Source organism: Candidatus Hinthialibacter antarcticus, assembly GCA_030765645.1.
GTDB lineage: Bacteria > Hinthialibacterota > Hinthialibacteria > Hinthialibacterales > Hinthialibacteraceae > Hinthialibacter > Hinthialibacter antarcticus.
Genome location: JAVCCE010000059.1, coordinates 115,344 through 173,014 on the forward strand (window position 1 = coordinate 115,344; position 57,671 = coordinate 173,014).

A 57,671-nucleotide genomic window follows, 5' to 3' on the forward strand; every position below is an offset into this window, starting at 1 on the left:
TGCCCGTGGCAGGTCATGCAGGTTGAAGACAAATTGGCGATGTTGATTTTAGAATTGGGATTTTGATGAGGCAGGATGTCGTGCGTCCCGTGGCAACTGGTGCAAACGGCGGAAACCGTTAGCCCCCGGCGCAACAACCCTTCGCCGTGAATCGACATCGAATAATTGGAGACGACGTTGTGCTGGTGCAGTTCATGCGTCTCCGTCATCGGCGTGCCTTCTTTATGGCACTGCCCGCAGGTCGAGGGAATATTAAAAATGTATGTTTTTGATTCTGGGTCCGTGGGCGGCAGCACATCGTGTTTGCCGTGGCAGGTGAAGCATTTTGGCGCCAGCGCATCTTTACGTTCGAGCGCAGCGACGCCGTGGACGCTTTTTGCAAAGACTTCTAACTGGTCATCGTGGCAGGTAGAGCATTCAACTTTTTTGAGTTCAAATTCGTGTGGAAACTCTTCGATATCGTCATGGCAGTCAATGCAGGCAAAGCCGCCGTGGATGGATTTTTCAAACTTGGCGTAATCGACAAAAACAGAAACTTCGCGGTCATCAATTTCGCCGGTAATGTCTTCTTCGCCGTGACATTCTATACACGATTGGTTGTCATCAATTTCCTGACAAAACGCTGGAATCGTAAAAAACAGAATAAAGAGAGAAATTAAAGTGGAGCGATGTATGTTTGTTGTTGTGAAGCGATGCATGTCCACCTCGGTGTGTAGTTCTCAACAATGCGTTTACTTTAAGAGTATATTCCTATTTAGCTAAGAAAGTAAACGGTGCAATCAGGTTTTTGGTCAATCTTTACAGTCAAATCAGGTTGCGCCGTTTAATCAATAAAATTTAAATTTATTAATTTGATAAATAATAATATATATAAAGTTTATAAACTATTTTTTGGGAACAAATTAACTTTCTATTCCGATTAAACCATAGAAATGAAAAAAAATCACAAAAATTTGAATTAAGATATTGCCAAAACGAAGGACAATGTGTTAGATATATTCATTGCTGTTTAGCTATCAAGCGATTCAGCCTATATAACGCTTCATCTTTGGGTATTTCGGAATGGTACGTAACATCTTGCTTGCTGCTTCATTGTTCGTCGCTTTATGCGTTGCTCCACAGGCGTACGCGCTGGTGGAAATACTTCCCATATCTCCACGAATTGTTGACCAGGCGGACGACGACTTCTTTGACGTTACATCCTCTGGCATTCCGATTGTCAGTTTGGGATCCAAAGCGTTTCTTCAAGTTTCCGCCGATGAAGCGCTGACCGGAATTTCCTGGACTTTTTCCAGCAAGCCCGCTGGCTCAAATACATCCTTCTTAAACGGAACTTCTACGCTAACCGCTCTCATTCCAGATGTCGTTGGCATCTATGAAGTGCGGGTAAGCGCGACCCTGGCATCCGGCGAGGCCTTGAATGACGCTGTCAGTATTGTTGCCGGAACCTTTGAGGGCGTCGGCAATTTAAATGGCGCCGCTGGTTTTCCCCATTGCGCGGTTTGCCATCCAGCTAACGCCGACGAATGGCTAGACACAACCCACGCGACAATTCTCTCGTCTCATTTAAATGGGATGAAATCCGGTCAGTATGACGAATCATGCTTTGAGTGTCACTCGTTGGGGTATCGTCCTGGCGCGTTACCGCCCAATGGCGGTTTTGACGACGCCGCCTCAGCAGAGGGCGTTGAAGTCGGCGATTTGGCCGACCAGGTCAACTTGGCGTTTGAAGTGAATCACGATAATGATCCCGATAACGATGTCGCTTTCTGGGAAGAATTAAGCCCGGCCCTTCGCGCCGAATCAAACGTGCAGTGCGAAATGTGCCACGGCCCCGGCAGCCAACACCGAGGCGTTAAACAAGGTATCTTTAAGCCTTGGAACTCCAACTCCTGTAATCAATGCCATGATTCAATGGGCTTCGATGGTCATCCATACTCGCATGACTCATCAGGTCATTCCAAAGTTATTAGCACTTTTGCCAGTGACCCCGCCCGGCTTCAAACGTCGTGCGCGAAATGTCACTCCTCCGAAGGTTTTGTGACTTTGGCTGTTGACGGCGGGACGGTGGATGATCTGGATGCTGGTATTGCACCTCACGGCGTGACCTGTGTGGCCTGCCATGATCCGCATGATGCGGCGCTGCCCAGTCAATTGCGCTTGAGCGGCGACGTTGTGTTAGAGAGCGGCCATACATACAGCGGCGGCAAGGGCGGGTTATGCGCCAGTTGCCACGACTCGCGTATTAGTTCCGACCTGTTAGCGTATATCGAAACCAGTACGCGCGGGCCGCACCACGGTACCCAAGCCGACGTGATGTTGGGCGTGAATGCGTGGGACTTCGGTGCGCCGTTCGTCAGCACGGAATCTGTACATAATGAAGTTGTCGAAGATACCTGCGTCGCTTGCCACATGGCGACTGTACCCGACAATGGCTGGACGCAAGAGCAGGGGACAGTGCTCGGCGGTCACAGTTTCGCCGTCGTGAATGCTGAAATGGGCATTGATAATCATGGCAACGCTTGCCTGTCTTGCCACTTGACCATGACGGATGTTGATCGGTTGTTGCCTGAATCAGGCCAGGATTATGACGGCAATGGCGTCAAAGAAGGCATCCAAACCGAGATCAAAGGTTTGATGGCGGCGACGGCGGCCAAATTACAAGAACGCTATCCAGACGTAACCCTCAATGACGATTTATCGCTGAACGTTCCGTCTGCGGTATTCGCGCTGTTGACTTTTGATGAAAAGGCGGTCATTCACAACTACCGCTTGATGCACAACGACGGCAGTTACGGCGTTCACAATGCGCGTTTCACCGTTGAAGTCTTACAGAAATCATATAGCGCTTTGGTGGAGACTGGCTTCGCGTCTGATTTCCCCACGGCGTTTACTGTTGGTTCAGTGAACGTTATAGACTGGCCATCATACTAATTTGTTCAACCTAAGGAGTATGCATCATGAAGAAAATTATCTTGCTCGCATGTTGTTTGACCGCCATTGGACTGATGCTTCTTCCGTCGCAAGTCACCGTTAGCGACGAAGAAGAAATTGAATTCGTCGGCGCGGCGAAATGTAAAATGTGCCACAATCGCGCCAGCAGCGGCAAATTTCACGACGACTGGTCAGAAAACAAACACGCAAAAGCCTTTGATTTGTTAAAAGGCGATGAACAAAAGAACCCAGAATGTCTCGCCTGCCACACCACCGGCTATGGAAAGCCCGGCGGATTTGTGAGCCTGGAAGAAACCCCCAAATTAGCAGGCGTTCAATGTGAAATGTGCCACGGCCCCGGAGGCAAGCACTATAAATCAAAAAAAGATAATGTGATTGCTCACGCTTGGGAGCCGGAAGCCAAGACCTGCGAAAAATGCCATAACGACAAAAGCCCCGACTGGGACCCTGAACGCTACGAAAAAGACGGCAAAAAAGGCGGCTTCATTTATGATGTCGCTGTAAAAAAATCCAACCATAACGCAGTGTTTGAAGCATTGGGCAAAAAGCCTACAAAGACGGGCGATCTGTAAGATACAACAAAGGACAATGGCGCAGCCGGTATGAACATCACGATATCCCGATTCTTTCTAAGCATTCTTCTTCTCGGCGCGGCGGGGGCGGTCTCGTTTCCTGCCGACGCCGCAGATGCTGACGCGGACGTTGAAAGCGCGACCCACTCGTTTTCAGCGATGAAAATAAAAGGCAGCCTCAACAGTTCCTATTATTTTCGTAGCAGCGATGGAGAAGATGACAACGATTTGTATACATACCTCTCCATGCAATTCGATGACATCGTCGAAGACCACATGGACGGCGCCTTCTCGCTTTTCTGGCATTATGACCTGGACGGCGAAACCGGCGGCAGCTATGCGTATGATCCGTTTCTCGACATTGACCAAGCCTCCAGCCGCGAGTTTCGCGCCTACACAGGCTACGTCAAATTGAAAGAACTCGGTTTTGAAAGCAGTTGGTTGCGCCTTGGCCGCCAGGTGTTGGAAGAAATCGACTACGCTCACTTCGACGGCGCGACCTATGGGTTCTCGCCGATGGAGAAATTAGAAATCCAATTCTTCGGCGGCGCTCCGGTCACATTCTATTCCGGCAGCGGCGGCGATGCGTTTTATGGAACCAACATCGACTACCGCTTTTCCGAGCGGCTGCGTGTCGCGGGGCGGTATTACCGTTATGATTCCGATCCCTTCCAGGATGACATCGCTGAAATTGAAATCTGGAACCAAGTCACCTCATGGTTAATGACCCACGATAAATTTTCCTTGTTAGACGGAGAGCCGTACTTGCTCGAAGATAATGTCTACGCCCGCTTCGAGGCGATTGATTTAGACGTGTTCTTCAAATGGCTGACGTTATTTGACCATGTTGAAGATCACACCGTTAATTTCAATCCCTATTTTCCATTGTTAAATGGATACGAACCGTTTAACTATATTTCGTTGTACGGTATCAAAGGGCTGGGCAAATATTTGAGTGTTTCAGGCGGGGTTGATTATCGCGCCGCTGACGAAGGAACCGACGTCGAAGAGTATAATAATCGCGATTACGTTCGCGGAACGGTCGGCGTTGAAGTGTACCCGACCGAACAACTCACCATCAGCGCAAACGCAGAGTTTTGGCGCGCCGATCCCGACGACGAGTTCACCGGTTTCTCAGGTGAAGTTGAATATAAGCCAAACAAAAAATGGACGCTGGCCGCCGGGGCGGAATATGGCGAATACGTTCAAGAATATCGCGACGAGTTTTTGTTGTTCTTCGGCGAGTCGCGGGTATTCCGTATCAGTCCCGATGTGATTACCTACTACGCCAGCGTCAAATGGCAGCCGACCAACCGGGTTTATACCAAGGCGTCGTTTGAGATTGAAGACAGCGATTATGAGGACGACGAATGGTACGCCTTACGGTTGCAAGCAGGGGTGACGTTTTAATTATGATGAATAACGCCATTCGTAACTATATAACGCCGTTCGTAATTGTTCTTGCTGGTTTGTGGATCGCCGGGTGCGACCCCGCTGAGACGCCGCAGAATTTTCCTCACGGTCCGCACATTGAGCAAGAGATCGAATGCGACGCCTGCCACTCAATCGAGCCGGAAGGCATCACCATGCCGGCGGTCGAGACATGCACCATGTGTCACGATATTGAAGAAGACGAAGCCTATAATCGTTGCAAGGAATGCCATGACAAAGTCGGCTTCCATTTGACCAATGACAAGACGGAACTTCTGGTCAGTCATCAGGATGAGTTCGATTCCAGCATTCCTGATGCGATTAAAGAATTGCAGTATCAACACGCAGAACTTTGGGAAGATTCTTCCGAATGTTTGCTGTGTCACGGCAACTTAACGAATGCGAAAGGCTCGTCTGTCGACAACATTCCCAGTATGGAAGTTGCGATGGCAGTGCATGACGCAAAAGGTTTCTCAAATGATTGCCAGATGTGCCATAGTGAAATCAATGAGTGGACGGCCCCGGCGAATCACGACTCATCCTGGGACCGCATCCACGGACAGTTCGCAATTATTCAAGGCAAGCAAGACTGCTTGATGTGCCACCAGGAGTCCACTTGCCAAACCTGTCATTCGCTCGAAAAACCGCGCAACCACACATCGTTGTTCCGTCATAAGACGCACGGCGTGTTGGCGTCGTTTGATCGCGGCAAGTGCATGACATGCCACCGCAGCGATGAATGCACCGTTTGTCACCAATCCAGCGCTGATCCAATTCCAGCGGCGTCATACCACACGCCAGACGCTTCATGCCTGTCCTGCCATAGTCCTATGGCGTCACAAGGGCCGGCTCCAAGACCGCCGCAGCGCTTCTTTAAGCCGATGCCGCACCGTATGATGATGGGGCTGACCGCAAGTAAGTGTCTGGAATGTCACATGTTCTAATGGGATTTCCGCGAGAGGAAACGACAGCGTTTCTATATTTCTTATTGTAGAGTCTTATGCCAAAAAAAAGATGAGATTGGCTGGACATAAGTTGACTTTTCTAGTACCCTTATACCAAGTTTCATAAGATTGTCGGTGAATTCCGCAATCGAAGACACAACATTTTTGTACGATATCACCAACGACATTTCATAACTTGATTCGCTTATGATGCTACTACCCGCATCCTATAGGAACCGTATACTTGATCCGCAGCAGGGCGCCGATCAGCTGCAAGCAGGTTATCGCCCTGCCGATCTGCATGTCCACTCATCATGTTCGTATGATGTGCTGCCGTTCCCTGACTTCCACCCGGAAGCCATTTATCAAGAGGCGTTTAAGCAGGACTTTGCGTTTATCTCGATTACCGACCACGATACGATGGACGCATACGATATTATTGGTTGGGAGCGCGAACGTCTGGTTCCCGGCGTCGAGATCACATTGTGCGATCCGGTGCGAGTGGGGCATACCATCCATGTGAACGTCTACCAACTCAATAAGTCGCAATTCAAAACTCTGAGCGATATCGCACAAAAAGACCGCAACATTGAGACGTTTGTTGCATTCTTAAAAGACCAAAATCTTCCCTATACCTATAATCATCCCTTCTGGTTTGTCCCCAAAGAAAAACCCAACTACCGGGCGGTCGATGAAATTATCGAACTGTTTCCGGTGATTGAATACAACATGAAGCGCGTCCGTAAGAAAAACCTGATGGCGCTTTGGCTGGCGGGCAAATATAACAAAGGCATCATCGCCTCGACGGATACCCATATCGGCAAAATTGGTCGCGCTTATACGTTGTCTCAGGGCGAAACCTTTGCGGAATATTTTGAAAACATCGCCAACTGCAACGCATATATCGTCCCGCAAGATTTGAATATTAAGAACCTGAATTATGAGATCGCCACTTGGATCGAAGTCATGTTCAGCCTGGATGACGTCGATTGGGAAAAATCGCGCATCACCGGGTTCAAAGCGGTCGATGAACTGATTAACTTTTTCGCGATGAATACCTCCGAAGACTACCCGCGCGTGTTTCCCTTGATGGAGTCTTTTTTCCGCAAGATCGCCAAAACCGGGTTCTTTTCGCTGTTATATCTAGGCTCACAAAACTACAAAGCCCGCAAGATCCGCAAACTGTTAGAAATCCCCAACCTCGCGTAGCCATTCGGTTGTCAGGGTGAAGCGAATGGCGTACGATACCATTCCTCAAGCACAATTGCGCGGCAAAGGAACGATCCATGAGCGTCGATTCACCAACGCTGATAAAGAATGCTGTTGAACATCACTCGGCTGTTTCTAAAAAAGGGTTTTTAGAACGGCTTTTTTCATTCTGGTTTGACGGCTTTGTTTATAACCAGATTTGGGAAGACCCCCGCGTTGATATGGAAGCGCTACGGGTTGACGAAAACAGCCGCATCATGACCATCTCGTCAGGCGGATGCAATATTCTCAATTACCTGACCGCGAAGCCGGACGCGATCCATGCGGTTGACCTCAACCAATATCACATCCATTTTACCACGCTCAAATTTACCGCGTTGCGCCATCTGCCCAATTACGACGCGTTTTTTGATTTTTATGGTCGCGCTGACAAACCATCGAACGTCGAAAATTACGAGCGATTTCTGCGAGACCATCTCCCCAATGAAACGCGCGAGTATTGGGACGGTTCCGCCTTTGGCGTGAATGCGCGCATCGAATATTTTGAAAAGAACCTATATAACTATGGCGCGATGGGCTTCTTCATTCGTTTCGTTCATAAACTGTGCGAATGGTTCGCCAAACATCCGCGCCTGATGTTAGAAGAGAACGATCCACAAAAACGCGAGGAACTGTTCGAGCGTGTGTATGGGCCGTTCTTTGACACCTGGATCGTGAAGTGGTTAGGGCGGATGCCGTTTATGTTTTACAGTCTGGGCATCCCGCCGCAGCAATTCGAGTTTATGAAAAAAGAATGCAACGGGCAGTTGAACGAACTCTGCCGCGAGCGCATCAAGCGCATGTGCTGCCAGTTTCCGATTGAAGAAAACTACTTCGCCTGGCAGGCGTTCGACCGCAAGTATGACGTGGAGAACCGCGTTGCTCTGCCCGATTATCTCAAACAGGAAAACTACGAGACCGTCAAAGCGGGGCTGGACAACGTCACCCTGCAACTGGTCTCGACGACGAATTTTCTCAAAGCCCAACCTGACAACAGCCTCAACCGCTATATTCTTCTCGACTCAATGGACTGGATGGACGCCGACGATATGACCGAACTGTGGACGGAAATCGCGCGCACCGGCGAACCCGGCAGCCGCGTGATTTTTCGCACGGCGTCGTTCGAGTCGCCCATCGAAACCGCCCTGCCTGATGAACTGCGCAAACGCTTCGTCTATGAAGAAGAAGCCTCGAAGGCGTGGTTTATGCAAGACCGCTCCGCGATTTACGGCGGTTTTCACGTCTATGAACTAACGGCGTAGCCATGACTGAGTCTGCCAACCATGCCGAATTGATGGACCAGGTGTATCGCTATCAGCGCTACATCTATAACATCACCCGCAAATTTTACCTGCTGGGCCGGGACTCGTTGATTGACGAGATGAATGTGAACCCCGGCGAGCGCGTACTTGAAATGGGCTGCGGCACCGCCCGCAATTTGATTGTATTCTCCAAGAAGAACCCCGAAGTCATTTGTTACGGTATCGACGCGTCGCAGGAGATGCTCGACACGGCGCAGAAAGACGTGAACCGCGCGGGGCTGACTGAGCGCATTGTCTTAAAACGGGCGCTGGCGGAGCAGGTTCGGTATGAAGAAATATTCAGTTTAGAACAGCCGTTCGACGCAGTGATTTTTTCATACTCGCTGTCGATGATCCCCACTTGGAAAGACGCGATCCAGACTGCGCTCGATAATCTCCGTCCGGGGGGCATGATCTATATTGTCGACTTTTGGGACCAAAGCGGTTGGCCGAAATGGTTTCAATTTATATTGCGGCAGTGGCTGGCGTTGTTTCATGTCCATCACGAGCCGGAACTGATTGATTTTCTCAAAACGTTTGAAAACAAAGGCGCGGGCAAGATCGAGATTGACTCTATCTTTCGCCGCTACGCCTTCAAAACCCGCCTGAAAAAAAAATAACCCTCCTTTAGGCATCAAGCCGGGGAGGGCGAGGCTCCTGCCGAGCCGCATTAATGGAATACGCTATCGGTTTTACGCGGCTCACCAGGAGGTTCGCCCTCCCCATAAAAGATATGTTTTCACCTATTCATGCGCCTGACGATAGGCGATTCAGTGGCTGATGGTGTGAAGAAATCATCGCTGAATTCGACATCACCATTTTTTACGTCAATTAAGGTAAACACCAATTCATCGCGAAAGCCGTCTTCAAAAAGTTTTTGACTGTGTACAACTTTTGGTACAAGCAATCCGCCGTGGTCTTCAAAGTCTTCGCAGACAAATTGGAGAATAACCTTGCCGTTTTGAATATGTTCGCATTTTGTCCAATAGTTGGGGTTTTCGTCGAGCAGGGTGAACTCAACATGTCGGTCTCTGCTCTGCAAGGTCGGGCTTTCAACAAATAATTTTTGGACGCCGTCTTTGTTGATTAGGCGTTTTTCGTAGTGGGCCGATGGGGCAAATACGGTTTCCATGCCCGAGCCAAAGCGGGCGAAACAGCCAAAGTCAGTCCAGCGGCGGGTTAAAAAATCTCCCGTTCTGACTACGTTGTCATCAACAGTCGTCATCGTGCCATTGAGGCCGTCGTACAGGTAAAAATGTTCTGTTCCATTGGGCTCATTGGGGCGATAGACATCTTGCCGAATTTTTGTCCCATCGGATGAGAAGACATATATAGCGTCTACAGGTTGCTTTTTGATGGCCTCTTGTCGCTCCGCGATCATTTCTTCAAGGTCTTCATCTGTTACACAAGCCCAATTTTGCTCTTCTTCGGAAGATAAAGTTTTATTTTTTCTATCTTGTAAAAATTTTTGGTATTGCTGAATCTCATCCTTGTAGTCTTCAATGATTGAGTCGGGCATGTTGACGTCGTAGAATTCCAATACTTGGAAAGTGAGTTGTATATTCTGAACAGATTGGAATTCTTTTTGAACGGATTGAGATAATTCAAGAATGGAAGCGACTTCAGCTATTGCATTAGATTGAACAAAGAATAGCGCTAAAAAAGAAACTGAACTGAGAATCAATCTTTTATTCATCTTCTTTCTCCCCTCCAAATCTGTCGGTGACTAGAATATATCTCTTATGGGGGGGGGGGGGTAAATATCTTTTTCTAAAATTTTTGCTATATAAGTATAGGTAACATGAAATCGACCCGGTCTTCCGCCGCTACGCCTTCAAAACCCGCCTGCGCAAAGAGGGCGAGAAGCCCGCGCCGAAGCGAAGGAAATTGTACTCACCTTGCGAATTTTCTCACTCTCGAATCACGACGCGAAAGCCCAGCGCAACGTAGACATCGTCGGGTTGGAAGGTGCTGCGTACGGCGCTGCGGACGAATTGCGGGCCGTCTTGCCACGAGCCGCCGCGAATGATTTTTGAGCGGCCCCGCTCCGGCCCGGCGGGGTCGACTTGCGCCTCGCTGGAATAAAACGCAAACCAATCGTCGCACCATTCCCAGACGTTGCCGAGCATGTCATAGACGCCAAAATCATTCGCCTCAAATGATCCCACCGGCGCGACGGCGGCGAAACCATCGTCACACGGGAACGTGCTGGAAAAAGCAGGGAAGAAAGTCGTGCTTTGAATGTCGGCGACATTGGCGCGGGAGCAGGTCTCGGTGTTCGTAAAATCATCGCCCCAGGGTCGGCGCGTCACCGTACCCGCGCGCGCTACATATTCCCACTCGGCTTCTGTCGGCAGCGAGAACGTATATTCGGTGTTGTCCGTCAGCCAGTCGCAAAACTCTTGCGCCCGCTCCCAAGTGACGTTCGCGGCGGGCATGTCGTCGGCGTTGAGGTCAAAATCGCCGCCTCCATTCACAACATGGTTCGATGCAAATTGCCTTATCTGCGCATTGGTGACTTCATATTTCCCAATCCAAAAATCTTGGGTGATGGTGACGGTGTGCGCGGGCTTTTCGACTTCGCGCGCATGAGGGTCAACGTTGTCGGCGCCGCGAATGTAAGAGCCTTTGGGGATTTTCACCATCTCCATTTTGATCTCGTTGCCAAGGTTGACTTCAACCGTCTCGCCAGTTGGAACGCCGGACGCAGGAGTCGGCGTAGGCGTCACGAGCGGCCCGGCTTCGACCTGCATGTAATAAATATTATCGGCGCTGTCTGGGTCAAAGAAAAATGCGCCAAGGTCGGGCCCGCTTTTTCTCAGGTCGAGCCACGCCAATGATTGCGTCCAACCGGGCGGGAACACATTGATTGGGCCTTCGCGAAGAATGCCCTCGCTGTCAAAGCCGAACAGCGATTGGGTGCTGCGGTCGATTCCCCAGATGCGGTTATTCAACCATTCGATGTCAGCGAGCGCTCCCGCTTCAATGACCCGGTCGAGGCCAATGCCGTTTTCGTCGATGCGGTAGAGCCTTTGCCCAAACGAACTGTTGCCAAGAAAATAAAACACGCCGTTTTCATCGCCTGCGATGGCGCCTTCGACCCAATTCACTGGAACCGAAATGGGCGATTCATGCAAGACGACGCCGTCTTTATCGAAGATCCAGGCGTGAATTGGCGCCCCCGCGCTGGTGGTCGGGTAGGCGACCAGGATGCGTTCGCCGCTCCATTCCGCATAGACCCAATCTAAATCGTTTGGGAATTCAGAGATCGCTTGAATGTTTGTTGTACCGAGAAAATCTCCAATGGCGCTTAAGCGGTGAACGCTGATCGTGTTCGGGAAGCGCAACACGGCCATCACCCAGCCTTGGTCGGAGCCTGCAAATGCCCATCGAAAGTCATTGGCGCCGAGGTGGTCAACGTCGACCGCACTGCCAACGGGATCCGAAAACGTGAATGGCTCAAAACGAAAGCGGCGCGTGAAGGCCGGGTCTTCAAAAAACATTCCGAATAACAGGCCGCCGTCCGCCAGCGATACACCGGAATAATCTTCAGAATTGATCGGCAACTTGCGATGGAAGATTCGCCCAAAGCGATCAAACGAAATGAATAGCGGGTCGCCGAGGTTGTTGTATCCAAAAGCGGAATATCCCAACTGGCTATCAGAGAGATAACCAATGCGTGGAATTATCACCGGTTCTAAAAATAATTCGAGTGCGCGGTGGACTTCCCATAAGCGCACGGGTTCCGGCGTTGGGATGTTGGGATCGGGCGTGGGAGCAAGCGGCGTTGGCGTGGGGGTTGGCGTCGGTGTGGACGGAATAGTGATGGGAGTCGCCGTTGCGCTTCCGGCGGGTATGGTTGGCGTAGCGGTCGCGAGCGGATCTATTGTCGGCGTCAATGTTGGAGTCGGGCCGATCGGCGTCCCGGTTGGAAACAGCGTTGGCGTTGCGGAGGCGTCAACAATTGTCGGGGTTGCGGTTGGCGCTAGCGTTGCGGTTGGCGAGGCGCCAATCGGCGTATGGGATGCAACCGGCGTGGGCGTTTGGGCAACGGTCGCCGTTGGCGTTGCGTCTGGCGTCGAAGAGGGAGCAGGCGTTGATGTTTCGAAGGGCGTCGGCGTATCCGCTGGCGTTGGCGTATCAGAGGGAGTCGGGGTGTCGTCAGGCGGCGCGGTTGGTTCGCTGGTGGCTGCCGCCGTGTAATCATTCACGATAATAATCAGGTCGTTATAATTCACGACGCCGTCGCCGTTGGTGTCGCCGTTTGTGAACGGCTCAACGGTTTGCTGCCAGTGTTGGCTCATCAATAAAAGCGAGAACAATACGTGGCTTGGGTCGCTGGTATCGGCGGCGCGCAATGGAGCGGTTGTCAAAACACAAATAACCGCAGCCAACAACACAGCCACCGCCCAACGGATATCCATTCGACGGAACAGTGACATGGGTCCCTCAACCCGAATCAGGAATTATATTAGGTATAATATAGCGGTTGCGGGAACGATATGGAAGGAATTTTGGGGTTAGCCCTTTTCGGCGATGAGCGCACAGGCGCTGTCAATGATTTGGGTGATGCGATACCCGCGTGTTGACGTATTGCCAATCATCGAAAACGCATAGGTTGTTCCGTTGCGGCTGCTGATATAGCCCGATAGCCCGCGAACGCCGTTGAGCGTACCTGTCTTGGCTAAAACGCGACCATTGGCTGCGGTGTCTTTCATCCGGCTCTTGAGTGTACCGCTGCTTCCGCTTTCGGGAAGTAGGCTTTTGAACAACGCTGCGTGAGGCGAGCGTTCGACGGCGCGCAGCAAATCGACGAAGGCTTGCGCATTGGCGCGGTTTTCGCGCGATAAGCCTGACCCGTCCGCGAGATAGATCGAATCTAAATTGCATCCATGTTGAAACAAGACGCTTTTGACGGCCATCGCGCCGACGGTGTAACTGCCGATGCCGTACATTTCAGCGCCAAGCGTTTTTAAAAAATGTTCGGCATATAGGTTCTGGCTGTTTTTTAAACAGACGTTCAATAAGCGTTCGAGCGGTTCGGAGCGATGAACGAGAAGCAGGTTCCAGGAATTGCGGTCGGGCGTTTCTACTTCGTCTGCGTCTTTGGCGCCGCCGGTGATGGTGATGCCTTCGCGCTCTAAGGTTTCTTTCAGCACGGTCACGAAATAGAGCGTCGGATTTGGCGTGCTGGCAAAATGAGTGGATGTCCGTTTTGCGCGAACGGAACCGCTGACGCGCAATGTCTTGGCGTCGTCAATTCGCTCGATGCGAACGCCTTGCACATTTTTTGAACTGCTTGCAGTTGTCACTTTATTGTCAATTTTCAGGTAGGAGGTTGGCGGGTCGAGCGTGATACTGGCGCGTTGTCCCGCTTTGGCTTCACCGCGTATGATGAGGTCGATGCACGCGTCGTTGTATGAGAGTGCGCTGACTTCAGCGGAATACCATTCTTCCCGATAGCCGGGGTCCCAGTTTAGGCCGAGATTGACGTCATCAAAATAGTCGTCGACGCCAATAATATCGCCGTCGATTGTTGTGATGCCGTCAAGTTTGAGTTTGGCGGCCCACTGGCGGAACGTTTCCGTCAAATCGCCTCCATTGAAGCGTCCGCCGATGCTGGGGTCGCCGCCGCCTTCGACAATCAGCGCGCCTTTCCAGACATTGCCCGTACGGGCGCCTGCAAGGTGCACTTTGGTTTCGTAGCGAAAGTCAGGCCCCAACTGTAACAAGGCGGCCGCGCCGGAAAATAACTTGATATTCGACGCAGGAATCAATTTACGCTCAGGCGCGAGCGAGTAGAGCGGTTTGCCGCCGTTTAATGGATAGACCAGGACGCTCCAGTTTTGGTTGGCGTTTTCTTGAAAGAGCGTGTTGAGATCATCCCGTAACGCTGCTTGGGCGGAGATCGAAAATGAAAGAGACAAAAAGAGAACGGCAGCCGCGAGGGCCGCCGTTTGGATTCGTTTCTGAAATAAGCGCATTGAGCACATCATAAGCAATCCGTTAATTCATGCCAATCTGAGTTTGAGGCGCTGCTTCGCTTTCGCCCGTGTTGGCGCCATCGTTGGCGTCTTCGAGGTTTTTGACGAAGTGTCCTTCAACATCAATCTGAACATTCACCACGTCATTTTCCTGGTTGTTAATGACAATGTTATTGATGGTGTTGATTCGGCGCGCAAATTCGATGTCATAGAAATATTCCATCGTGGCGCGATAGTCGGCGTCGAAGTCTAATGTCAACGAACGCTTGATGTAATAGTCCATGCCCTGCAGTTCCATCGTTTTGTTATAACTATCAATAATTTCCGGTGGAATCAGGCCGTCTTTTTTAAACTTGTTCCAGTTTTTCAGCGTTTCTTTGAAGCCGTCAATCTTATCTTGAATTTCTTTTCGGATTGCCGGATCGCGGATGGGATCGCCGTTTTCGTCATAGAAGGTCATGCCCATGCCGCCCATACCGCCCATGCCCATCATGCCCATACCACCCATGCCGCCCATCATACCCATACCACCGCCCATGCCGCCCATGCCGCCGTACATGCCCATGCCGCCGCCCATCATGCCGCCCATGCCGCCGGAACTCAGGGTGATGGTTGCAACATAGCCGTCGGGGCCGATTAAGTCATTTTGGATTTTTTTGAACTCCCCGTCAAAGTGAGAGCGAAGTTCATCGTCGTTGACGTTGTAGTTTTGGCCTTTGTTGATGACGTCATTGAGGGCGATGATTTGGTTCTCGACCGCTTGTTGGGCCAAGTCATAACTCAAGCGCTGAAATTCGACGATGCGGTGCAACAATTCCTTGCGAAGTTCCAGCGGATCAATTTCGAGTAAGTCCATAAGTTCATCATACGTTTTGCCTGTGTTCTTGCGGATGTATTCGAGCGTCCACAGTTGGCGAATGGCTTTAACGGTATCATCGCCGCCTTGGAGGTAATTACGGTCGAGGCCGATGGCGTGGCGCGCCATTTCATATTCGCTTTCGTAGCGCTCGCGGATATCCTGGGTCATTGACTGAACCACTTTTCGGCGTTGCGTCGCTTCGAGGCTCCCGAGCAGTTCTTCAAGACGTTCCGGCGGAGGCAAGTCATCAACGAAGTTATCAATTAATAGCGTTGATTCATTGGCGCGAAGTTCGCGGGTCGTATCGAACGCCGTTGTTACGCGGTTTTGGATGCGCAAGTCATCAAACGTGCAATCAGCGGGGAAGGCGCCTTCTTCATCAGCGCCAAGATAAACGCCGGAGATCGCTTGAGGAACGGAAATGTTTGAGGTCAAGGTTTGACCAACGGTTGAACCCATGCTGCGTCCACCGCCCATCATGCCGCCGCCCATGCCGCCCATCATACCGCCGCCCATGCCGCCCATCATACCACCCATGCCGCCCATCATGCCGCCCATGCCGCCCATCATACCGCCCATGCCGCCCATCATACCCATACCCATGCCGCCGCCCATGCCCATACCGCCAAGGCTCATGATGCCCATTTCGTCTTCGTCATTGGCGTCACGGATAGAGATGCCGGACATAAAGGGGACGCCTTTGTTCTGGCCATTGATGTAGAGGGCTTGGCGTTTGGATTCCCAAATGGCGGAGACTAAGTACCATTGGTCGGGCTTCCAGTCGCTGATGTTTGCGGTGACTGTGCTGGGAACAAGACCATCTTTGAGTTCAAAGGTCAATGTGGGGCCTTCGCCTTTATAAATCGCGACGAAATTTTCAACAGTAATTGTGGCTTGGCCAAGTGGCAATTGAATTTGATTGCGGCCAATTTCTTCTTGTTTGGCTTCGATTTGAGCCTGTAAGTCTTCACGGGATTTCTTATCAATATGGATCCCCATAAACAAGCATTTATGGTGAATTTCGCGGTCCATCGGGTCCCAGTCGGGTTTCACCCAAAATTCGACGGTGCCTTTTTTGGGATCAAGGACTTTGCGCATTCCAAGATTGGAGAACGCCATCGAACGTCCGCCTTCGGCGTAATAACCAGTTGCGTATTTTCCATCGCGGATGCCGTGGTTGACGCCCCACGAGTTGGATACGCGTAGTTTGGTGATTTGCGTACCTTGCTCGAGTTGTTGCATGCGGCTGATTTCGCTAAAAATTTCATCGCGGAAATTGATGGCGGGATTAAAGTGGTCGATCAGTTTGAGTTGTTGGTCGAGTTTTTCAAAACTATCTTGCGAGAGATCATTGTTGGTTTCAATGTTGCCAATGATTTTTTCCATCGCGCGACCAATGTCATCGACCGTGCCGACGTCCGAGACGATTTGGCGATAGCGTCCTTGAAGGCTGCTCAAGTCTTGTTTGTGTTGAGCAAGGTCCGCTTTTTTGGGAGCGAACACAAACTGGTGTAAGCACCCAACGATGGCTAGGCCGACAACGATCAGCACGATACCGAATACTTTTTTATTCATTGTCCAATCTCCGCGTTATAGCAAGAATCAGAATAGTTATTTTATTGTTTCTTCCGGTGGTTTTGAGACGCGTCGGAACTTGTCGTTCTCGCACTCATCACAACCGTTTGATTTTAGTTCTTGTACGGAAGCGCATTCTTTCTCCGGGCCGACTTCATACTCTGTTCCGCACAAGGTACATGCGTACGTTCCGCCCGGCGCGCGCCGTTCACCCGTATAGAAAGGAGTATAACGTAAATCGAGTTCAATTTCAGGTGATGGGCGGGAACTCTTTTCCCATAAATAAAGTGACGACGCATGAGCGTGAATTGAGGCGCCTTCATATTCATTAAACTGGGGATGCGTTTCGCGCAGCGACCAGCCCATTTGTAAGAGATTTTGTTGGATGTCCCACCATTCATCTACGCCCGGCGGCGGCATGGATAAGATGAATGTTCCCTGGGGCGTAGTGGCTTCCCGGCAGCGATACGCAAAGGCTGAGGCGCCATTGAGCGTATAAGGCGGGTCTGTCAACGCAACATCAAATTTCCCCTGCCAATCCGATGGGAAGTCTGTCCGCGCGTCATAGACGAGGGTTTCAACGCTTTTATCTGTAACTTCTTGAATCAAATCAAGATAGGGTGAGTCGATGTCAGCGGCTGCGATGGTTCCCAAGCCGTCTTGGTTTTGATAAACCTGCTTGCGTACCAGATAGCAGGCCACGCTGGTGAGGTCGTCGTCGCCCATAAAGAACAACGAGCGACCGAGTAGGCCTTTGTTGAGTAAAAACAATGCTTTAAGGATTCCTGTTTCTGGTGTGGCGTGGCTTTGGTCGAGCGCCATGTCCGGGTCGGGGCGCTCGTCGCAGATCGCCGCGAATTCTTCCACAACCTGCATCGCTTGCGGAGGCAAGACATTGCCGCGCCCTTGGCAGGAGGAGCACAAAAACGGCATGGCGCCTGGATTGCCAAACAAGCGCTCCAGAACCGCGTCGCCGTTTGGCGTCGTGACCAGGGTGCGTACTTCTTTCAGCACGTCGCGTTTTTCTAATTCGCGCCGAAGCGCCGCCATCACCGGGACGGGAATCTGGACATGCCACGACCAGTCATGGGTTGAGATGCCGGGGTTTTGATAAAGCGCCCATAGCGCGCGGGTGACGCCTTCAACGCCTTCGCGTAAGCGCACCGATTTTGCGAGTTCACTGAGCCAGAGGTTGAGTTCTTCGATGGTTTCGGGTTGTTTCATTATGATGGACGCTGTTCCCTTGCGCGGAGTAGCCGCGTGATGGTTTGGTTGACGGGCGTTTTGATATTTTTTTCTGCGCCCAATTGACAGATCGCGCCATTCAGTGCATCGACTTCCGTGCGGCGGCCTTTTTCGAGGTCGCGTAGCATGGACGGAAAATGCGCTGCGGTGGCGGGAACCATCTTATCATAAAAGGCCTGGCGATACTCGTCCGCCGAAGTCCAGAATTGCGGGATGCCATGCGCGGCGGTGACGGCGAAGGCTTCATCCAACACGTCATCCATCATCGCCCGCGTATTCGGGTTGTCCGCCAAGGCGCCATAGGTGACGCCCAGCAGAGCGCCCAATGGGTTCAGCGCCGCGTTGTACATAATCTTCGCCCAAATAAATTGTTCGAGTTCTTCGGTGGCTTCGCAGGGAACGCCCGCTTCGTAGAGCGTCATCGCGAATGATTGCAGATGGGGCAGGGGAAATTCCCGCCAATAATGTCCCAGCCGGATAGCGTCAAAATGAACGGTGACGTTCAGTTCGCCGGGGGCGGTCAGTTCAACGCCGGTAATAAAGCGCCCGCCAAGCGTACGTTCTTGACCAATTGCGTCTGCGATGATTTGGCAATTTCCGTAGCCGTTTTGCATCGAGATGACGATGGTCGAATCGCCGACCACCGGCTTACAGGCTTCGATGGCGGCGGGAGTATCAAACGCTTTCACGCAAATGAATATCTGGTCGAAGACGCGTTCTGCTTCTGGAATATCTTGGATGGTTTCATAGGCGGGTTGTGGGGCGACCTTGTGATTGCCCCATAAGCCTGTGATGGAGATTCCCTGGCTGCGAATGCCGTCAACATTCGAGCGGCGGCCTACAAAAAATACCGGATGCCCGGCGTTTGCTAATAATCCGCCGATCAGTGAGCCGACTGCGCCTGCGCCAAAAATGAGTGTGCGTATCATATTGAATGTTGACCCTGAAAATGAAAAAGCCCCGTGGGTACGGGGCTAGTGTAACTCATATTGATGATGAAACGCAATTAGGCGGCTGCAGGTTCGATCGAAATGAATTTGCGGTTGCGGCGCGTGTGAAATTTCACGTGACCGTCAATTTTCGCAAAAATAGTATCGTCGCGACCTTTGCCTGCAAATTCGCCTGGGTGAAACTTCGAACCACGCTGACGGACAATAATAGAACCCGCTGTCACGAATTCTCCGCCGTAGCGTTTTACGCCTAGATATTGTGGGTTACTGTCGCGACCGTTTTTTTGTTTTCCGCCGCCGCTTTTTACGTGAGCCATTGGTCTTACTCCATTTTTGGTTTGTAACGTGTTAAGATATCCGTTTGTGTGCAAAATTCAAGCGTTCAGAGCCGTATTTTGTAGATTGGAGCGATTTTACCCGTATGCTGAAGACGTTTATTCAAGCCGAAGAAATTCCCCAGGAACTCCTGGGTTCTGTATGTCAAGATGATTCAGCGCCTTATGCTGCGCGAAAAATATTAGCCAAGCAATTTACTATCGTATTGCGTCATCAAGAAGCGGCAATTCACACCGATGACCCCGAGGCGTTGCATCAAGTGCGTTTAGCGATACGCCGGATGCGGACTTGCCTGCGTGTGATGAAGCCAATGTTGGGCGACGATCTGGTTGGTAGATTAATGCCGGGCATGAAACGCACCGGGTCTATTCTCGGAGATGTAAGAGACCTCGATTCGTTCATCATCTGGTTGTCGCGCATCCGTGAATTCATGCACTTTAAAGTGCGGGTCGCGATTGATGCAATTGAGCGGGAGTCGCTGGGCGTTCGTAAGCAGGAAAAGCAAACCGTGATTGATGAATTAGAAAGCGACTCCTACAGCGAATGGACGCAAGCCTTGCTCGAGTTTCTCCACTCTGACCGGTTTGCTGAAACGACGGAAAAGACTTTGCGCGACGAAGCGCCGGGGATTTTGACGTACTTGTTGTCGTATGTGAGTGCGACGACGAAAGACGCATCGTCCGCGTCGTTCAAGAAATTACATAAACTGCGCATTCGGTGCAAATGGCTGCGTTATTTTTGTGAATTTTTTAACGACGCCTATGGCGACCGCTTGCAGCCCGTTATAAAAGAAATCAAAGTGATGCAATCTGAGTTAGGGATCGTTCAAGACCATTCCCGCGATATCAAGATGCTAACGGCGAACAAACGCAAATTCACTGAAATCAATTGCGTCGATGATAAATCGGTCGCGGCGCTGATTCAGTTTTTTAGCCGCCAGCGCCGAAACACCCGCAAGCGCTTCAAAAAAATATGGAAAGACTATACCGCTAAGAACAATCAAAAACGGTATCTGAAACTGTTTAAGAAATTTCCATCTATCGAGGAAAGTCCGGTTCAAAGTCGGTTGGATTGACCCACCCGGCTTTGAGTTTTTCGCCGTTCATGGCGCGGTCATAAAAACCGCGTGTATCGGTTCCGGCATATTCGTATTCATCAAAAATATGTCCTTGGCCGAACATGCGCGGGTCGCTCTGGCGTTTTAATTCACGCGCCATCTTTGTTTGCATTTTTTGCTTGAGCCGCGCCAACAACGCGTTGCTTGCCAGATTGTTCATACATTCGGGGTCTGTCGTGATGTTATAGAGTTCTTCTTCGGGCCGTTTGCTGAACGACGAAGCCCAATACGGGTTGGTCTTGGGGTCCATCCGCGCATCAATCAGCCATGTCTTGGTGGGGCTGCCGTCGCAATTTAAATAGCCCGTCTCAGGATCGCCCGCCGGCCATCGCGCCGGTTCAAAATTACGAATATACAAATAATCGCCTTGGACGAGGCCGCGAATGGGATAGCCCCAATCGTGAGGCCGCCCGATGTCATGGCGCTCTTTGCCGATGAGCACAAAATCGCGGCTGCGATTCACGACGCCGTCTTTGGATGATAACAGAATATCGGTCAGGCTCTTTCCTTCGATTGGTTGCATTTCGCTTTTGCGTTGGTTGACCCCGGCGAGTTCTAAAAACGTGGGCGCGAAATCAATAAAACTGACGATGTCGTCAATCGTGCGCCCTGCGTGTTGGATGCCGCCCTTCCACATGATCGCCAAGGGAAGGTGGTTCGACATCTCATATTCTTGCCCTTTGATGCGCGGGAAGGGCATTCCATTGTCGGCTGTGACGATCACGATGGTGTTGTCTAACTCGCCGCGTTCTTCGAGTCGCGCCAGCATTTTTTGCAGGTGCTGGTCGAAATATTCAATCTCGAACGCATAGTCGAGCATGTCAGTGCGCACGGTTTCGTTGTCCGGCCAGAACGAGGGCACGGCATCAACGTCGCTTAGGTCCTTACCGCCCTTGTTGATTCCCGCTTGGTATTCATAGCGACGGTGCGGTTCGATGCCGCCGTACCAGAAACAAAACGGCTGGTCGCCTGTCCGGTCATCGAGGAACGCATCAAAATTGGCGGCGTAGTCAATATCTGAAATATGTTTTGCGGGCGGCGTGGTTTTGATTTTGCTGTATTGCTTGCCTGTAAGTTGGCGTTTCTTGCCGTTGTTATCGACCGCTTCGCCTGGCGCCCACCCTTTGGCGGTGTATCCGGTGTGATAGCCGTGTTCAACCAATGTTTCTGCGTACGTTTTGAATTTGGTCGGGAAATGGGGGATATGGTTCGCGGCTTCTTCGAGTTGCCATGAATTGCGTCCGGTCAAAATGCAAGCGCGGGACGGCGCACACTTTGCGTTCGGCGTGTAGGCGCGGCTGAAGAGAACGCCTTCGCGGGCGACGCGGTCGAATCCGGGCGTGTTGACCCACGAACAGCCATAAGCGCCCATGTGAGGAAACGAAGCGTCATCGGCGATGCAAAACAAAATGTTGGGGCGTTTGGCGGCGCCGTTTGATTGAGCGGCGCGTTTTGGCGATGTTGCGCAACCCGCTAGCGACGCTGCGATTCCACATGCGCTTGATTGTAAAAAGTGTCTACGGTCCATTTCTTGCTCCTAACGGAAAGTAATCATAAGGTGTCATTGCGAGGAGGCTTAAAGCCGACGCGGCAATCTCATCCATAGAAAAGCAATACCTGTCTGCCGCAGGCTGGTCGCTTCGTTGAACTCGCTATAACACGGATCCCCCCGGCGTCTTCGACGCCACCCCCCTTACAAAAAGGGGGGATAATGCACCAAAGCCGAGTCATCATTCAGGCTTCACGGTTACGATTGCCCGGCGATAGGAAAATAGCGTCGGCTCGCCTTTATCTTTTAATTGCAAAATCACATGGATGGTCTGTTCGTTCTTGACCTTGGGCGCGACGAATGACGTCGACTCGCCGGATGATTCAGACAAACTGACGTTTCCCCGATAGGTTCCCGCTTCTCGATAGACAAACCACTTGGTCTCAAACGCGTTCCCATCAGGATCGTTAGAGCCTTCAGCGCTTAGGGTGATTTTGTCGCCGGGCTTAGCGGATAATTCGACGATGTCTTTACCGTCTTGCTCGTTCAATATTGCAATCGGGTTGTGGTTGGCGTCTTGATAGTTGCTTGCGATGCACCAGTCCATTCGCGCGGCGAAGTCATACTGAAACGCATCGCGCCAACGCCAGATGGTGGCTTGCGCAGTGGTGTGGGTTGTCCCGTCTTGCGCGGTGACGGTATCGCGGTCGTTGGTCCAGATGGGGCGCGTTTCGCCATAGGACGCATACAGTTGATAGCGTCCGCCCCAGCCGCCGTAGGCCGGGCTGATATGGCTGCCCAGGCCAGTATTGATCAGTCCCAAAAAGGACGGCGTATCACCTTCCATAATGTAAGATAATTTTGGGTACAACGCGCCTAGCGGGCCATGATTATTGATGATGTGTTCTTCCAGCCAGGGATTATCAACCAGGTCGAAATAATGAAAGGGGCCGTTTTTATATTGGCGGTCGCCTGCGATGCCCGACCAGGTGGATTTATAGTATTCATTGCCGCCGACGTGGCTGGGGGTTACGACGTAAAATAATTCAGGAAACGTAATACGCATCCAGCGGCCGGCGTTGTCTTGGTCTGAGATGGTGTAGACCCGCAGTTTAGAAACGAATTTGGCTAACTCTTCCGGGCTGCGTGAGTATTTCACGTCCCACAGCGCTTGCGCTAACGTATTGGCGCCGCCCCAGACCGATACCCACAATGGGCGCGAATCCGGCTTGTCAACTTGCTCGATCAACAGTTGAGAACCGGGCGTGCTTTGGCCTTCGCCGACGCTGTCCATGCCAAAGCCAGGCTGTCCGGTTGCGGAAACGCGTTTCAATTCATCAACGGTGGGAAAACCGTCTGCGTGTTTCAAAAGGTTATCGCGCACTTTGCCGTAGGCGTCGATGTCGTTGTGGATCAAGTCGAGCCGGGTTTTATTTCGCAGCCAAATTGAGGTGGTCGCGACCAGACCTTCTACATCATATTCATTCGAATAAACCAAAAAGCGAACCATTGATTCTTCGTCATCCGGTTCGTTTGAGATGTCAGTCAATACAAACACGCGAGGTTTTTCGGAACTGATGGCAGGGGCAATTAATACAAGCGCAAGAATAAATGCGATGAATGAATAACGAATTGCTTTCATGACGGCGGCTCCCTAATAGACTAATCTATAGAATATAGTGATTATCCTAAGAAAATTATGCTTGTATGGATAGAGCTGCGTGGAGCGCGGTTGTATTCAGAATGGGCCATCTCAGACGGTGCATCGAAAGGGAAACATGAAGAACAAGGGATTTACATTAATTGAGTTGTTGATTGTCGTCGCCATCATCGGAATCCTCGCCGCCATTGCCGTACCGAACTTTATTCTGGCGCAAACCAAAGCGAAGGTCGCCCGCGTTGAGAGCGATTTAAAAGCGCTGTCGACAGCGATGGAAATGTATCGGCTCGACCATAATGATTATCCTGACTCAGCCACGGCGAAGACGATGCAATCCATGACGCGCTTGGAAGAACTCGTCGAACCGGTGTCTTATATTGCCGCGATTCCGATTGATCCATTTAACAAATACGGCATCCCCAACCATTTGTCGGCGCGTGAATACATCTATCACAACGATACCGCCAGCGGTTGGCCGATTGGTAATTTTCTCTTATTGCGCGACCATCATTTTGGCGTCGGACGGAAACAACCCAATTGGATCATCATCAGTCACGGACCTGACAAAGAGACGCAAGATTTTGATATCGGCGGGAGCATCCCCTGGGGCGCCATCGCGTATGAACCATCAAACGGCGTGGTGAGCCGGGGCGACGTGTTCCGCTTTGGGCCATAAGGCGTAATTTCATTGCCATAAAAAAACGCTCCATGAATTTGTGGGGCGTTTGTAGAAACTGAGGAAAAAGAAAAAGGCAGGATGCATAGCGCATCCTGCCTTTAATTTTTATTGATAGCGGTTGAACTCAGTCGCCTGAGCGGTGCTTCAACTCAGGTCTGGAACGGCATACCCCGCGCGATATTGGCGCTTGAGGTGTGGATTGGCGAGTTCCGCATTGGCGCCGACGAATTGTTCCTTTTTGGGGTCGTGCGTCAAAATGGGGCTCATCCGCATGGTGTCGCTGTCGGCTTTGACGCCAAATTTCGCCAGCGATTCTTCCATGTTTTCAAGCAATGCGCTCCAGGCTTCAAGGTTCGGCATGATTGATTCCGCCTTGGCGCGTGAATAGTCGCCGCCGGTTTGGAACGCGACGTTGGCCAGGTTGCACCAGCCGGTCGAATCGTGACCGGTTTCAATTTCCGCATTAAGAACGCTCTTGTCTTGCGCACGGACGGCGTCGAGGAAATTGCGCGTGTGCAACTTCATGCGGTCGCCGCCTTTGAACGAGCGGATTTCTTTTCCGTTGAGATCAATCGCCTTGCCCGAACCGCGCTGGCCTAAGTAATAGCCGCCTTCACATGCAACGACGTATCCGCTGCCGGGGCCGGAGAACGAACGGTTGGCGGGCATCTTCCAACTGCCTTTTTTATCGGGAGCCTGATTCAGGTTTGACAGCGCAATCATGGTTGGATACAAGCCGGTGTCGAAACAGACGAAATGTACGTTGGGGGTATCGCCAGCGTCGTTCCACGCCGCGCGCCCGCCGACACTCAGGATGCGCTTTGGAGTGATGACGGCGTCTTGATAGGCGACGTTGCGTACGTCATCAAGGACGTGAACGCCCCAGTTGCCCATTTCACCGTTGCCGGTGTTGAAGTCCCAATGCCAGTCGTAGTGTAAAGCGTTGCGGTACAGTTTTTCATCCTGAGCAGGCCCAAGCCAGAGGTCGTAGTTCACTTCTTCTGGAATGACCAGAGGCGCGTTGCGTATTCCGATGCTTTCGCGGACGCCGAGGCGGTTCGCCTGGACGTAGAGAATTTTGCCGAGGGCTTTGTCATCATGTAAGAATTTTTTGGCTTCTGTTTGTAAAGGATCAGAGCGCTGCTGGGTTCCGAGTTGGACGATTTTTTTGTATTTGCGCGCTGCGTTTACCACTTGGCGGCCTTCCCATTGGGTGTGAGAAAGCGGTTTTTCGACGTACACGTCTTTGCCTGCTTGCATCGCCATGATGGCGGCGAGGCAGTGCCAGTGGTTGCAGGTCGAAACGGTAACGGCGTCGACGTTGGGGTCTTCTAACAATTTGCGCAAGTCTTTGTAATCTTTGCATCCGGCGTTGTCGGCGGCGTCTTCGACGCGGGAAGCGTCGGGGTCGGCCATCGCGACGATTTGGACGTCTTTGTGCGGCTTAAAACTGCGGTACAGTTCGCCCCCGCGACCGCCCATACCAATCTGACCGATGCCGATGCGGTCGTTGGCGTCTGCGCTGTTGGCGTCTTTGATATAGAAAGCAGTTGGAAGCGTAAATGCGGCGGTCGCCGCCACGCTTTGTTTGATAAATTTACGGCGTTTGATGGAACTCATGCTTTCGTGTCCTTTCAAAAGAGAATCAGAGTTCTTCCCCAAATGTGTATACAAATAAGTTTACCAGTTCTGAATGACGATGTTTAGTCGGATCAATTCCGCTCAAAGTTCATTGCCGGGAGTGTGGGTCGCAATATATATGGAGATCAGGATCAGGCGCCCATGCCTGAATCAATGTCATTGACTTAAGACTCGGAGCCCAGGGTTTTCGCCCCTCTTTTTAAGGGGGGTGGCGCTGAAAGCGCCGGGGGGATCTCAAAACAGCACAAACAAAGCGATACATTCAAGCAATATCTCAAGGGCTGCCGTCGCTTCGCAACGCCTTGCCCTTGCCACCCCCATTTGGGTTTTTCCATTAATTGGATGAACCCAAAAAGTGTGTCCATTTGGTTTGTCGTTGAGCGCCGTCTCAGGTATTCTTGCTTAAACGAAACCGAGATTGGTTCTCTATGATGGCTATTATCAGTCGAAGCATTTTGTGTTTGTGTATCGCCATGCTGGTTCCTAACGTAGGTTATTGCGATGATGACGCCTACTGGAGATATTGGACTGTCACTGACGGATTGGCTTCTTCGAGATGCAAAACGATCACGATAAACGATAACCAATCTGTTTGGATTGGGAATGGTCTCCATCATTACATGAGCGGATATGATGGATTTAACATTGATCGGTTTATCAACCCCATGATTAGCACAATCCCCATCGCAGCGGGTGTTCAAGACGATTTATGGATGAAGTCGTTTGACGGCCTAAAACATTATGAAAATGGATCCTGGGAAGACCATTCGATTCATCAATTTAGCCAGGCCATCGACTTTGCGCCGTATGATGATATGAAATTGTTGATTCTAACAGAAAATCAACTCTGGGATTACGACGTTGTAAATAGCCAGCGAACTTTTTTATTAGAAGTCGAAAACACTCAAATGGGGCGATTCTTAGAACTGAGCAAACGAATTCAAGATACGATCTGGATTGGTTGTGAAGCAGGCTTGATACGGGTAGACCTGTCAAATGGACCTCAGCAATTACAGATTTCCTACAACGAATTTAAATCAAATCTCTCCGAACTCTTGAATTATCACTCCCTAAATATAACACAAAGCGATGACGTTATAGCCGTTGCAAATACAATCCTACCTAATTTCAAAACGATCATTCGTTTTTCTCAAAAGAAGTTTGAATCAATTTATGAGTTTGATGACAATATCTATGAAGCATGGCAGGACGAAAAACAGCGTATCTGGTTTTATAACGGCTTTAACCTCTATCGAATCGAAAACAATCAGTTACATGAAATTGAAAAAAAAGGCCCCTTAGTTGGTGAACTGTATGATATGGAAGTTGAGTTAGACAGTTCGTTTTGGATTGCATCGTCTGAAGGCCTTGTCAGATACAGCCCGCCGCTCTGGGAAACTCCCGACGAAATATCACATATCAATAACTGGGTACATGCGATACGGGAGGACCGAAAACAGCGCGTTTGGTTTTTAAGTAATAAAGACTTGATGTGTATTGATGAAGGTAAATGGAAAATATTCCCGCTGCCAGACGGCTACACCTCTCACCGTTATGAAACCGAAGACCTCTGTCTCTTCCCGGATGGACGATTGGTGATGAATACCAATAACTTTTCTGAATTTTTGGTGTTCGATCCACAGTCAGAATCGTTTGAGTTTATTCATCATCCAGAAAACATTGGGATTCGAATCATGTCGCCGAGTAAAGATGGAAGAATCTGGGTGAGAATGGAAACCCCGGGCGAGCCGCACTTTTGGTTATCGTTGTATGATGGCGTTGAATTTACGCCATACACGCTCGCAAGCGGCGAGCCATTACAATTAGACCGAGTGCGTTGTGTAAATGAGACTTCATCGGGAGATATCTGGATCGGATGTTTGACCAGCGTTGGAGTGATTCAAAATGGTGAGTATAGAGAATGGGCGAACGAAATTGAGTTTCCCGGCGTCTCGGCGCTTTATATCAATGAGATACCGAACGGTGAGGTCTGGGTTGGAGACAGAAACAATATTTTCTCCTATTCAAATGGAGTCTGGTCAACCGTTGCGGCTGATATAGACGCCGTACGTTCAATTTTGGTTGACGATGATAGTGTATGGATCGCAAGCACAAGCGGTATTTACCGATATTTTGAAAATGCTCTGGTTCAACATGATCAAAATGACGGACTGGTGTCAACTATCACATATAAAGTCTACAAAGATTCTCAAAGCCGATTATGGGCCGGCACTGCTTTAGGAGTTTCACAATATTTTGCTGCACATGACCCGGATTCGCCAATCACAATTGTTAATGAAGATTCAAATCCATCACAATTCTCTCATACCGGTGAAGCAAGAATTTTATTTAGCGGAATTGATAAGTGGAAGTATACCGATCATTCAAGATTATTGTTTTCCTATAGATTAAACGGCGGCGCATGGACGCCCTACTCTCACAACACGGTGGCTTCGTTCCATTCAACTTGTTCCAGATCAATACACGTTTGAAGTGCGGGCGATGGACCGTAATTTTAACTATGACCAAACGCCTGAGCAATTCATTTTCACGGTAAACTTACCTTGGTATAGAGAGCCAGCGTTTCTTGCTATGTCGTCAGTTGGCTTGATGACAACCCTGCTATTGCTGTTCTTGTTGGTTTTTCGCTATGTGAAACTCGAGCATCTTGTCAACTTAAGAACACAAAAATTAAATCAAGCCAATCTACAATTGAGTCAAGATGCGGTTCAATTAAGAGAGGCCGAAATCAAACTGCGGGGGATGTCTTCAGAATTGACGATCGCGGAAGAGAGAGAGCGCCGGAAAATTGCAAGTTTTCTTCATGATACGATTGGGCACACGCTCGCGCTTTGCAAACTGAAAATAAGCCGCTTTAAAAAAAATTGCAGCGATGACCAAGTGGACCAAATTGAAGAAATCAGCTCTTTCACTGAACAAAGCATTGAAGACATCCATTCCATCATATTTCAAATCAGTCCACCGGTTTTATATGAACTGGGTTTTGACCGGGCAGTGAAATGGCTTGTCGATGAATATCAAGAACAATATCAGATTTCGATTCAGTATAATGCCAGTAATGTAATCGAGCCGGTCCCTGAAGACCGGAAAATTTTATTGTTTCAAATCATTCGAGAATTATTGGTCAATATCGTTAAACACGCCCAGGCTAGTGAAGTGCATTTACAGGTTGAACGAAAAAATGGAAGCGTTCATATTAAAGTTCAAGATAATGGAAAAGGGTTTCGCGTCGAGCAAATTGAAGAAGAGTTTAAAGGATATGGACTCTTCAGTATTCGGCAGCGCCTACAATATATAGAGGGCAGTCTTGAAATTCACTCTCAAATAAACTTGGGTTCGACAATATCAGTCGTCGCACCAATCGAATCGGGTATCTCTAACGAATGAAAACAAAAATCATATTGGTTGATGACCACCCAATCTTTCGGCAAGGGCTTCAAGTATTGATTGAAGAACATGAAAACTATGAAGTGATTGCCGTCGCTGGGGATGGGAGGACGACTCTACAATTGGCGCGCGATCTTTCGCCTGATGTCATTGTCATGGATATTACATTACCCGAACTCAATGGAATTGAGGCGACAAGAGCAATCTTGAAAGAATTGGGCAATATCAAAATTGTCGCATTATCTATCCATAACAGCCGCATTTTTATTGATGAAATGTTAAGCGCAGGGGCAATGGGCTATGTCTTGAAATCTTGTGCGTTTGAAGAATTGGTCATTGCCATAGAGACAGTTTTGAACGGAGAGCAATATCTGAGTAAAAAAATAAAATGTTTTAGTCAACCTACAAGTTTGAGTCAAAATAGCGAAAAAACTTCAGGCGATATCCGGTCGCTCACTCCAAGAGAAAAAGAAGTCCTTCAACTCATTGCTGAGGGGAAAAGTTCAAAAGAAATATCACACATTTTGCATATTACGCTAAAGACTGTTGAAAAACACCGTCACGGAATAAAAGAAAAATTAGATATTTACAGCACGGCCCAATTAACCAAATTTGCGATCCAGTCCTCGTTGACCAACCTGGATATCTAGCCGTAAATTTAATCGTTTCCTTTCTGCTTATGTGTGAACATACTCATATAGTAGGGAAATCCCTACTATACAACTGGTTCTATTAACCTGGATAATCAAACTTTGAATCACGGAATTAATGATTCATTTAATTATCACATTTGTTTTAGTTACCAACATATCATAGGGAGAAAAGCTACGATGAAGACTTTGAAGATGAATTGGGTCATGGTTGTTTTGGGGCTGGCAGTCTTGTTTGCTGGCGGAGTTCAGGCGCAAGTGCCGATTGTCTTTCAAGATGGGCTAGGCGGTTATGATGGAACCCATGACACCTTCTTTATGACAGGCGATCCGGTCGCGATCAACTTTGAACTCGAAGAATGGGAGTGGGACGGTTCTGATGCTGGCGGTTTCAACTTTGGCTTCTTACGGTTTGACGACATTGTTGGTACGAACCCCGGCCAGGTTCCCCCTGACAGCACCATTATTGAGGCGTTTATTACCCTTAATGTTACAAATGAAGGCGACGCAACGCAGATCGCTACCATGCATGATCTGATAATTCCCTTCAACGAAGAAAGCGACCTGATCGACTTTGGCGATGGGTTTGAGCCTCGCTCTGGAATTGATTATACCGAAACGCCATTACATGACATTCCAGGCCCATCCGCTGGGGTTGTGTTAGAGTTAGACGTAACCGAAACAATCAAAAAAGTTCAAACTGGTTCCGATAACCTTGGTTGGATTTTTATTCCAGGCGGTAGCAATGGCGTTGGCATCACTGCCAGCGAAGCCGCAGCCAACCGACCCAAACTAACAGTTGTGATTGAGGGCGGCGCTCCACCTGACGCGACGCGTACAATCGCCAACACGATCTATGTAGCTGGCGGTTCGATTGCTATTGAAGTTGCTGTTGTGCTCGAATCAGGCACGCAGGATGTCGTGATCGTAGAGACGCTACCATCTGGGTGGGCGGCGTCAGGCATTTCAAATGGCGGTTCATTTGCAGCAGGCGCAGTCACTTGGAACTTGAGCGGTTTTAGCGGCTCATCAACTCTTTCCTATACTGCCACCGCTCCAGCCTCGCCAGCCGCAGAGGCGTCATTCTCCGGCACGGTCAATGAATCCTTCTTTATCTTTGGCGACACGTCAGCGTTTTTGCTTACGCTGAACCCGCTTGGTGAATTTGAAGGCCACGCTGACATCGGCGAAAATGACGCCGCTGGCAGCGCGACGTTTACTGATGGCATCTATGAAGTCAAAGGAAGCGGCGCTGATATTTGGGGTTCGGGCGATGAATTTCATTTCGTTTACAAACGAATTGACGGCTCCTTCAAAATTTCAGCCAAAGTCGATGGCTTTAACGAGACCAGCACAAACGAATGGTCAAAAATTGGCCTCATGATTCGTGAAAACCTTGATGATGGCGCGAAAAACTATATGTCGTTAATTCGCGGAAGCGACTTACAGTTCCGTACTCAATGGCGTCCCGCTTCAGGCGCGTCTTCAGCTGGTGCAACGTTAGTGCCTGTTGATTTCCAAGATGGCCAGATGGAGATCATACGCAATGGTGACACATTCCAATCCTTCTACCGGGATGTCAATACAGGTGAACTCGTCTTAGACAATACCCTCAATATTGATATGGCGAATGAAGTATTAGTGGGGCTTGGCGTAACGTCACACGAAGATGGTACGCTTAGCGTGGGTACATTTGAAAACCTCGCCATCGAACTCTTCTCATTCGATGTGTCTCGGAATATCCCTGCGGATACCTTTAGCTCAAGCCAGGCGCTTACTGGCGTCAAACTGACCGCTTCTGTTCGCGAGGGAGAGTCTCCCAATCTTTCAATTACTGAAACCCCGCCTTCGGGCTGGATGCCTTCAAACGTACAAACGAGCGCAGGCAGTGCGACTGTGAACGGTGATGGAAGCATTACCTGGACAGTCAACAGCGCAGCAGGCTCGCCAACATTAACTTACGACGTGCAACCCGTCGCAGGCGACATTGTTGGTCAATGGGGCGGTAGCGCTACAGACGGTTCTGCTTCGCTTCCCGTTGTTGGTGAAACGGCTATCGACGCCATTCCACCACTGTTTGAAACCGGCAACGTCTTAGCGGTCGGCGCCTGGAATGACAGCAACACCAGCAGCGACATGGCGGTCACCGCCGAATTGGTCGACAGCAATGGCGTGATTTATGTTCAAGACTCCAGCGCAGACGGCGGTTGGCCCTCCGGGACGCAGTTCAACTGGAAAACCGTTTTATTTGCTGATGGCTTTGGCGCAGAAGAGCCTGGCTGGCAGCTGCGTGGTTTTGACGACAGCGACTGGATCAAAGAAGACGGGCTTGGCTTTACGGTTGGGCACGGCGGCAACGACGCCGAAAACGGTGAAATTCCATTGGATGCGTCAGAAGAAACCGTCTATACCCGCTCAATCTTTGATGCACAAGACTATGACAACATTACCAGCATCACAATCAGAGTTGCTGGCGACGATGAGGCTGTTGTCTGGTTGAACGGCGTATTCATCGGCTTTACCGCTTCGGGCACGAGCGACCGCGGCGAATCAGCGAGAGACTATGTATTTGACACAACCATCAGCGGCGGAAGCGGCGGGCTTGAGAACGGCTCGAACCCAACCGATTATATCGGCGGCGGAGCAGCCGAGTTTGTTATCAATGTTGATCTGGTCGATTCTGACAACGTGTCAGTGCCTGACTGGGCGTTGTATTAGTTGATCGTTACCTAAACACTGTTGAGGGAGAGCGCCAATTTTGCGTGCGCTCTCCCTCTTTGGTCTACATGCAGATATAAGGGGTGTTTTTTTATGAAAAATAGTGCGTTTACACTCATTGAGCTGTTAATTGTTGTTGCCATCATTGGCATTCTTGCCGCAATTGCAGTTCCGAATTTTCTGAATGCTCAAATAAAGGCTAAAATTGCCCGTGTCGAATCAGACCAACGATCACTCTCGACCGCTCTTGAACAATATAATTTAGATTGGAACAGTTATGTTGAAGATCATGACTTTCCGTCTGATCAATCTCAAAAAGGGTTGTTCAGATTAACTTCTCCGGTTGCTTATATGTCTAGTTTGCCGAATGATCCGTTCCCTTCACAGGCAAACCCCGCCGCTGAAGGAAACCCGAATTATGAATTTGGGTCAGGCAGCGCAGGCAAGGCGGGACAGCAATGGCCTGCACAAGCTTATGTGATGATATCTCCCGGTCCCAATTTAGCCGAAGAAGTTGAAGGCAATGATGGATTTCCATTTGGGACAGTTATCCGCAGTTTTGACGTCAGTAATGGAGTCGCTTCAGGCGGAGATATCGTTCGCTTAGGAGGAAACTATAATTCCGGGCGTATAATTGTTGATGGAAAGTTTATTGCAGGACGCTAACATTTTTGTATCTATGTTTTTTTATACCTCCCTGAAGGCCATATTGATTATTTGAATATGGCTTTTTTTTGTGAAATGATACACAGCGGAATTGGTGAGATAAAACGATGAAACAATGTCCAAAAATACTTTATTTTTTTCTATTCATTGTGAGCGTTTTCATTCAAACGTTCGATGCAAAAGCCACTGTTGTCATTAACGAAATCATGTATCATCCAGCAGTTTTTCGTGATGATATTGAATTTGTTGAACTGTATAATCCAACGACAACTCTACAGGATATTTCTCAATGGCGTCTCGCCAGCGCGGTCCGCTATGTGTTTCCTCCGAACACGAAACTCGAGGCCAATTCTTATTTAATCATCTCGACGTCTCCAGCAGAATTTTTAGACATTACTGAAAGTTCTTATGGCCCATTTGAAGGCCAACTCAGCAACGGCGATGAAACAATCAGGCTGATTGATTCACAGGGAAATGAGATTGACGAAGTCTCTTATGTCGATGAAGGCGGATGGCCGATAGAGGCCGACGGCGAAGGCGCTTCGATTGAACGAATCCATGCTGGCATGAATCCTTCTCACCCCGCGAGTTGGAAAGCAGGGGCAGTCGGCGGGTCTCCAGGACAAAAAAACCTCAATGCAATACCAGACGCCCTGCCTATCATCACAAACGTCATCCAAGCGCCTGTTATTCCCAAAAGCAACCAACCCGTACAGATTGTGTGTGAGATCGACCATGCGACTCCGGTGCAAGAAGTATTGATATTTTATAAAACCGAAGAAATGAATTATTTTGAAACGGTTGAACTTTTTGATGATGGACAAAATGAAGACTTTGCTGCAAACGACAATGTGTATGGGGGGTTGATCCCGCCGCAACCAGACCAGTCGGTCGTCGAGTTTTACATTCAGGCGCAGGAGAAAGCCAATGTGAATGGGCTTTTCCCGCAATCGGTTCTTGACTCGGTCTCATTGTATCGGGTTGACAACTCAGACATTGATAGCCCACTGCCTCTTTATCGAGTAATCATGCGCGACAGAGATGAGCGCAACCTGCGCACGCGAGGCTCACAAAGCAATGTTGAACTTCCTGCATCATTCGTTTTTGGCGATACCATATTTTATAATGTTGGAATTCGGTTTAGAGGCAAAGGTTCGCGCGGCAGCGAACCAAAATCATACCGGATAAATTTCGCGAACGGGCCTTTCTTTGGCTCCGTACGAAAATTAAATCTAAACGCCGTTAATCCTCACCGCCAATTTGTCGGATTAGAAATTCTTGAATTGCTGAACTTACCAACGCCACAAAAGCAATTGGTCTCTTTGAAATTTAACAACGCTTATGCGCCGAATTATATTCAAGTAGAACGAACCGACAAACAAATGATGGAACGTGAGTTTCATGACGGCGACGGCAACCTCTACCGCGGCGTCGAGCAGGCGAATTTAGATTATCGCGGCGAAGACCCCAACCAATACCGCTCACACTACGATAAAATCACCAATGAAGTTGAAGATGATTTCACTGACATCATTCAACTTTGCGCTGCGTTTTCCAATCCACCTACGTCCGACGATCAATTTGTTCAACAATTATCTCAAACCATTGATATCCATCAGTGGATGCGCTGGCTTGCCGCAAAAAAAGTTTTGAATGACCAAGAAGGCGGTTTGTCGAAAGAGCGCGGCGATGATTATTATATGTATAACAACCCCGCCAATCAGTTGTTCTATTTATTGCCCTGGGACTTAGATTCGGTTTTTCAGTCTCCTCTTTTGCCTGTTCATCATCATGACGGCACAGCCATTCAGAATACCGTCGGACGTTTTTTACGTCATCCAGATTTAGCCTCTCAATACTTCAGCCAAATCGTTTCGATATTAGAAACAGAACTTCCTCAATCGACTGTTGATTTAATTATTGACAAAACATCACCTATTACATCAGAGGCCGTTCGCGATGAAATGAAACAGTTTTCGTTGATACACCGCGAGTTTCTGCTATCTCAAATTCCTCGCGAGTTGACCGCTGAAATTTCACGCGACCTCGAACGAGCCATCATACAAGAAGGGGATGAATGGGCGTACTTTAAGGGCATTGAAAACCCTCCATCAAATTGGAATGAACCTACGTTTGATGACTCCACTTGGGATCGAGGCCCCGGCGGGATTGGCTATGGCGACAATGACGACCAGACCGAACTTCTGGACATGCGCAATAACTATCCGACTGTGTTTATGCGAAAGCAGTTTAGTATTAATTCACCAGGCGCGATCTCGCGATTGGCGCTTGAGGTCAATTATGATGATGCGTTTGTTGCCTATTTAAATGGCGTTGAAATCGCGCGCAGCAACTTCATCGGTGAACCAAACTCTTTCTCAACGGCGAGTTCAAACCATGAGGCGGGTTCGTTTGAGACATTCGAGATCAACAATGCAGCAGAGTTGTTGATGAGCGGCGCCAATACCTTGGCCATCGTCGGACTAAACGTCTCATTAAATAGTTCTGATTTTTCGTCTACTGCAAGATTAAACGCCATCACCCAAGAAGGAGAATCGGTCGTTTTAAGAGGCTTCGCAGATGTTACTCAAACCCGATGGGTTCGCGTCAATGGCGATCAGGTATTGTATGAACCTTGGAAAGGTGAATGGAGTTATCTGGTTGATTCAACGCTTAATCAAACCCAATTTGAAATTGAGGCATTCGACATAAACGGAACCCTTATTGATTCCAAAACCATTCAATTCACTCCACCGCCCGTCTCGCATGGTGGAGAAATCGTTCAAAACACAACCTGGACAAAAGAAATGTCGCCTATCAATGTTGACGATCATGTTGTCGTTTTAGAAAATGTAACACTGACAATCGAGCCTGGAGTGGATGTTCAACTTGCTGCGGGAAAAGGGATCGTCGTCTTTGGAACGTTGAAAGTGAACGGAGTATTAAACGAGCCTGTTAGGTTTTCTTCAAAAACGGCTGATGAAAATTGGGGCGGAATTGCATTCAACAGCACATCTCTCAATTCATCAATACAGTTTGCCAATTTCTATGATTCAGGCTCTTTTTCCTATCAAGGCAGTCAATTCAACGGCGCCGTATCAATCAACGAGTGCGAAGCAGAAATACTCGATAGCGGCTTTTTCGCGATAGACACCCTGGGCGTTAACGCCGTAAGAGCGCGGCTGCATGTCGCGCGATGCACATTTGAATCGATGGGTGAAATGATTCACTGCAGCAATTCGTTTTCCATTATCGAACACAATCGGTTTGACACGATCTTTGGACACAATGACGCCATTGATTTTGACGGCCAGTCAGACGAGCCGTCGATTATCCGTTCAAACGTGATTTTAAATTCCGAAGATGACGGCTTAGACATGGGCGGGGGCGCGTCTCCTATTATCGAAGGAAACTGGATTCAAAATTGCGCCGACAAAGGCATCTCATTAGAAAGCGACAGTACTCCTTTTTTGGCGAATAACGTGATCGTGAATTGCGGCATTGGAGTCACATCAGGCGATAGCGCTCGAATGACGTTTATACACAACACCGTTGTGAATTGCCAAACAGGAATCGAACTGGTTGAAAAGACAACCAATGGCGGCGGCGGAGAAGCCGTGATTATCAACTCAATCCTTTGGAACACAACACAAAGTCTCGTGATTGATGAGAAATCAAACGCTGTGATTCAATCGTCTAATCTAATGCAACTGCCTGCAATGTATGCTCAAAATAATTTCTCTATTGATCCACTGTTTGTTGGCAGCAACAATGATGATTACGCATTGAAGGATCAATCTCCGCTTATTGATGCTGGAGAACCCTCATCTGTACTAACCGATTTTAACGGCGCGCTAAGGCCAATGGGCGCCGCGCCTGATCTCGGCGCGTTTGAGAATACAGACCCGACTATGATTTATGATTGGGGACTAATGCGGTGAGACCTCTGTGGACTGGCCTCCCCGTTCCAAGTAGGGTACGGAACTTATCTCTCGTATGAGAGAGTAGATACGACTGATTAAACAGTAGATAACAGGCCGTTAATTCAATTGCATACACCAGCCAAAGGTGAAGTTAAATGCAAGCAATGGCTAGGCGGATTGCTGAGGCATTATTACCGAATAGCGGCATAAGTTTTCAATGAGTACTGTCAGGAGTCTAAGCAGTATTTGTGTATCTACTCACCGAAAATACGGCCCATTTTCCCTATTCAAAAAATTGAAATGAAGCCGAATCTGTGATAGATTCTCTGACAATCTTGAATGATCAACCTGAATTAAGGTTTTGAGATAGCGCGGAGTCGCCATCCAGTTTGAAGATAACAAAATTGGGAAAAGAAATTTAAGTAAATAGTCTTTTGGGTAGTTTGGTAGAGGAAATTAATAACTCCCCCCCCCCTGTGGGACTCGAACCAACAATCCGCGTTTCAATAAAATTCAGTTTATGGATGTGTTTGTTCTATGAAGATTTTGCCCACTCTCTTAATGAAATACATGAGCAATCGAACAAGTCAGCGCAATCTAAAGATTGTATTTAATTTTTTATTAATTTTGTTTTTATTGGTGTTTATATATAGCATACTGTTTCATTACATCATGCTGTTGGAGGATAAAGAATATACTTGGATCACGGGTTTTTATTGGACGCTAACAGTGATGTCCACCTTGGGGTTCGGCGACATCACCTTTCATACGGATCTAGGAAAAATCTTCTCGATTATCGTTTTGTTGTCAGGGGTTGTTTTGCTCTTGGTGATGCTTCCGTTTACGTTAATTGAATTTTTTTATGAACCTTGGATCAAAGCGCAAACCTTCACTCGTGTGCCCCGCAATGCTCCAGACGCCATGAAAGGCCATGTCATTCTGTTTCAATACGATCAAATTACCAGCGCACTCATCGAAAAACTCAAACTATATCATTACCCATATGTGCTTGTGATCGCCGATTTTGATGAAGCGCTTCGGTTGCATGATGAGGGCTTTCAAGTGATGTACGCCGATCATGACGACCCCGAAACCTACCGAAAAGCGCATGTTGAAAACGCAACTCTAATCGCTGCGACCCGGACGGATATTGCGAATACAACCATTGCGTTTACGGTCCGTGACGTGAATGAAACGATTCCGATTGTCGCAACGGTTCGTGATGATTATTCGGTAGACATTCTCAAAAGCGCAGGCTGCACCACATTGTTGCATTTGGGCGACATGGCAGGCCGAGCGTTTGCGCGCCGACTGCACGGAGGAAAAGAGGCCGTTCATGTCATTGGCCAGTTTGACGATTTGTTAATCGCCGAAGTCAACGCAGAGGTTACTCCACTGGTTGGTAAAACTCTGTTGGAAAGTAAAGTTCGCGAACAAACCGGGGTGAATATTGTCGGTATTTGGGAGCGGGGAAAGTTTGAAAACGCCCAAGCTCAAACCCGGGTCGAATCAAAAATGGTGTTGGTCTTGTCGGGTGTGAGATCACAAATTGATCGGTTTGAACAGCTATGCCAGATCAATACCATGCCTGATACGCCTGTTGTGATTATTGGCGCTGGCCGGGTAGGCAGAGCGGCGGCGAATACGCTACAGCAACGGGGTATTGATTATCGAATCATCGATATGGACAGTGAAAAGAAACAATCTTCAAATAAATTTGTGAATGGAAACGCCGCAAATCCTGAAGTATTAAAAACAGCCGGTATTGAAAACGCCCCCGCTGTGATTATCACAACCCGTGATGATGACACCAACATTTATCTTACGATTTATTGTCGAAAACAGTATTCAGATATTCAAATCATTAGCCGAACCAGCCTGAAAAGAAATATCAGCACGTTTCACCGCGCAGGCGCAGACTTTGTTATCTCCTATGCGTCTATGGGAGCGGAAAAAATATTCAATTCACTCAAACGAAGCGACATCCTTATGGTGGCGGAAGGATTGGATGTCTTTCGGATTAAAACGCCCACACCACTGACTGGCATGTTGATCCGCGATACTTCTATCCGCCGGGATACTGGATGTAATATCATTGCTGTTCATACCGATGGTCAATCTCATATCAACCCTGAAGCGGATGTTGTTCTCAAGCCCAATTCAGAATTGGTTTTAATAGGAACCGACGAAGCGGAAAACCGCTTCCTTCAACTTTATGCGGAATGAGTATTGAATTGTTTTCGGTGTTCCATGCCATACACAGTGAAAGATCAAGAATTTATTGAGTGGCTTCCAAAAATCTCAATTCCCTGGATTAAGATTATAGAACAACGCGAATGATATCAAACGAATTGCCGCTTATATGAAAGTATTGAATGAACTCTTCAATTGATGCGGTGATATTGGCTGGTGGAGAAGGGACGCGCTTGAAATCTGTTGTCAGCGATCGGCCCAAACCCATGGCGCTAGTTAAGGGTCGGCCCTTTATGGAATGGCTGCTGTTAGGATTGCGTAAGCAAGGCGTCGAGCGTTTTGTTATCTGCACTCACCATTTAAACGAAATAATCATAGACCATTTTGGCGATGGCAGTGTCTGGGACGTTGAGATTGTCTATTCACATGAGCTTTCTCCATTGGGTACGGGCGGCGCGATAGCGTTAGCCGCTCAAAAAGTAAAATCGAATGAAATGCTGGCGCTCAACGGTGACTCATTTTGTGAGTTCGATCTTTCAAAACTCATTCGTTTCCATCAAAATCAGAACGCTCTTGCGACGATCCAACTGACTCAAGTTGAAAATTGTGGACGCTACGGCAGCGTTCAAGTCGATGATAAAGGCCAAGTCGAAGCCTTTATCGAAAAATCAAAAGGCGGTGGAGCTGGTTGGATCAACGCAGGAATCTATCTCATTCAAACCTCTGCGCTGAGAGAAGCGCCTGCGAACCAAAAAATTTCAATGGAATATGATTTTTTACCAAAATGGGTTGGGAATGGATTGTATGCCATTCAACAAAAAGGAACCTTCATCGATATCGGCCTCCCCGAAACGTATCGTCAAGCAGAAACCATTTTCTCCTGGGAGTCTTTGCTTTGACGCGACGACGCTTCGCTATTCTTGACCGTGACGGGACCGTGATTCGGGAGCGCCACTATTTAGCAAATCCTGATGATGTAGAAGTCTATCCATCTGCAATCGAGGGGATCAAAGGGCTGCAAGCGCTGGGATTAGGTATCGTCATCGTGACCAATCAATCCGCTGTCGGACGAGGGATTATTGATCTTGCTAGACTGAATGAGATTCACCAGAGAATGATTCGATTATTGGGTGAGCATGATATCGTAGTCGATGGCATCTATTTTTGTCCCCATCATCCTGAAGATGAATGTCATTGTCGTAAGCCTAAACCCGGGATGGTATTACAGGCTGCGCGAGAGCATGGATTCGATCCAGCCGAGGCGCTCTACTTTGGCGACAAGCCCTGTGATATTGACCTGGGGAACAGGCTTGATGGAGTCACTTTTTTGGTCAGAACAGGTTATGGAAAAGAGTATGAACACCAAAAAAACCTTGGCGCACACCACATTGTAGACTCGATAAACGATGCGGTCTCACTGATTTGCCTTTAAGATTATACGCCGATTAGATTTTTTTTGATTCAAAATTCCCAAAAAACGCTTCCTTTTTCTGGATTTTTGGTATTAAATATCGTATAAATTATACCTAGGGTAACTTAATGAAAGTTCTAATCACAGGCATCACTGGGATGGTTGGCAGTCATTTGGCTGAATATATTTTAGCTGAACATCCTGGAGTTGAAGTACATGGTTTGGTTCGGTGGCGAAGCCCTTTCGATAACATCAAAGGCATACTGCCCAAAATTCAGCTGCACCACGCAGAATTACGCGACTTGAATTCGATGATTCGGTTGATGGAAGATGTGAAGCCGGACTGGATATTTCACCTGGCAGCTCAATCGTTTGTGACGGTCAGTTTCGAGCAGCCTGCTGATACGATCCATACCAATGTGATAGGAACGACGAATTTATTAGATGCGGTTCGTCGAGTCAAACTCGATCCAAAAATTCATATTTGCAGTTCATCTGAAGTTTATGGGCAGGTGCGTGAAGACGAATTGCCCATCAATGAAAATAACCCATTTCGCCCCGCTAGCCCGTATGCCGTGTCGAAAGTGGGCGAAGATATGATCGCCCTGCAATATTTCCTCTCCTATGGTTTGAAAACGATCCGAACTCGAATGTTTACCCATACTGGCCCACGGCGCGGCGATGTGTTTGCCGAAAGCACCTTCTCAAAACAAATTGCAGAAATTGAACAAGGCGTTCGCCCAAATCCCGTCAAAGTAGGAAACTTAAACAGTGTGCGCACTATCGCAGATGTTCGTGATGCGGTTCGCGCTTATTGGTTGCTGCTAGAGAAATGTCAACCGGGAGAGGCGTATAACATCGGCGGAAATCAAACCATGACGATGGGGGAATTACTTGAAAAACTAAAGGGAATGGCAACTTGCCGCATTGAGCATGAAGTTGATCCTGCGCTATTGCGCCCTTCAGATGTGACGATGCAGATTCCAGACGTATCTAAGTTCCAGGCTGAAAGTGGGTGGCAGCCGAAGTACAGCGTGGAAACAACATTGGAAGATTTATTGAATTATCACCGCGAAAAAATAAAGCGCAGTCGATTGGATGCGACATGATTATCACTAAGACGCCGTTTCGTATGTCATTCTTTGGAGGGGGGACTGATTATCCCGCTTGGTATCGTAAAGAAGGCGGCGCAGTGTTGTCGACGACAATTGATAAATATTGTTACCTTTCCTGCCGTGTGCTTCCCCCATTTTTTGATTTGAAACACCGAATCGTCTGGTCGCATATCGAAATGGTTAATGCAGTAAAAGAAATTCTCCATCCAGCCATTAAAGCCTGCTTAGAGCATTATGAATTCGACGATAAAACGGGCCTTGAGATTCACTACCAGGGTGATTTGCCTGCTCGCGCAGGTATGGGGTCCAGTTCTTCATTTGCGGTTGGGTTAATTAAAGCCTTGAAGGCGATGCGCGGTGAACTGATCGGAAAACATGAACTCGCGCTTGAAGCGATCAATCTCGAGCAGAATGTTATGCAAGACAACGTGGGTTCACAAGACCAAGTTGCGACAGCCTATGGTGGATTGAATGTGATCTATTTCAATCCAAATGGTGAAATCTCAGTGGAGCCGGTCGTGATTTCTCAAAATAAATTACAAGAACTCGAATCGAGTTTGGTGCTTATTTATACAGGAACAAGCCGATTGGCGTCAGAAATTGCAGGGACGATCATCAATAATCTGGAAGATCGCAAAAAGACGCTTTTCGAAATGCGGAAAATGGTTGATCGTGCATTAGATATCCTTGGTGGAAATAAACCCATTGCAGAATTTGGCCAGATGCTACATGAGAGTTGGATGCTGAAACGTGAGTTGAGTTCAAATGTTAGCAGCCCGGCTATCGATTCACTTTATCAAACTGCGCGTGACAATGGAGCCATTGGCGGTAAATTATTGGGCGCTGGCGGCTCGGGGTTTATGGTGTTTTTTGTTGAACCCAATAAACGCAAAGCGCTGGTGGAATCTCTACAAAGTTTTCTCAATGTTCCCTTTCGATTTGAACATGAAGGCAGCACCTTAATTTACTATAAACCAAGTCAGTTAGGGCTCAGCAAATCATAGAGATTGATAATAAATCGGCTGGAATCGGTGAGAATCGCGACTAAAGTTTATACTCCATCGAACGATACATGAATGAGAGTGTTGTTTTGATCCATCCTTTTTGCCATGCAGTGTTGAGGATTAAGTTAGATGAAAAAGCTCAGTGAACACGACGCCATTGTTCTATCCAGCGGCGATGAGTTAGACGCCCAGGGACATTTGGCCCAACTGCTTAAATCGACGGCAGTTCCCGATAGTGAATTGCTCGCAAATCTAGGGCTTTATCTCACGTCAAAAAATTTATCCCGATTACTCTTCTTTTATGAAATATATCAGCGAATTCTTCCATTGCATGGCGTTGTGATGGAGTTTGGCGTGAGGTGGGGACAGACGCTCTCATTGCTCTCTGCGTTACGGGGGATTTTAGAGCCATTTAACCGCCACCGAAAAATAATCGGATTTGATACATTTGCCGGCTTTCAAGGTGTCGATGAAAAAGACGGTGAACGCTGTCAATGCAAAGACGGTTCATTTTCTGTTCCTGAGAATTACCAATCAACATTAGAACGTATTCTGTCGATTCAAGAACAGCTGAACCCTATGGCGCATGTGAAACGATTTGAATTAATTGCGGGCGATGCGGTTCAGACGATACCTGAATACTTTAAGGCTCATCCTGAAACAATAGTCTCAATGGCAATTTTTGATTTTGATATCTATCGCCCAACTAAAGCCGCATTAGAGGCGGTTAAGCCTCACCTGAGCCGAGGAAGCGTCTTGATTTTTGATGAATTATGTGACGATATTTTTCCCGGTGAAACGGTGGCGCTTAAAGAGGTCTTTGATTTAAGTGAATTGCGAATTGAGCGTTTACCCATGACATCGAGAATCTCTTTTGTGCAATTGGGAACCTAATTTGAGTTGAGGGCGGCATGGACAACCCTGTTGTGGATCAAGTCGATAATCAATTGATCTGTCATCAAATACGGCAGAATATATTGCGTGTGTCCCATCATAGCGGTCATGGGCATATTCCCACCTGCTTTTCGATCGTTGAGTCTCTTGTTGCAGTCTATAACGAAATGAGACATGACTCTGATAATCCTGATTGGAACCATCGGGACATTTTTATCTTATCAAAGGGTCATGCCTCTTTGGCTCTGTATTGCACTTTGGCCCAGTTTGGTTATTTCTCCATTGATGAAGTGTTCACCTTCGGGGCCCATCGTTCGAAATTTGGATGCCACCCAGACCGCTTAAAAATTCCTGGAGTCGAAGCATCTACGGGATCGCTAGGACATGGCATCAGTTTGGCGGTTGGGATGGCTCTCGCAATGAAGATCCAAAAAACGTCCCGCCGTGTATTCACATTAATAGGCGATGGCGAATCAAATGAGGGCACGGTTTGGGAATCGCTGTTAGTCGCGAGTGACTTAGAGTTGAATAATTTGACTGTGTTATTTGATTTTAATCATTCGCAATCGCGAAGTTTGCAGATTTCAAATCCTGAAGAAAAATTTCATGCGTTTGGTTGCGACGCTTTGACGGTAGATGGGCATGATGTGCAATCTGTAATCAAAACGATCCAGCGGCCCTCTAGCCAACCAAAAGTCATCGTGACAAAAACGCGAAAAGGCAATGGTTGCTCGACACTAGAAAATAATATGTTTGAATGGCACCGAAAGTCGCCGAACGAAGAACAATTAGCGCAGCTTCTCACAGAATTAAATCAGTCGCAGTCATAGAGAAAATATATGCGTAAGCAATTTAAAGATACTGTTACAGAATTAGCAAAAATAGATGACCGAGTGATCGTTGTCGTTGGCGATATCAGCGGATATTTATTTAAAGACTTTGAACGGGCATATCCTGGTCGCTTTTATAACATGGGTATTTGTGAAAATGCGCTTATCAGTATTACTGCAGGCTTAAGTTCACAAGGGTTTTATCCATTTGTTCACACCATTGCGCCATTTTTAACAGAGCGAAGCTACGAACAAATTAAACTCGATATGTGTTACAACCAGTTTGGAGGCAATATCGTTACTTGCGGCGCTTCGTTTGATTATGCTTGGGACGGCGCAACACATCACTGCTATACCGACTTGGCCATACTCCGAATGCTGCCCGGCGCCGAAGTCATTCAGCCTGGTTCAAAAAAGGAAACCGATACGCTGCTTCGCAGCCAATATACAAATGGCAACACAACCTACTTTCGCCTCTCTGACCATTCACATTCCCTGGACCTCCCGGTTGAGTTTGGCAAAGGCGTCGTAGTCAAAGACGTTGGCGCGGATATCACGATTGTTACAGCAGGGCCGATTCTTGAAAACGTGATGAAGGGATGTGAGAATTTAAATGTTAATATTCTCTATTTTCATACGATAAAACCGCTCGATCATCAAATTTTAGAACCCTATAAAAACACTCGTATATTAGTCGTGCACGATTCGTTTGGATTATATGAAGCCGTAAACGAAATTCCCAATTTGAGAACATCATATTATGGGCTCCCGGATGAATTTTGCGTCTGGTATGGAACCGTTGAAGACATCCAGCGAGACATTGGTTTAGACGCAAATTCAATTTCTCAATGGGTGCAAAACCAGCAAAGCATTGCGCTCGAAAATTCGTGTTGAGGATGATTGGATGAAAGTATTTGTCAAGGGATTGAATTCGTGCGGCATGCGTAGGACCAATGTGCAGCGGTATCTGAATTTTATAGAGGCCAATGGACACGAATTGGTCACACACCCCGATTGTAGCGATGTCGTCTTGCTGTGGACATGCGCGTTTCGGGGCGATTTTCGCGATAACAGCATGTCTGAAATTCGTCGCTATCTAAATGAATACAGCGCAGAATTAATTGTAGTTGGATGTTTGCCTGATATTGATCGCGAATTATTGGTGAATGAATATCCAGGACGTTTCATTGCATGGCGAAGCGATGAAGAACCGATGGAATCGTTCTTTGGGTCTGCATCTCGCTTACGTGATACCCAGATTGACTACGGCGAAGAACCTCTTTGCGACGATGTGGAGAAATTCAAAAAAGAAAACCCGACGAAAGATGCAACATTCGTCGATCAATTTATAAAACTGTTTGTGGCTGAAGGATGTGATTTTCAATGTACTTATTGCGCGGAAATATTGGCATTTCCGCCATTCCGAAGTTTTCCTGTTGATGACCTGAAAAATGCTTGCAGAAAACGTGTACAAAAATCAGGCTCTACGAAAGTGATGTTGTTGGGCGACTGTATCGGCGATTATGGCAAAGATATTGGCTATACCTTGCCGCGTTTAATTCAATCACTCAGAGAAGATGATTCGCGCTTGACATTTGGGTTGCAGGGATTCAATCCATCTAACTTTCTTAGTTTTTTTGATGAAATGGAAAGAATGCTTCGCGCCGGCGATATCTTTCACATGCAACTGCCCATTCAGTCTGCGTCTGACTCGGTCTTAAAAAATATGAAGCGCACTTATACGCGAGACGGCCTAGTGAAAATATTTGAGTTGTTAAAAGAGTTGAATTATAACGCAATTGATACGCATTTATTGATTGGGTTTCCTGGCGAAACGGAAGAAGACTTTCAAAAAACCCTCGACTTTGTTTTGTATTATAAACCCCGATATGTACTTGTAAGCAAATATATGGAAACTCCCGCCATGCCGGCGTTTCACTTCGATCAAAAAATACCGAGAGCGATTCAAGATCAGCGTTTAGCCGAAGCGGGAGCGCGCATCCGCGCCGCCGGTTTGATATGCAACACTGACGATAGCGACATAAGCGAGAAACGTTGTGAGAATATGAACCGAATAGAGCCGGTTCAATCAGTCAACTAAAAGAGTAATAGGTGTTTTCTCATGGATGAAAAACAGTTTGATGGGCGGATGAATTTTCCTGTTGATGATAACGTGGAAAAAATGCTCGAAGAGCATTTTGAAAAATATGACATTTCAAAACGAGAAATTTGGCGAAACTTTCAAATATACACGCGTCGTATTTTTCTGAAAAAATTCCTTGCCCACTATGAATTTTTTCGCATGGTTATCGACTTGCCCGGAGACATCGTCGAGCTCGGCGTCTATCGGGGCGCAACCCTGATGACTTGGGCGAATTTTTTAGAAATTCGTAATATGGGAGATCGACACAAGAAGGTCGTTGGGTTTGATAATTTTCAAGGATTTGGCGAATTCGACGAAAAAGACGGAGCGAAAATTACCGACCAGGCAAAACAATCTGGCGGTTTCAATAGTTCCATATTTGAAGAGTCTCTGCGAGATGCAATCGGAATTTTTGATGCAGACCGTTTTATCCCTTATAAAAAACGAATTCACTTGGTGAAAGGGAATATTGAAGAAACAATTCCTAAATATGTAAGTGAAAATCCAGGGATGAGAATTTCGTTGCTGCATTTCGACGCCGATTTATATCGCCCCACGCTCATTGGCTTAGAACATCTTTGGCCGTTGGTTGTGCCAGGCGGCGTCGTGTTGTTCGATGAATACGGCATCCCGCCCTGGGAAGGTGAAAGCAAAGCGGTCGATGAGTTTTTTGCAGGCCAACAGATAGAAATAAAGCGTCTGGATTGGTGCCCTAATCCTGGCGGCTATATCATTAAGAAAGCGCTTTAGTGAATGAAATATCGTCTGGACGATAATGATTTTGCTCAAATTATTGGCATTCAAACAAGTGAATTGCCTGATGGATGCATTCGTCGCATTCGTGAATTTAATTTGTCCTATGAAGAACTAGACGCTCAACAACATGAAAATGTAGTTCACCAGGTAGTTCGCCGGATTTTAGAGGATGATTTTTCCATCAGCGGTGAAAAACGAAAAGAAGACTGGGAAAACGGATGGCGTGAAAATTTTGATGCGTTTGTTGATAGTCAAAATGACTTACAATCTCTCGTCCCAAAATTTATTCGTCCTAATCCATTGCTTCGGTTTCGGCAACGCTATATACAAACGCAGAATCCGCGATTCGAGTGGGAATTATTTCAAATTTACCGATATTGGTTTTTTGAGCGGTTTTTGAAAAATGTAAGTTCAATTTACGAATTTGCCTGTGGAACTGGATATAACTTCGTTGCGTTAAATGAACTATTTCCCAATAAGCCGCTGTATGGTTTAGATTGGGCGCAATCGGCGGTTGATCTGGTGAATGAACTTGCCCGAACGCATCAATTTAATTTACATGGACGCGCGTTCGATTTTTTTCATCCCGATCAAAATTTTTGTTTGGCTGAAAATAGCGCTGTGTTAACGATATGCGGACTTGAACAAGTGGGGACGAATTTTGATCCGTTCCTAAACTACTTGTTTCAGCAGCGTCCTTCAATATGCGTTCATATGGAACCTTGGCGTGAAGCGTATGATGATAACAATCTCGTTGACTATCTGGCGAAGGTTTACCATGATAAGCGCGGTTATTTGGCCGGGTTTTATCCAAAATTAGAACAATTGGAAGCGGAAGGAAAAATTGAAATAATATTTAAAAATAGATTGAATTTTGGAAGCCTTTTTCATGAAGGTTATTCACTAATTGTTTGGAAACTGTGTGGAGCCTGATATGAATAATGCGTGCGAATCTTATTATTCAAATGACACGAATTTTTTGTTTGTGGCAAGAAATCTGTTTCCACCAAACGCAATTCGTTCTCTTCGTAAACGGATTCAAGAAAAGAAGAATAATGCGCAAGCTGCAGTGTCTGAACGTGAAAAAAATGGCGAAACACTAGGTATTGCATCTGATTCTGTACGATTGAACTTTGAATGGTATGACGTATGGAATGAGGCGGATTTGTCAATACTATCTGAAATAATACCAAGTTACGATCAGGTTATTTTCCCGCCAACAATACGGACGGTGAAAGAATACAAAGGTTTCGTCCCGTGGCATCAAGACTTGGCGTATGTGAAAGCAATGGGGAAACGGGCCCATCAAGAAGTCGCTACTTGCTTTTTACCGTTAGATGATGAGCCGGCGGTTCGCCCGACGGTCGAGTATTCATTTTGCCCCAATCAACAACCGATACAGCATGTCGAACGTCCTGACTATTTGACCAACCAGTTTGATTTGAGAGAAGAAGATAAACCAAATCCAGAGCAAACGGTACGATTTAATTTAAACATTGGAGATGCAATTTTATTCGGACAATTGGTGTTGCATCGGACCTGTTTTCCGGCGGAAGAGTTTTTGCCTCGAAATTCAGTTGAATTCAGGTTGACTAAAAAAACACATTGCATCAATGGAAAAGATTATTTTGATCTAGGAAAACGTACATTTTATCAATACAACGATTGATGAACTAATATATTCTATTTCAGTCGGATTGTATTTTGGCTTAAGTATTAGAAATAATGTATAAATTGGGGCCGGATGTAATATAAATGAATGGCCAAGAATAGAGAGAGCCAGTATGTATTTAAACGAAAAGCAAATAGAACATATACAACATTGCGCGCGCTTGATGGTGAATGAGCGCAACGAAATTGCTAAATCAAATCCCCGTGCGGAAGCAAGCCCGATTTGGAAAGAAATACAAAATATTTATGCTTATATGTTAGATATGGCTCCCAGCGAGTTTAAGTATTTGCGTTATCATACTCAACTTTATAGCGCTGCGTTGTATCAATATTGGCACCCATATCCCGAAATCGATGTGAATAACTTCATCCGGCGCGGGTTGTACGATCAGTTCACGGATGGATTGCCCGAACGCTTGCATGCGAGTGAGCCGATAAACGATGGTTTGCCTCGTCCGATTGGCGTTGAATATAAAGGGAAGGTAGTCAATCACTCCATCTGCCGCTATCAACGGGCGATTAGCAATTTGTATTTTTGCGGCGTCTTGCCAAGTATCGAAAAGATCACAGATCATCAGTTTATTGTTGAAATTGGCGGAGGACATGGCGGATTTATGTACTCCCTGAGCAGCGGTTTGAATGTAAAAGCGACTTACATCCTGGTTGATTTGCCCGAATTTCTCCTCCATCAAGCGGTTTTCTTGTCCCAACATTGCAATGATCGTTCATTTTATATTTATGATCCCTCTGTAGCGAATGAAGACTTTTTCATATCTGAAGCCGCAAATTATGACTATGTATTTATACCAAATTATAGATTAGAATGGCTAAATCAATTATCCGAAATCAGTTTAATCATCAATTTAATTTCATTTCAAGAGATGAACCAGATTCACATTGAAGAATATCTGGATTTTGCTAAAGAGAAACTCCGTTTTTGCTTATATAGCGATAATTTAGATCGGCATCCCTATAATCCAGATTCGTTCAACCTAACGCAGATGTTTCAAGAGCGTTTTGACGTGTTTCCACCGTCATCGTATTATCAATCGGTGTTTAGAGACCAAGACCCATTTAATTATGCATGTGGGAAGCATTATGTTTGTTTTCCCAAAGGCAGCGTCGGCTCATTGCCCATCGGCGATATTACGTCAGGCCAATTTTTTGCGGGGCCGTCGAAAGTTTCATTGCAGAGAAAATAGTGAAGTTTGACAATAAATTACAATAATAGGCGGCTTAAATTCGTATGAATCGCATACGTTCGATTTCAATATCAACAAGAGGGGTGCAAGAATGACCTACTTAAATGAAAAAAAAGTCTTTATTGCAGGCGGAACAGGGTGCGCAGGAGGCAGCATTATTCAATACATTCTCGACCGCTATCCCCAAACAAAAATTCGTGCAACCCGTTATAAACATACCGATGTTTTTTTAGAAGACCCGCGGCTTGAATATGTCTATGCAGAACTTAAATCGTCAGACGATTGCCGCAAAGCGGTTGAGGGATGCGACTGCGCCGTCATGGTGGCCGCCAACACCGCTGGAGCGAATGTGATCGCCGCTTCGCCTTCCAGTTTTGTGACTGACAATACGATTATTAACGCTCAACTGTTAGAAGCGTTTCACCTCGGCGGCGTTAAGCGCGTAATTTATGTCAGTTCTGCGTCGCTTTATCAAGAATATAACGGTCATATAAAGGAAGACGAATTAGATTTAAATATTGAACCGCATGAAGCGTTTTTTGGGTATGGCTGGGTGGCGCGCTTTGTCGAAAAACTTTGTAAGTATTGGCATATAAAACACGGAATGGAAATGTGTATTCTTCGCGGCGCTAACATATACGGCCCCTTCGATAAATTTAATCCAAACAAATCTCACTTCATCCCCGCGTTGGTTCGCAAGGCTGTCGATAAAATGGACCCGTATGAGGTTTGGGGAAGTCCAGACGTTACGCGCGATGTTTTGTATGTATCTGATTTCGCAAGTGCAGTCGTCGAAATGATGAATTCAGACAAGTTTTGTTTTGATACATACAATTTATGCACAGGAAAACAAGTGCGGGTTGGCGATGTGGTTGAGATGGCGTTGAAAGCAGCGGGGCATGAATCCGCAAAAGTTGAGTATCTTTCATCAGGGCCAACCACAATTAATTTCCGCGCATTTGATAATGAAAAGTTAAAAACGTTTTTAGGGTGGGAACCACTCGTGGACGCCGAAGAAGGAATTCGCTTGACAACGGAGTGGTGGAAAGAAAACCGCGACGTATGGACGAAATAATTTATTCGAAACATCGTTTCTGAAAATCGTAAATGCAACTCTGGCAGCCAAGAGGAGAGTCATTATGTATAAAGGTAAAAATATACTCGTCGCCGGCGGCACCGGCATGGTTGGCATTCAGCTGGTCAATCTGCTGGTAGAGCAGGGCGCCAATATCCGTATCGCGTCGCTGGATCATCATTCCCGCGCACACCCCAAGGCGGAATTCATGCAGCGCGATATGACTGTCATGCAAAACTGCCTCGATGCCTGTGATGGGATGGATTACGTTTTTAATTTACTCGGCGTCAAAGGTTCGCCCGCTGTGTCAACGTCAAAACCTGCGAGTTTTTTCTTTCCGACTATTTCATTCAGTTTGAATTTAATGGAAGCGGCGTTTCGTAAGAGCGTGCAGAAATATCTGTACACAAGTTCAATCGGCGTTTATGCAAAATCAGAGGTTTTCCACGAAGACGACGTATGGAAAACTTATCCATCCGATAATGATCGCTTTCCGGGTTGGGCAAAGCGAATTTGTGAATTACAGGCGGAGACCTACGCCATTCAACACGGATGGGACCAGGTTGTCATCGTACGCCCGGCGAACGTATACGGCCCCTATGACAATTTTGATAGTGAAAACGCCATGGTGGTCCCATCGCTCATTCGTAAGGCCATGTCTGGCATGAACCCGATGGAAGTGTGGGGCGACGGCTCTGCAATTCGCGACCTGATCCACGCCCGCGATGTGGCGCGTGGAATGTTAATCGCATTCGAAAATGGTATGGGCGGCGTCTTCAATCTTGGCAGCGGCAAAGGCGTGACCATAAAAGAACTGGTTGAAGCCGTTGTGAAGTGTATGGATGAGCCTCCCGAGATCGCGTGGGATATCACCAAGCCGGTTGGCGACCCGAAAAAGATCATGGATATGTCGCGCGCCCGTTCTATTGGGTTCGAACCGGAAATTTCAATTCAGGACGGCATTCGCGAAACCGCACAGTGGTATCAGGAAAACAAAGATACGACAGACCTGCGATATGACATTTTTAAGGAAGCAAACTGATCTAAACTGAATAAATGATATAGAAGTGAATGGCTTTTTCTCTATTTGTAAAATAATTAAATTTAATTGAGGTGGACAATGGATAAGGCGTGTCAAATAGCAAAAGAGTTTTATGAGAAGATGTCAAAAATTCCATATCCCTCAGGATTGGAACCCAGCGAATTATGGATGGGAGTGTTAAAAACACTTCATATACCTACGATCAATACTTCACAAACTGCGAGTCAAGTATGCGATCTAGTTACAAAAAAAGACTACTATTCATTCCCGACTTTAAATACGCATCACCTTGCTGGCTCAATTATTGATTCTTATGTTGAATGGTTTGCCCAAAATGACGCGCCTTTATCTTCTTTCGATATAACAATTCAAGAGTCGCCCTATACTTCTCCTGAAGTCATGATGCAGTACCAAGGCCGAAATGTATCAACAGCATTTATGTGGCATTTGGGTATGGCTTATCGTATTCAAACAAAACTTCCAAAATGCAACTCGTATTTAGAAATCGGAAGCGGGTATGGGGGGTTAGCGCGCATCGTAAAACTCCTGCAGCCTGATGTGACTTATTATATGCTAGATATGGATATCTCTTTGTATTTTTCGTATGTATTTGTTTCAACTAATTTTCCTGAGGCAAAATGCCTTCTTGTCGATGATGCCGAGAAAATAAACCAAATTGATGAAAGTTATGATTTTATATTCATACCAACTCAATTCATCGATAAGCTGAAGGGGCTGCGATTTGACGTGCTTGTCAACACGCAATCTCTTAGCGAAATGACGCAATTTGCTTATGACCGTTTTATGGATTTTATGCAAGAAGAGATTCAAGTACGCTATTTTTATAATGCTAACCGTTACGGGCCGCATCCTGACGGTGTGAATTTGAAAGGCCGATGCAATGACGGGATTGGTCACGATGGCTGCGTTTGTGCAAGCGCCTTAGATCCTCACTGGCGCGTTTTATTTTGGGAGTTGTATAGTGATTACAATTTAACAAACCTTGACCCAAGGTTTATGATGATCTTAGAAATTATTGTCGAACGAATACCCAAAGCCTTACGAAATAAAGACTACTATGCAGTGATTAGCAAACAGCTTTTTAACAAAGCGCAACAACGAATGAAATTTGATAATTTGACCCATTATTATCTTTGGGATTCAATTCGATATTGTCCAACGCCGGAAAATCTAACATATTATATACAATATCTTGAGATAAAAGGTTTTCAACAAGCTGAACACTACAAACGTGTGTTAGGCCAAGTAAGAACACAAAATAATGAATAACTGGTTTGATTTTGCTGCATTTTCTCAAAACGCTTTCGGCGCTGCAATTCAACAGGCTCCGCTTGGCTTTATAGACATCGGCGCCAGGGGCGGAGTGCACCCTTTGGTTGAGCCAATTGCAGGTTCGACTCAAGTTTTAGCGTTTGAGGCCGATGCGGAAGAATGCAGCCGATTACAGAAACTCCTTCACGGAAATACTCAGTGGGCGCACATTGATCTTGCTCCTATTGCTCTTGGCGCAAGCGAGGCTGATGCGGAGTTGCATTTGCTTTCTACAGAAACCAACCACTCACTGTTACCGCCGGACAATGAATTTACGCATCGATACAATATGGAAAAATGGAGAGAGATTGAGACGGTTCCAGTCAAAACGCGAAGTCTCGATTCGATTGTGTATGGAGACTATCCCAACAATCAGTATTATGGAGAATTCATCAAACTCGATACGCAGGGAACGGAGTATGAAATTCTTCTTGGCGCTGAACGGACGTTGCGCGAGCGTTGCGTCGCCGTCGTGTCAGAAGTCGCATTCTTTCCGATATACAAAGGGCAGCGCCTGTTTTCAGATGTTGAATCGTTGCTCAGAAAACAGGGATTCTCGTTTTATGGTTTTACTGATATGGCGTATCGTTCTAAACGCTTAATTGACAAAACAAAACAAAAATCCAATGAACGCATATTTTACGCGGACGCTGTTTTTTTCAAAGATCCGCTGCCAGGAGGAGGTCGCCGGATTTCATTGAATGACCGCCAAAAAATGGTGCTGATTTTATGCGCGATGTTGCTGAGCTATTATGATTTTGCGCTTGAACTATTAGACGCATTGGAAGACGAAAACCATACAAAAAAAATAATGAAATCCTTCATACTTGATGTATGCCGATGCGACCCAAAAGAGTTAACGCAACAGGTCGAATCGCTACTGGAACGAATGAAGAGCAACGAAACCAACGCGATGATCGAATTAGGCGATTTTGTTGATAAAGCATATTCAAATTCTAATTACAATGAATTTTCGCCTCAACCATAATCAATTTATAATGATATTGATATAACTTCGGAGACGGCAATGAGTTTAAACAAAATTAATAACAATCCCCGATTAGCGATGACGGCGGCGAAGCAGCGGCTGTTTCAGTCATGCCCGGTTTTTGCAATGGATATAGGAGCGCGGGGCGGCTTTGAAGGATTTCTCAACTGCTTTGGTCAAGATATCCGAAAAATTGGTTTTGAGCCTGACGAGAAAGAATGCAAGCAGTTAAATTCAAATCAATTGCAAGTGAATGAACGGTTCTATCCTTACGCGATTCACAAAGATGGTGGAATAAAAACTTTTTATCTCACCGAATTTGGCGCCTCAAGCGGATTTTATAAACCGGACCCCAAGTGGGTGAAACGGATCAGCCAGGCGGACCAGACAATGACAATCGCCTCTGAAATTGAAATGGATACGGTTTCGCTTGATGATTTTTGTAGCAAGAATTCCTTCCCCTATATTGATTATATCAAGATTGATACGGAAGGATGCGAACTCGATATCCTGCAAGGCGCCGAAAAAATGCTGAAGAATTCGGTGTTGGCGTTGAACCTTGAAACATGGATTCAATCTATCCATATCAATCAGCCTGTTTTTTCAGATATAGATCAATACTTACGTTCATTGGGTTTCATATTATATGAAATCTGCCCCTACCGACATGCGCGAAGCGTTTTACCTGAGATATCAAATAATCCAGTTCCGGGGCCGTCCAGAAACGGTCAAGTGATTTGGGCGCAGAGTTTGTATATGCGCGATATCGTGGGTGATTTGCAGGAGGACTGTGAAGGGGGGAGAACGTATACTCAGGAACAAATACTAAAAATGGCTTGTTTTATGGATATATTTTGCCTTAATGATTGCGCGATTGAATTAATGGTGTTTGCAAAAGAAAAGAATTTAATTCCCGGAATTAATTATGATGGAATTATTGATGGTCTGGCGCCGCAAATTTCAAATAATACTCTCACATATAAGGAATACCTGGATATGTACCAACGCATCAGTACAATGAAAACTCAAAAACCATTAAAATTGTAATCTGAAGATTAAGATATTTTCTTTTTATAATGATTGCGAGATTTGAAAATGATGATAGTCAAAAAAACTTCATTAGATGGCGTAATGCTCATTGAGCCGCCGACGAATTTTGAAGATTTTCGCGGCGAGTATGTTGAAATTTATAATGAAGAATTATTTCACCAAGCGGGAATTGATATTGAATTTAAGCAAGACGACATTTCCATTTCGTCAAAACATGTATTGCGAGGCATGCATGGCGACCAAAATACTTGGAAACTGGTTTCCTGTTTGCAAGGAAAATTCTATCTTGTTGTTGTGAATTGGGATGAAACATCTCCACAATACCGCCAATGGGAGTCATTCACGTTGTCAGACAAAAACCGGTTGCAAGTTTTGATCCCACCAAAATTCGGCAACGGCCATCTGGTATTAAGCGAATCCGCTATGTTTCACTATAAACAATCTTCCTATTATGACCGCGCAGGCCAATTTACAATACTCTGGAACGACCCCAAACTTGATCTCTGGTGGCCAATTCAAAACCCCATCGTTTCCCGTCGCGACGAAGGGTTGGAATAATTTTCTAAATAAGGGAATATTGATTAGACAGGAAACGCATGTTTATGCGATCAATTTCTGAAATTCAAAGCGAATTGCAGGCGCTGTGCGCCGCATCTGCAGGGCCTTTTGGCGTTCCTGCTGGCCATTTGACGGCCATTTCTCAACGCATCGTCTACGCGCTTGAAAATCAGGGGCGCGTTGTTTTACTCGGCGATAAAAGAATGGGCGCCATGCCTGACGTGATGGCGGGCCGTATACGATCAATCAGCGGCTTTCCAAAGAACGCAGGCCCGCTTGTCGCCGTCTCATCCGCTCCCGATGAACGCATTGCAACTTACACGCTGGGCCGCGCCGGGCGGAGCAACGATATCTGTCTGGCGATTGCCGATAACTTAAAATCCTCTGAGTTTGTAAATACGCTGAGGACCGCCCATAAAAAACAAATCGCCGTTGCTTGTTTTACCCGCTCGCCAATGGAGTTTGCTGACCTCCCCGTTAAGATGATTGCGCTCCCCGGCGATGTTTGTCTTGACGAATGGGCAATTCAGTTGGCCAATTATCTAGGTAAATTATTTCAATTGCTGTTTCCTCACGGCGCAGAAGAAATTCATCAAATGTCTTTAGGCTGGAATGCAGCGCTCGAAGAAAGTAAACAAATTAACCTGCAGCGCAGCGCCGATGCGCCTAAAGTTTCAATAGTCTTGCCAACGCGCAACCGGTTTGAAACGGTGAAGCGGTGTATTGAAGTTTTGATCAAAAACGCTTCGGTTCCATTCGAAATCATAGTAATGGATGATAGTTCTGATGGCAGTGATAAGGAATTACAAACCCTGTTTGAAGCAACCCCACATGTCTTTTTGCTTCATGGAGAAGAGCGGCGCGGTTTGCTGCCTAGCGTCAATCTGGGACTCGTATTAAGCAATGGCGAGTATGTCGTGGGGCTGACTGATGATGTGGATGTATACAAAGGCTGGGAGATCGCGATGATTCGCTTATTAGAAAATGAGCCAGAATGCGGCGCCGCAACGCCTTTGATATTGGAAGCAGATGGTACGATACAGTCGATGGGCGTCA

46 protein-coding genes (2 of these 46 cut by a window edge) are annotated in these 57,671 nt (G+C 47.2%); 35 read left to right on the forward strand and 11 right to left on the reverse strand.

What is annotated here, in order from left to right; all coding sequences use genetic code 11:
- On the reverse strand, positions 1–698 hold the 5' portion of the coding sequence (locus P9L94_14480) for a cytochrome c3 family protein (GenBank protein MDP8245287.1). It extends 2,107 nt beyond the left edge of the window; the window shows 698 of its 2,805 coding nt (coding positions 1–698); its start codon is at positions 696–698; its stop codon lies off the left edge, out of view.
- A 364-nt stretch (positions 699–1,062) separates the two neighbouring features.
- Here P9L94_14480 and P9L94_14485 point away from each other — a divergent pair, with 364 nt between their 5' ends.
- The 7 genes from P9L94_14485 to P9L94_14515 all read left to right on the forward strand — a co-directional run bounded on the left by P9L94_14485 (position 1,063) and on the right by P9L94_14515 (position 9,071).
- Positions 1,063–2,934 (forward strand): cytochrome c3 family protein, encoded by a 1,872-nt coding sequence (locus tag P9L94_14485; GenBank protein ID MDP8245288.1) that lies wholly within the window; start codon positions 1,063–1,065, stop codon positions 2,932–2,934.
- 26 nt (positions 2,935–2,960) lie between these two features.
- The gene (locus P9L94_14490) at positions 2,961–3,527 is read left to right on the forward strand and encodes a cytochrome c family protein (protein MDP8245289.1); all 567 of its coding nucleotides are present in this window, start codon (positions 2,961–2,963) and stop codon (positions 3,525–3,527) included.
- A gap of 30 nt (positions 3,528–3,557) precedes the next feature.
- A complete protein-coding gene (locus tag P9L94_14495) occupies positions 3,558–4,937 on the forward strand; it encodes a hypothetical protein (protein MDP8245290.1) in 1,380 nt (459 codons plus the stop codon).
- 2 nt (positions 4,938–4,939) lie between these two features.
- Positions 4,940–5,902 (forward strand): hypothetical protein, encoded by a 963-nt coding sequence (locus tag P9L94_14500; protein ID MDP8245291.1) that lies wholly within the window; start codon positions 4,940–4,942, stop codon positions 5,900–5,902.
- A gap of 207 nt (positions 5,903–6,109) precedes the next feature.
- Positions 6,110–7,111, forward strand: coding sequence for a PHP domain-containing protein (locus P9L94_14505; protein ID MDP8245292.1), 1,002 nt, complete (start codon positions 6,110–6,112; stop codon positions 7,109–7,111).
- Between the two features lie 77 nt (positions 7,112–7,188).
- A complete protein-coding gene (locus P9L94_14510) occupies positions 7,189–8,412 on the forward strand; it encodes a DUF3419 family protein (protein MDP8245293.1) in 1,224 nt (407 codons plus the stop codon).
- Between the two features lie 2 nt (positions 8,413–8,414).
- Entirely contained in the window at positions 8,415–9,071 is a 657-nt protein-coding gene (locus P9L94_14515) for a class I SAM-dependent methyltransferase (GenBank protein MDP8245294.1), read from the forward strand.
- 119 nt (positions 9,072–9,190) lie between these two features.
- Here P9L94_14515 and P9L94_14520 read toward each other — a convergent pair whose 3' ends face one another.
- From P9L94_14520 to rpmA, 7 genes are all read right to left on the reverse strand, one after another.
- Complete coding sequence (locus P9L94_14520) at positions 9,191–10,147, reverse strand: hypothetical protein (GenBank protein MDP8245295.1); 957 nt, start codon at positions 10,145–10,147, stop codon at positions 9,191–9,193.
- Between the two features lie 214 nt (positions 10,148–10,361).
- Positions 10,362–12,893 (reverse strand): SUMF1/EgtB/PvdO family nonheme iron enzyme, encoded by a 2,532-nt coding sequence (locus P9L94_14525; protein ID MDP8245296.1) that lies wholly within the window; start codon positions 12,891–12,893, stop codon positions 10,362–10,364.
- A 78-nt stretch (positions 12,894–12,971) separates the two neighbouring features.
- Positions 12,972–14,435 carry a D-alanyl-D-alanine carboxypeptidase/D-alanyl-D-alanine-endopeptidase gene (dacB, locus tag P9L94_14530; GenBank protein MDP8245297.1) on the reverse strand — a complete coding sequence of 488 codons (1,464 nt, stop codon included), beginning with the start codon at positions 14,433–14,435 and terminating at the stop codon, positions 12,972–12,974.
- Between the two features lie 22 nt (positions 14,436–14,457).
- A complete protein-coding gene (locus P9L94_14535; protein MDP8245298.1) occupies positions 14,458–16,869 on the reverse strand; it encodes a hypothetical protein in 2,412 nt (803 codons plus the stop codon).
- Positions 16,870–16,905: 36 nt separating this feature from the next.
- On the reverse strand, positions 16,906–18,093 hold the full coding sequence (locus P9L94_14540; GenBank protein ID MDP8245299.1) for a bis-aminopropyl spermidine synthase family protein: 1,188 nt from the start codon (positions 18,091–18,093) through the stop codon (positions 16,906–16,908).
- Complete coding sequence (locus P9L94_14545) at positions 18,093–19,043, reverse strand: 2-dehydropantoate 2-reductase (GenBank protein MDP8245300.1); 951 nt, start codon at positions 19,041–19,043, stop codon at positions 18,093–18,095. The genes P9L94_14540 and P9L94_14545 overlap by 1 nt, the downstream gene beginning before the upstream one ends.
- 77 nt (positions 19,044–19,120) lie before the next feature.
- Positions 19,121–19,381, reverse strand: a complete 261-nt coding sequence (gene rpmA, locus P9L94_14550) for a 50S ribosomal protein L27 (GenBank protein MDP8245301.1) — start codon at positions 19,379–19,381, stop codon at positions 19,121–19,123.
- A 104-nt stretch (positions 19,382–19,485) separates the two neighbouring features.
- Between rpmA and P9L94_14555 the strand changes: the two genes are divergently transcribed.
- Positions 19,486–20,475 (forward strand): CHAD domain-containing protein, encoded by a 990-nt coding sequence (locus P9L94_14555; protein ID MDP8245302.1) that lies wholly within the window; start codon positions 19,486–19,488, stop codon positions 20,473–20,475.
- Here the strand turns inward: P9L94_14555 and P9L94_14560 are convergent.
- On the reverse strand, positions 20,438–22,045 hold the full coding sequence (locus P9L94_14560; GenBank protein ID MDP8245303.1) for a sulfatase: 1,608 nt from the start codon (positions 22,043–22,045) through the stop codon (positions 20,438–20,440). The two genes, P9L94_14555 and P9L94_14560, sit on opposite strands and share 38 nt — an antisense overlap.
- Positions 22,046–22,247: 202 nt before the next feature.
- Positions 22,248–23,648 carry a DUF1593 domain-containing protein gene (locus P9L94_14565; GenBank protein MDP8245304.1) on the reverse strand — a complete coding sequence of 467 codons (1,401 nt, stop codon included), beginning with the start codon at positions 23,646–23,648 and terminating at the stop codon, positions 22,248–22,250.
- Positions 23,649–23,784: 136 nt separating this feature from the next.
- On the opposite strand from P9L94_14565, the gene P9L94_14570 reads away from it, so the two are divergent.
- Positions 23,785–24,342, forward strand: coding sequence for a prepilin-type N-terminal cleavage/methylation domain-containing protein (locus P9L94_14570; protein ID MDP8245305.1), 558 nt, complete (start codon positions 23,785–23,787; stop codon positions 24,340–24,342).
- Between the two features lie 147 nt (positions 24,343–24,489).
- On the opposite strand, the gene P9L94_14575 is transcribed toward P9L94_14570, so the two are convergent.
- Positions 24,490–25,965 (reverse strand): Gfo/Idh/MocA family oxidoreductase, encoded by a 1,476-nt coding sequence (locus P9L94_14575; protein MDP8245306.1) that lies wholly within the window; start codon positions 25,963–25,965, stop codon positions 24,490–24,492.
- Between the two features lie 449 nt (positions 25,966–26,414).
- Here P9L94_14575 and P9L94_14580 point away from each other — a divergent pair, with 449 nt between their 5' ends.
- From P9L94_14580 to P9L94_14705, 26 genes are all read left to right on the forward strand, one after another.
- Complete coding sequence (locus P9L94_14580) at positions 26,415–28,478, forward strand: hypothetical protein (protein MDP8245307.1); 2,064 nt, start codon at positions 26,415–26,417, stop codon at positions 28,476–28,478.
- A gap of 10 nt (positions 28,479–28,488) precedes the next feature.
- Complete coding sequence (locus tag P9L94_14585; GenBank protein ID MDP8245308.1) at positions 28,489–29,394, forward strand: sensor histidine kinase; 906 nt, start codon at positions 28,489–28,491, stop codon at positions 29,392–29,394.
- The gene (locus tag P9L94_14590; GenBank protein ID MDP8245309.1) at positions 29,391–30,044 is read left to right on the forward strand and encodes a response regulator transcription factor; all 654 of its coding nucleotides are present in this window, start codon (positions 29,391–29,393) and stop codon (positions 30,042–30,044) included. The genes P9L94_14585 and P9L94_14590 overlap by 4 nt, the downstream gene beginning before the upstream one ends.
- Positions 30,045–30,224: 180 nt before the next feature.
- Complete coding sequence (locus P9L94_14595) at positions 30,225–32,762, forward strand: Ig-like domain-containing protein (GenBank protein ID MDP8245310.1); 2,538 nt, start codon at positions 30,225–30,227, stop codon at positions 32,760–32,762.
- Positions 32,763–32,855: 93 nt separating this feature from the next.
- On the forward strand, positions 32,856–33,428 hold the full coding sequence (locus P9L94_14600) for a prepilin-type N-terminal cleavage/methylation domain-containing protein (GenBank protein MDP8245311.1): 573 nt from the start codon (positions 32,856–32,858) through the stop codon (positions 33,426–33,428).
- Positions 33,429–33,535: 107 nt separating this feature from the next.
- A complete protein-coding gene (locus tag P9L94_14605; protein MDP8245312.1) occupies positions 33,536–37,369 on the forward strand; it encodes a CotH kinase family protein in 3,834 nt (1,277 codons plus the stop codon).
- Between the two features lie 552 nt (positions 37,370–37,921).
- A complete protein-coding gene (locus P9L94_14610) occupies positions 37,922–39,577 on the forward strand; it encodes an NAD-binding protein (GenBank protein ID MDP8245313.1) in 1,656 nt (551 codons plus the stop codon).
- A gap of 149 nt (positions 39,578–39,726) precedes the next feature.
- Positions 39,727–40,443: a nucleotidyltransferase family protein gene (locus P9L94_14615; GenBank protein MDP8245314.1), complete on the forward strand. Its 717-nt coding sequence runs from the start codon at positions 39,727–39,729 to the stop codon at positions 40,441–40,443.
- Complete coding sequence (locus P9L94_14620; GenBank protein ID MDP8245315.1) at positions 40,440–40,976, forward strand: HAD family hydrolase; 537 nt, start codon at positions 40,440–40,442, stop codon at positions 40,974–40,976. The genes P9L94_14615 and P9L94_14620 overlap by 4 nt, the downstream gene beginning before the upstream one ends.
- Positions 40,977–41,083: 107 nt before the next feature.
- Complete coding sequence (locus P9L94_14625) at positions 41,084–42,064, forward strand: GDP-mannose 4,6-dehydratase (GenBank protein ID MDP8245316.1); 981 nt, start codon at positions 41,084–41,086, stop codon at positions 42,062–42,064.
- Entirely contained in the window at positions 41,971–43,074 is a 1,104-nt protein-coding gene (locus tag P9L94_14630) for a hypothetical protein (GenBank protein MDP8245317.1), read from the forward strand. Before P9L94_14625 ends, P9L94_14630 begins: the two co-directional genes overlap by 94 nt.
- A gap of 129 nt (positions 43,075–43,203) precedes the next feature.
- Complete coding sequence (locus P9L94_14635; GenBank protein ID MDP8245318.1) at positions 43,204–43,968, forward strand: TylF/MycF/NovP-related O-methyltransferase; 765 nt, start codon at positions 43,204–43,206, stop codon at positions 43,966–43,968.
- 17 nt (positions 43,969–43,985) lie between these two features.
- Positions 43,986–44,798 carry a transketolase gene (locus P9L94_14640; GenBank protein ID MDP8245319.1) on the forward strand — a complete coding sequence of 271 codons (813 nt, stop codon included), beginning with the start codon at positions 43,986–43,988 and terminating at the stop codon, positions 44,796–44,798.
- A 9-nt stretch (positions 44,799–44,807) separates the two neighbouring features.
- Entirely contained in the window at positions 44,808–45,692 is an 885-nt protein-coding gene (locus P9L94_14645; protein MDP8245320.1) for a hypothetical protein, read from the forward strand.
- Between the two features lie 10 nt (positions 45,693–45,702).
- Positions 45,703–46,899: a radical SAM protein gene (locus tag P9L94_14650; GenBank protein MDP8245321.1), complete on the forward strand. Its 1,197-nt coding sequence runs from the start codon at positions 45,703–45,705 to the stop codon at positions 46,897–46,899.
- Between the two features lie 21 nt (positions 46,900–46,920).
- Positions 46,921–47,691: a TylF/MycF/NovP-related O-methyltransferase gene (locus P9L94_14655; GenBank protein ID MDP8245322.1), complete on the forward strand. Its 771-nt coding sequence runs from the start codon at positions 46,921–46,923 to the stop codon at positions 47,689–47,691.
- Positions 47,692–47,694: 3 nt separating this feature from the next.
- On the forward strand, positions 47,695–48,630 hold the full coding sequence (locus P9L94_14660) for a class I SAM-dependent methyltransferase (protein ID MDP8245323.1): 936 nt from the start codon (positions 47,695–47,697) through the stop codon (positions 48,628–48,630).
- A 1-nt stretch (position 48,631) separates the two neighbouring features.
- Complete coding sequence (locus tag P9L94_14665; GenBank protein MDP8245324.1) at positions 48,632–49,366, forward strand: phytanoyl-CoA dioxygenase family protein; 735 nt, start codon at positions 48,632–48,634, stop codon at positions 49,364–49,366.
- 115 nt (positions 49,367–49,481) lie between these two features.
- A complete protein-coding gene (locus tag P9L94_14670; protein ID MDP8245325.1) occupies positions 49,482–50,570 on the forward strand; it encodes a putative sugar O-methyltransferase in 1,089 nt (362 codons plus the stop codon).
- Positions 50,571–50,661: 91 nt separating this feature from the next.
- Complete coding sequence (locus P9L94_14675) at positions 50,662–51,645, forward strand: NAD-dependent epimerase/dehydratase family protein (GenBank protein MDP8245326.1); 984 nt, start codon at positions 50,662–50,664, stop codon at positions 51,643–51,645.
- A gap of 64 nt (positions 51,646–51,709) precedes the next feature.
- Entirely contained in the window at positions 51,710–52,687 is a 978-nt protein-coding gene (locus P9L94_14680; protein ID MDP8245327.1) for an NAD-dependent epimerase/dehydratase family protein, read from the forward strand.
- A 78-nt stretch (positions 52,688–52,765) separates the two neighbouring features.
- Entirely contained in the window at positions 52,766–53,977 is a 1,212-nt protein-coding gene (locus P9L94_14685) for a putative sugar O-methyltransferase (protein ID MDP8245328.1), read from the forward strand.
- Positions 53,970–55,007 (forward strand): FkbM family methyltransferase, encoded by a 1,038-nt coding sequence (locus P9L94_14690; GenBank protein MDP8245329.1) that lies wholly within the window; start codon positions 53,970–53,972, stop codon positions 55,005–55,007. The genes P9L94_14685 and P9L94_14690 overlap by 8 nt, the downstream gene beginning before the upstream one ends.
- A gap of 126 nt (positions 55,008–55,133) precedes the next feature.
- The gene (locus P9L94_14695; GenBank protein MDP8245330.1) at positions 55,134–56,054 is read left to right on the forward strand and encodes an FkbM family methyltransferase; all 921 of its coding nucleotides are present in this window, start codon (positions 55,134–55,136) and stop codon (positions 56,052–56,054) included.
- Between the two features lie 48 nt (positions 56,055–56,102).
- Positions 56,103–56,615 carry a dTDP-4-dehydrorhamnose 3,5-epimerase family protein gene (locus P9L94_14700; protein MDP8245331.1) on the forward strand — a complete coding sequence of 171 codons (513 nt, stop codon included), beginning with the start codon at positions 56,103–56,105 and terminating at the stop codon, positions 56,613–56,615.
- A 44-nt stretch (positions 56,616–56,659) separates the two neighbouring features.
- Positions 56,660–57,671 carry the 5' portion of a glycosyltransferase gene (locus P9L94_14705; GenBank protein ID MDP8245332.1) on the forward strand. 380 nt of this gene lie beyond the right edge of the window, so the window shows 1,012 of its 1,392 coding nt (coding positions 1–1,012); it begins with the start codon at positions 56,660–56,662; its stop codon lies off the right edge, out of view.

What these genes read in the sequence shown, in the direction of transcription:
- P9L94_14485 (MDP8245288.1), top strand. Translation starts at nt 1,063, where the DNA reads ATGGTACGTAACATCTTGCTTGCTGCTTCATTGTTCGTCGCTTTATGC.
- P9L94_14490 (MDP8245289.1), top strand. Translation starts at nt 2,961, where the DNA reads ATGAAGAAAATTATCTTGCTCGCATGTTGTTTGACCGCCATTGGACTG.
- P9L94_14495 (MDP8245290.1), top strand. Translation starts at nt 3,558, where the DNA reads ATGAACATCACGATATCCCGATTCTTTCTAAGCATTCTTCTTCTCGGC.
- P9L94_14500 (MDP8245291.1), top strand. Translation starts at nt 4,940, where the DNA reads ATGATGAATAACGCCATTCGTAACTATATAACGCCGTTCGTAATTGTT.
- P9L94_14505 (MDP8245292.1), top strand. Translation starts at nt 6,110, where the DNA reads ATGATGCTACTACCCGCATCCTATAGGAACCGTATACTTGATCCGCAG.
- P9L94_14510 (MDP8245293.1), top strand. Translation starts at nt 7,189, where the DNA reads ATGAGCGTCGATTCACCAACGCTGATAAAGAATGCTGTTGAACATCAC.
- P9L94_14515 (MDP8245294.1), top strand. Translation starts at nt 8,415, where the DNA reads ATGACTGAGTCTGCCAACCATGCCGAATTGATGGACCAGGTGTATCGC.
- P9L94_14520 (MDP8245295.1), bottom strand. Translation starts at nt 10,147, where the DNA reads ATGAATAAAAGATTGATTCTCAGTTCAGTTTCTTTTTTAGCGCTATTC.
- P9L94_14525 (MDP8245296.1), bottom strand. Translation starts at nt 12,893, where the DNA reads ATGTCACTGTTCCGTCGAATGGATATCCGTTGGGCGGTGGCTGTGTTG.
- dacB (MDP8245297.1), bottom strand. Translation starts at nt 14,435, where the DNA reads ATGCGCTTATTTCAGAAACGAATCCAAACGGCGGCCCTCGCGGCTGCC.
- P9L94_14535 (MDP8245298.1), bottom strand. Translation starts at nt 16,869, where the DNA reads ATGAATAAAAAAGTATTCGGTATCGTGCTGATCGTTGTCGGCCTAGCC.
- P9L94_14540 (MDP8245299.1), bottom strand. Translation starts at nt 18,093, where the DNA reads ATGAAACAACCCGAAACCATCGAAGAACTCAACCTCTGGCTCAGTGAA.
- P9L94_14545 (MDP8245300.1), bottom strand. Translation starts at nt 19,043, where the DNA reads ATGATACGCACACTCATTTTTGGCGCAGGCGCAGTCGGCTCACTGATC.
- rpmA (MDP8245301.1), bottom strand. Translation starts at nt 19,381, where the DNA reads ATGGCTCACGTAAAAAGCGGCGGCGGAAAACAAAAAAACGGTCGCGAC.
- P9L94_14555 (MDP8245302.1), top strand. Translation starts at nt 19,486, where the DNA reads ATGCTGAAGACGTTTATTCAAGCCGAAGAAATTCCCCAGGAACTCCTG.
- P9L94_14560 (MDP8245303.1), bottom strand. Translation starts at nt 22,045, where the DNA reads ATGGACCGTAGACACTTTTTACAATCAAGCGCATGTGGAATCGCAGCG.
- P9L94_14565 (MDP8245304.1), bottom strand. Translation starts at nt 23,648, where the DNA reads ATGAAAGCAATTCGTTATTCATTCATCGCATTTATTCTTGCGCTTGTA.
- P9L94_14570 (MDP8245305.1), top strand. Translation starts at nt 23,785, where the DNA reads ATGAAGAACAAGGGATTTACATTAATTGAGTTGTTGATTGTCGTCGCC.
- P9L94_14575 (MDP8245306.1), bottom strand. Translation starts at nt 25,965, where the DNA reads ATGAGTTCCATCAAACGCCGTAAATTTATCAAACAAAGCGTGGCGGCG.
- P9L94_14580 (MDP8245307.1), top strand. Translation starts at nt 26,415, where the DNA reads ATGATGGCTATTATCAGTCGAAGCATTTTGTGTTTGTGTATCGCCATG.
- P9L94_14585 (MDP8245308.1), top strand. Translation starts at nt 28,489, where the DNA reads ATGGACCGTAATTTTAACTATGACCAAACGCCTGAGCAATTCATTTTC.
- P9L94_14590 (MDP8245309.1), top strand. Translation starts at nt 29,391, where the DNA reads ATGAAAACAAAAATCATATTGGTTGATGACCACCCAATCTTTCGGCAA.
- P9L94_14595 (MDP8245310.1), top strand. Translation starts at nt 30,225, where the DNA reads ATGAAGACTTTGAAGATGAATTGGGTCATGGTTGTTTTGGGGCTGGCA.
- P9L94_14600 (MDP8245311.1), top strand. Translation starts at nt 32,856, where the DNA reads ATGAAAAATAGTGCGTTTACACTCATTGAGCTGTTAATTGTTGTTGCC.
- P9L94_14605 (MDP8245312.1), top strand. Translation starts at nt 33,536, where the DNA reads ATGAAACAATGTCCAAAAATACTTTATTTTTTTCTATTCATTGTGAGC.
- P9L94_14610 (MDP8245313.1), top strand. Translation starts at nt 37,922, where the DNA reads ATGAGCAATCGAACAAGTCAGCGCAATCTAAAGATTGTATTTAATTTT.
- P9L94_14615 (MDP8245314.1), top strand. Translation starts at nt 39,727, where the DNA reads ATGAACTCTTCAATTGATGCGGTGATATTGGCTGGTGGAGAAGGGACG.
- P9L94_14625 (MDP8245316.1), top strand. Translation starts at nt 41,084, where the DNA reads ATGAAAGTTCTAATCACAGGCATCACTGGGATGGTTGGCAGTCATTTG.
- P9L94_14635 (MDP8245318.1), top strand. Translation starts at nt 43,204, where the DNA reads ATGAAAAAGCTCAGTGAACACGACGCCATTGTTCTATCCAGCGGCGAT.
- P9L94_14640 (MDP8245319.1), top strand. Translation starts at nt 43,986, where the DNA reads ATGGACAACCCTGTTGTGGATCAAGTCGATAATCAATTGATCTGTCAT.
- P9L94_14645 (MDP8245320.1), top strand. Translation starts at nt 44,808, where the DNA reads ATGCGTAAGCAATTTAAAGATACTGTTACAGAATTAGCAAAAATAGAT.
- P9L94_14650 (MDP8245321.1), top strand. Translation starts at nt 45,703, where the DNA reads ATGAAAGTATTTGTCAAGGGATTGAATTCGTGCGGCATGCGTAGGACC.
- P9L94_14655 (MDP8245322.1), top strand. Translation starts at nt 46,921, where the DNA reads ATGGATGAAAAACAGTTTGATGGGCGGATGAATTTTCCTGTTGATGAT.
- P9L94_14660 (MDP8245323.1), top strand. Translation starts at nt 47,695, where the DNA reads ATGAAATATCGTCTGGACGATAATGATTTTGCTCAAATTATTGGCATT.
- P9L94_14665 (MDP8245324.1), top strand. Translation starts at nt 48,632, where the DNA reads ATGAATAATGCGTGCGAATCTTATTATTCAAATGACACGAATTTTTTG.
- P9L94_14670 (MDP8245325.1), top strand. Translation starts at nt 49,482, where the DNA reads ATGTATTTAAACGAAAAGCAAATAGAACATATACAACATTGCGCGCGC.
- P9L94_14675 (MDP8245326.1), top strand. Translation starts at nt 50,662, where the DNA reads ATGACCTACTTAAATGAAAAAAAAGTCTTTATTGCAGGCGGAACAGGG.
- P9L94_14680 (MDP8245327.1), top strand. Translation starts at nt 51,710, where the DNA reads ATGTATAAAGGTAAAAATATACTCGTCGCCGGCGGCACCGGCATGGTT.
- P9L94_14685 (MDP8245328.1), top strand. Translation starts at nt 52,766, where the DNA reads ATGGATAAGGCGTGTCAAATAGCAAAAGAGTTTTATGAGAAGATGTCA.
- P9L94_14690 (MDP8245329.1), top strand. Translation starts at nt 53,970, where the DNA reads ATGAATAACTGGTTTGATTTTGCTGCATTTTCTCAAAACGCTTTCGGC.
- P9L94_14695 (MDP8245330.1), top strand. Translation starts at nt 55,134, where the DNA reads ATGGATATAGGAGCGCGGGGCGGCTTTGAAGGATTTCTCAACTGCTTT.
- P9L94_14700 (MDP8245331.1), top strand. Translation starts at nt 56,103, where the DNA reads ATGATGATAGTCAAAAAAACTTCATTAGATGGCGTAATGCTCATTGAG.